Origin of the sequence: Psychrobacter sp. DAB_AL32B (assembly GCF_002224105.1) — a bacterium.
In the GTDB taxonomy this organism is placed as follows: Bacteria; Pseudomonadota; Gammaproteobacteria; order Pseudomonadales; family Moraxellaceae; genus Psychrobacter.
Window position 1 is genome coordinate 57,672 of the sequence record NZ_NEXU01000072.1, and the last position, 45,663, is coordinate 103,334.

Annotated in this window: 35 protein-coding genes (1 of these 35 cut by a window edge); 16 read left to right on the top strand and 19 right to left on the bottom strand. The window is 42.6% G+C overall.

The genetic code is table 11. The annotated features are described in order from the left end of the window. Positions 1–1,139: the 3' portion of a phenylalanine--tRNA ligase subunit beta gene (gene pheT, locus CAN34_RS08660; RefSeq protein ID WP_089555301.1), read on the top strand. Its footprint begins 1,276 nt before the window's first position; 1,139 of the gene's 2,415 nt are visible here — the last part of the coding sequence; the start codon falls outside the window, past its left edge; its stop codon occupies positions 1,137–1,139. A 275-nt stretch (positions 1,140–1,414) separates the two neighbouring features. Continuing rightward, a complete protein-coding gene (locus tag CAN34_RS08665) occupies positions 1,415–1,714 on the top strand; it encodes an integration host factor subunit alpha (RefSeq protein WP_079692789.1) in 300 nt (99 codons plus the stop codon). A 218-nt stretch (positions 1,715–1,932) separates the two neighbouring features. Here the strand turns inward: CAN34_RS08665 and CAN34_RS08670 are convergent, their stop codons facing one another. Further along, complete coding sequence (locus CAN34_RS08670; RefSeq protein ID WP_089555302.1) at positions 1,933–2,292, bottom strand: hypothetical protein; 360 nt, start codon at positions 2,290–2,292, stop codon at positions 1,933–1,935. A 674-nt stretch (positions 2,293–2,966) separates the two neighbouring features. On the opposite strand from CAN34_RS08670, the gene CAN34_RS08675 reads away from it, so the two are divergent. After that, complete coding sequence (locus CAN34_RS08675; protein ID WP_089555303.1) at positions 2,967–3,854, top strand: neutral zinc metallopeptidase; 888 nt, start codon at positions 2,967–2,969, stop codon at positions 3,852–3,854. A gap of 171 nt (positions 3,855–4,025) precedes the next feature. Here CAN34_RS08675 and CAN34_RS08680 read toward each other — a convergent pair whose 3' ends face one another. The 3 genes from CAN34_RS08680 to trxA all read right to left on the bottom strand — a co-directional run bounded on the left by CAN34_RS08680 (position 4,026) and on the right by trxA (position 6,776). Next, positions 4,026–4,274: a hypothetical protein gene (locus CAN34_RS08680; protein WP_079692786.1), complete on the bottom strand. Its 249-nt coding sequence runs from the start codon at positions 4,272–4,274 to the stop codon at positions 4,026–4,028. 344 nt (positions 4,275–4,618) lie between these two features. Beyond that, a complete protein-coding gene (gene rho / locus CAN34_RS08685; RefSeq protein ID WP_079692785.1) occupies positions 4,619–5,887 on the bottom strand; it encodes a transcription termination factor Rho in 1,269 nt (422 codons plus the stop codon). 562 nt (positions 5,888–6,449) lie between these two features. Continuing rightward, positions 6,450–6,776 (bottom strand): thioredoxin, encoded by a 327-nt coding sequence (trxA, locus tag CAN34_RS08690; protein ID WP_089555304.1) that lies wholly within the window; start codon positions 6,774–6,776, stop codon positions 6,450–6,452. A 341-nt stretch (positions 6,777–7,117) separates the two neighbouring features. Here trxA and CAN34_RS08695 point away from each other — a divergent pair, with 341 nt between their 5' ends. Further along, positions 7,118–7,831, top strand: coding sequence for an RluA family pseudouridine synthase (locus CAN34_RS08695; protein WP_089555305.1), 714 nt, complete (start codon positions 7,118–7,120; stop codon positions 7,829–7,831). Between the two features lie 197 nt (positions 7,832–8,028). Further along, positions 8,029–9,711, top strand: coding sequence for an NAD(P)/FAD-dependent oxidoreductase (locus CAN34_RS08700; RefSeq protein ID WP_089555306.1), 1,683 nt, complete (start codon positions 8,029–8,031; stop codon positions 9,709–9,711). A 44-nt stretch (positions 9,712–9,755) separates the two neighbouring features. Here CAN34_RS08700 and CAN34_RS08705 read toward each other — a convergent pair whose 3' ends face one another. The 3 genes from CAN34_RS08705 to CAN34_RS08715 all read right to left on the bottom strand — a co-directional run bounded on the left by CAN34_RS08705 (position 9,756) and on the right by CAN34_RS08715 (position 14,254). Continuing rightward, positions 9,756–10,691 (bottom strand): D-2-hydroxyacid dehydrogenase, encoded by a 936-nt coding sequence (locus CAN34_RS08705; RefSeq protein WP_089555307.1) that lies wholly within the window; start codon positions 10,689–10,691, stop codon positions 9,756–9,758. Between the two features lie 209 nt (positions 10,692–10,900). After that, the gene (locus CAN34_RS08710) at positions 10,901–11,869 is read right to left on the bottom strand and encodes a response regulator (RefSeq protein ID WP_089555308.1); all 969 of its coding nucleotides are present in this window, start codon (positions 11,867–11,869) and stop codon (positions 10,901–10,903) included. 72 nt (positions 11,870–11,941) lie between these two features. Beyond that, complete coding sequence (locus CAN34_RS08715; protein ID WP_089555309.1) at positions 11,942–14,254, bottom strand: sensor histidine kinase; 2,313 nt, start codon at positions 14,252–14,254, stop codon at positions 11,942–11,944. A 613-nt stretch (positions 14,255–14,867) separates the two neighbouring features. Here CAN34_RS08715 and rapA point away from each other — a divergent pair. Both rapA and CAN34_RS08725 read left to right on the top strand, forming a co-directional pair. Next, the gene (gene rapA / locus CAN34_RS08720; protein ID WP_174668356.1) at positions 14,868–17,756 is read left to right on the top strand and encodes an RNA polymerase-associated protein RapA; all 2,889 of its coding nucleotides are present in this window, start codon (positions 14,868–14,870) and stop codon (positions 17,754–17,756) included. Between the two features lie 277 nt (positions 17,757–18,033). Then, positions 18,034–18,936, top strand: a complete 903-nt coding sequence (locus CAN34_RS08725) for an acyl-CoA thioesterase II (protein WP_089555310.1) — start codon at positions 18,034–18,036, stop codon at positions 18,934–18,936. A gap of 136 nt (positions 18,937–19,072) precedes the next feature. Here CAN34_RS08725 and mutY read toward each other — a convergent pair whose 3' ends face one another. From mutY to CAN34_RS08755, 6 genes are all read right to left on the bottom strand, one after another. Beyond that, the gene (gene mutY / locus CAN34_RS08730; RefSeq protein WP_089555311.1) at positions 19,073–20,347 is read right to left on the bottom strand and encodes an A/G-specific adenine glycosylase; all 1,275 of its coding nucleotides are present in this window, start codon (positions 20,345–20,347) and stop codon (positions 19,073–19,075) included. Between the two features lie 66 nt (positions 20,348–20,413). Further along, entirely contained in the window at positions 20,414–21,346 is a 933-nt protein-coding gene (locus tag CAN34_RS08735; protein WP_089555312.1) for a GIY-YIG nuclease family protein, read from the bottom strand. A gap of 51 nt (positions 21,347–21,397) precedes the next feature. Continuing rightward, on the bottom strand, positions 21,398–21,781 hold the full coding sequence (locus CAN34_RS08740) for a hypothetical protein (RefSeq protein WP_123891914.1): 384 nt from the start codon (positions 21,779–21,781) through the stop codon (positions 21,398–21,400). An 83-nt stretch (positions 21,782–21,864) separates the two neighbouring features. Next, entirely contained in the window at positions 21,865–22,821 is a 957-nt protein-coding gene (gene ylqF, locus CAN34_RS08745) for a ribosome biogenesis GTPase YlqF (RefSeq protein WP_089555314.1), read from the bottom strand. A gap of 138 nt (positions 22,822–22,959) precedes the next feature. Beyond that, complete coding sequence (locus CAN34_RS08750; RefSeq protein WP_089555315.1) at positions 22,960–26,103, bottom strand: DUF2339 domain-containing protein; 3,144 nt, start codon at positions 26,101–26,103, stop codon at positions 22,960–22,962. Positions 26,104–26,256: 153 nt separating this feature from the next. Beyond that, positions 26,257–26,994: a dienelactone hydrolase family protein gene (locus tag CAN34_RS08755; protein ID WP_089555316.1), complete on the bottom strand. Its 738-nt coding sequence runs from the start codon at positions 26,992–26,994 to the stop codon at positions 26,257–26,259. Positions 26,995–27,168: 174 nt separating this feature from the next. Between CAN34_RS08755 and CAN34_RS08760 the strand changes: the two genes are divergently transcribed. Further along, positions 27,169–27,774 (top strand): YcgN family cysteine cluster protein, encoded by a 606-nt coding sequence (locus CAN34_RS08760; protein ID WP_089555317.1) that lies wholly within the window; start codon positions 27,169–27,171, stop codon positions 27,772–27,774. Between the two features lie 103 nt (positions 27,775–27,877). Here the strand turns inward: CAN34_RS08760 and CAN34_RS08765 are convergent, their stop codons facing one another. Then, a complete protein-coding gene (locus CAN34_RS08765) occupies positions 27,878–29,299 on the bottom strand; it encodes a DUF4105 domain-containing protein (protein WP_254423138.1) in 1,422 nt (473 codons plus the stop codon). Positions 29,300–29,498: 199 nt separating this feature from the next. Between CAN34_RS08765 and CAN34_RS08770 the strand changes: the two genes are divergently transcribed. The 5 genes from CAN34_RS08770 to CAN34_RS08790 all read left to right on the top strand — a co-directional run bounded on the left by CAN34_RS08770 (position 29,499) and on the right by CAN34_RS08790 (position 36,946). Next, on the top strand, positions 29,499–30,398 hold the full coding sequence (locus CAN34_RS08770) for a CBS domain-containing protein (protein WP_089555319.1): 900 nt from the start codon (positions 29,499–29,501) through the stop codon (positions 30,396–30,398). A 307-nt stretch (positions 30,399–30,705) separates the two neighbouring features. After that, positions 30,706–32,280: an apolipoprotein N-acyltransferase gene (gene lnt / locus CAN34_RS08775; protein ID WP_089555320.1), complete on the top strand. Its 1,575-nt coding sequence runs from the start codon at positions 30,706–30,708 to the stop codon at positions 32,278–32,280. A 137-nt stretch (positions 32,281–32,417) separates the two neighbouring features. Then, the gene (locus tag CAN34_RS08780; protein ID WP_089555321.1) at positions 32,418–32,840 is read left to right on the top strand and encodes a hypothetical protein; all 423 of its coding nucleotides are present in this window, start codon (positions 32,418–32,420) and stop codon (positions 32,838–32,840) included. Positions 32,841–33,138: 298 nt separating this feature from the next. Continuing rightward, positions 33,139–34,710, top strand: a complete 1,572-nt coding sequence (locus CAN34_RS08785; RefSeq protein WP_089555322.1) for a peptide MFS transporter — start codon at positions 33,139–33,141, stop codon at positions 34,708–34,710. A 418-nt stretch (positions 34,711–35,128) separates the two neighbouring features. Beyond that, positions 35,129–36,946, top strand: a complete 1,818-nt coding sequence (locus tag CAN34_RS08790) for an aminopeptidase P family protein (protein ID WP_089555323.1) — start codon at positions 35,129–35,131, stop codon at positions 36,944–36,946. 80 nt (positions 36,947–37,026) lie between these two features. Here the strand turns inward: CAN34_RS08790 and CAN34_RS08795 are convergent, their stop codons facing one another. From CAN34_RS08795 to CAN34_RS08805, 3 genes are all read right to left on the bottom strand, one after another. Beyond that, a complete protein-coding gene (locus CAN34_RS08795; RefSeq protein WP_254423139.1) occupies positions 37,027–37,908 on the bottom strand; it encodes a hypothetical protein in 882 nt (293 codons plus the stop codon). 132 nt (positions 37,909–38,040) lie between these two features. Next, complete coding sequence (gene fabF / locus CAN34_RS08800; RefSeq protein ID WP_089555325.1) at positions 38,041–39,405, bottom strand: beta-ketoacyl-ACP synthase II; 1,365 nt, start codon at positions 39,403–39,405, stop codon at positions 38,041–38,043. Between the two features lie 96 nt (positions 39,406–39,501). Then, positions 39,502–40,926: an anhydro-N-acetylmuramic acid kinase gene (locus CAN34_RS08805; RefSeq protein WP_089555326.1), complete on the bottom strand. Its 1,425-nt coding sequence runs from the start codon at positions 40,924–40,926 to the stop codon at positions 39,502–39,504. Positions 40,927–41,045: 119 nt separating this feature from the next. On the opposite strand from CAN34_RS08805, the gene tyrS reads away from it, so the two are divergent. Both tyrS and CAN34_RS08815 read left to right on the top strand, forming a co-directional pair. Further along, positions 41,046–42,257 carry a tyrosine--tRNA ligase gene (gene tyrS, locus CAN34_RS08810; protein WP_089555327.1) on the top strand — a complete coding sequence of 404 codons (1,212 nt, stop codon included), beginning with the start codon at positions 41,046–41,048 and terminating at the stop codon, positions 42,255–42,257. Positions 42,258–42,380: 123 nt separating this feature from the next. Continuing rightward, on the top strand, positions 42,381–42,611 hold the full coding sequence (locus tag CAN34_RS08815) for a DUF1653 domain-containing protein (protein WP_089555328.1): 231 nt from the start codon (positions 42,381–42,383) through the stop codon (positions 42,609–42,611). A gap of 130 nt (positions 42,612–42,741) precedes the next feature. On the opposite strand, the gene CAN34_RS08820 is transcribed toward CAN34_RS08815, so the two are convergent. Then, entirely contained in the window at positions 42,742–43,494 is a 753-nt protein-coding gene (locus tag CAN34_RS08820; protein ID WP_089555329.1) for an SDR family NAD(P)-dependent oxidoreductase, read from the bottom strand. A 130-nt stretch (positions 43,495–43,624) separates the two neighbouring features. After that, complete coding sequence (gene upp, locus CAN34_RS08825) at positions 43,625–44,266, bottom strand: uracil phosphoribosyltransferase (protein WP_079692758.1); 642 nt, start codon at positions 44,264–44,266, stop codon at positions 43,625–43,627. Positions 44,267–44,787: 521 nt separating this feature from the next. On the opposite strand from upp, the gene CAN34_RS08830 reads away from it, so the two are divergent. Continuing rightward, positions 44,788–45,360 (top strand): DNA glycosylase, encoded by a 573-nt coding sequence (locus CAN34_RS08830; protein WP_368039477.1) that lies wholly within the window; start codon positions 44,788–44,790, stop codon positions 45,358–45,360. Positions 45,361–45,663 lie beyond the last annotated feature (303 nt).

A 45,663-nucleotide genomic window follows, 5' to 3' on the forward strand; every position in this document is an offset into this window, starting at 1 on the left:
TTGGCATTGAGATTGAGACAGCAGTCATGGTGCGTATCTTAACCCAATTAGGGTTTGAGGTAGAGCAGCAAGCAGATAGCCTAATTTGTACGCCGCCATCATATCGCTTTGATATGAGCATTAAAGAAGATTTAATCGAAGAAATTGCTCGTATCTATGGCTATGACAATATTCCAAGCATCTTGCCGCACCTGCAAGTTAGCATGGATTATGACGATACTGCAGACTTGACGCATGAGATGAAGCTAGCGCTGGTCGATAATGGTTATATGGAAGCGATTAGCTTTAGCTTCAGTGATGCCAAATTAGAAGCCTTGCTTGATGATGAAGCCTTAGGAGAAGTGTTGGCACTGGCCAATCCTATCTCTAGTGATTTAGCGGTTATGCGCCGTACTTTATTGTCGAGCCTACTGCCATGCGTGCAATATAACCTGAACCGCCAGCAATCGCGCGTGCGTTTCTTTGAAACGGGTCTGAGTTTTGTCGGTCATAGTATTAGTGATTTAGTACAAACGCCAAGTATTGCTCTAGTGGCAGTTGGTGATATCTGGGATGAGCAAGCTTATCAAAATCGTGCGCTAGATTTTTATGATTTGAAGCATGATATTGAGCAATTATTACCTGCGAAAATCGATAGCGCGCGTATTCGCTATGAGCGCAGTGCGCTGAATTTCTTGCACCCTGGACAAAGCGCCAAACTATATATCGATGACCAATATGTCGGTTGGTTAGGACAATTACATCCCAATACTGCCAAACAGTTAGATCTACCCGCTACTTGGGTCGCTCAATTGTCTCTTGCGCCATTACTAACGCTTGCTCGTGAACAGCATGCCATCACCCCGCCAAGCAAATTCCCGCAAGTACGCCGTGATATTGCTGTCTTAGTAGATAGCGATATCAGTTTGCAGACGTTAGAGTCGACCATACGCGCTGCGGCAGGTAATTTGTTGACTGACCTATGGTTGTTTGACGTTTATCAAGGCGACAAAATACCGACTGGTCAACGTTCATTAGCCTTTGCATTAATATGGCAAGATAAAACCCAAACATTATCTGATGAAGCCGTAAAAACGGTCACTGACAAAGTGGTACAAGCGCTAACGGATCAGCATTCAGTACAGTTGCGTGATAGCTAAAACTTAGCTGTAAAAAGATACCATGCTCTATAGGTTCTTATTAAGAGGCTATGGAGCATTGTTATTCTTAAAAACTATTATTCGCAAAAATGGTTTTTTATATAAGCTGTTTTTTATACAAATTTTTTCGAAAATGAGTTAAGTGGTTATTAATAAAGGATTTTAATGTAGTCTTTATTAAAAAGACGGTAAAAAACCTTTATAATAGCTAACATTAATCTTCATACCGCTAAACCATGATATTCGACATCACGACATAGCATAGGAGTCGTACTGTGAGCACCTTAACCAAATCTGACATGATTGAGCATTTGATGAGTCATCTAAACCTAACACGCCAAGAAGGCCGTTGTTTGGTAGAGAATTTTTTTGACGAATTGTCAGAGAGTTTGATTGATGGCAAAGAGGTCAAGCTTTCAGGCTTTGGCAACTTTGAGCTTAAAGATAAAAATAGCCGTCCAGGTCGTAACCCAAAGACAGGGGAGCCAGTTGCTGTATCGGCACGTCGTGTTGTTACATTCAAAACAGGACAAAAATTTCGTCAACAAGTCGATGAGCGTTTATTTGATGAGTAATGTTGGTAGGCAGTTTTTAGCAACTAACGCTTTAACGCTTGAAGTAGATTAGTGATGATTTCTTATTTTATAACCATGAGATATAGGTTTGATATCAAGTGGATTGCGTTAATCTAAAGTATGTTGACTACTGATAAAAATCATAAATAGCAGGCATAAAAAAAGAGAGCATAGGCTCTCTTTTTTTAATACAGTATTTTTATTTATAAAAATAAAAATTACTGAGCTGGTTCTTCAACAACTACAACTTCGTCAGCTGCGTCTACAGCTGGAGTTTCGCTAGCTACGTCAACGCTAGTAGTAGTACCGTCTACAGGAACTTCAGCGTCGATTTCGTTAGTAGCAGTAGCAAGTTGTGCATCAGCGATGTCAGCTTCAGCGCCAGCAATAGCAGCGTCAGCTTCAGCAGGAACAGCTTCGCCTTCAGCAGCAGCTTGATCTAATTCTTGTGAAGCGTCTTGCACTTCTTCTTGCGCGTCAGATAAATCTTCAGCAGCGTTTTCTTTGTTGCTGTCACAGGCAGTTAGGCCCATAGTTGCAGTCATGATACCAGCTAGAGCAAGTAATTTAAGTTTCATAAGGTTTTCTCCGGAATAATTGAATGAGCAGTAGCAGCAAAAAAGGTTGAATCAGAGATATCTCAGAATTCAACTAGTCTTAGTTACAGCTACTCAGCTTTCACGCATTCTATATGATTTCTTTCTGTATAGAAAGAGGTTGTACAATTAAGTTACAATAAAATTGTAAATAGGGTTTTACTTTACTTATCTAACATAATTCTTAATACAATAAATTGAATTAATCGAAGTATAATCAACAACATCAGACTGTTTGCAAGAAGGCCTCTATGGTCTAATCCTCTTACTCTTTTCTATCTGTATTCTTACGCTAGGATAAGTAACATAAGGATTGGATGAGTGAAATTATACAATCGTAGTCGAGTATAAAGATAAATACATTGTGAGTATCTTCAAGTGATTGAGTAATCTATTACACATTATATTAGATGTTTAAAAGGTTGAATCAAAGGATTGAACTAAAAATTATATAACATGAATAATTATTGGTACGCATATAGTAGATTCATTTTAAAAACGATACAGTGCTATTGGCTATCATTTTTTTGCAGCATCTGTCACGCCTGCGAACAGCAAGCAAGAAAAAATGATAGCAATAGCACGTTATTACAATCGTATCGCTTTCATTTTTAACTGACTATAGCAGACATTATCGTATTTTTGGGAGTAAGATTATGAAATGGGAAGGCAGACGCGGCAGTTCTAACGTACGTACCAGCAGTGGTGGCGGTAAAATGATCGGCGGTGGTATTGGCGGTATCATTATTGCTGGCATTTTATGGCTAGTATTTGGGGTAAACCCGATGACCGCATTACAGACAGGTCAAGTAGTAGCAGGTGGGGGAGGTAATACGTCCACCGAGCCAGCAACCAGCGATGATCGTGATACACGGTTTGTCAAAGTCGTATTGGCCGATACCGAAGAGGTTTGGCATCAGATATTCAATGAAGCAGGAAGCACTTATAAAGAACCGTCACTGATTTTATTTAATGGGCAGATTAGCTCAGCTTGTGGCAGTGCTAGCTCGGCGACAGGACCTTTTTATTGCCCAGGCGATCAGACTGTCTATCTAGATACGTCGTTTTTTGTAGAAATGCGACAAAATCTTGGTATTGCGGGTGATATTCAAGGCTCAGGCGATAGCGAAAATCAAGATAAAGCAGGCGACTTTGCCCAAGCTTATGTCATTTCACATGAGGTCGGTCATCATGTACAGACCTTGCTAGGTATTACCCAGCAAGTTAATGAGGCCAGCCGTCAAGTGACAAGTGCACAGGCTAATAAATTATCGGTACTGCAAGAGCTACAAGCCGATTGCTTTGCTGGCGTTTGGGCACAGCGCAATCAAGAACGCGTACAGTTTTTAGAAGCAGGTGATATAGATGAAGCCATCAATGCGGCTGGTCAAATCGGTGATGATCGCTTAGCACGTGCAGGCGGCGGGGCGGTAGTGCCTGATAACTTCACTCATGGCACTAGCCAACAACGTATCCAGTGGTTTACGCGTGGTCTAGAGAGTGGTAATGTACAAACTTGTGATACGTTTAGTGGCGCTTTATAGATCAAGTTACACAAACTAATTTTATAAGATTGATCGTTAACTAATAGAAAACTACTAGACACAAAAAAGCCTGCAATCGATTGCAGGCTTTTTTGTGTAGGCTATCTGGTTAGATAATGTTTTTAATCAAAACCTATCCGCCAATATAGCTACTTAACATCTTAACATCGATTATCTGCTGTTATTAAGAATGTATGCACCAGCGCCACCAATTGCAGCACCACCAATTGCGCCACGAGCGATGTCTTTACTGTCGCCGCCACTTCTGATAAGCGCACCAGCAGCAGCACCAGCAGCAGCGCCTTTAGCGGTGTTGTTTATACCACTGTTGTATCCGTATCCGCCAGTTGAGTTACAGCCACCCATGATGAGAGCTGAGCCAGTAATAGCTGTCATTACGATCGTTTTAGCAAATTTCATAATATTACCTATTGATTTATCAAGATTAAAATTCAGTACTGATTCCTTCCAACACTGATTAATATAAAGCACACTTATGCCATATCTAATAGTACCACTGTTAATGTATTTATGGTCGTAGTAGAAACGCTAAGCTTTGCAAATAACCTGTAAAGTATGTTGCTTCACTGTATCGTTGGTAGTGCTTTTGCTTAGGGTTATTGTATTAGTACTGATAGTAAGCTAACTGTTTATAATAAGACGACTTCTAATGGTTACAAACGCAAAAAGACTGCCTTTGAGGCAGCCTTTATAATTGGAACATTGATTAACGGTTTATATTAACAACAACAAATGAGGGCAAATTAATTTTGTGATTTACGTTTCATTTGCTCAAAGAATTCGTCATTGGTCTTGGCTTCTTTTAGGCGATCTAATAAGAATTCAGTCGCTTGTACGCCATCCATCGGCTGTAGCAATTTACGTAAAATCCAAACCTTACGTAGCTTATCTTCATCAAGCAAGCGCTCTTCGCGGCGTGTACCAGATTTTTTGATATTGATCGCTGGGAAAACCCGTTTTTCAGCCAAGTCACGCTCAAGGGTAATCTCTTGGTTGCCTGTTCCCTTAAACTCTTCAAAGATAACGCTGTCCATTTTACTGCCGGTATCGATAAGGGCACTGGCAATAATGGTCAAACTACCACCTTCTTCAATATTACGAGCGGCACCGAAGAAACGTTTTGGACGCTCTAGAGCATTGGCATCGAGACCACCGGTCAACACTTTACCTGATGAAGGAATGACGGTGTTATAGGCGCGGGCAAGACGGGTAATAGAGTCAAGTAAAATGACCACGTCTTGTTTATGCTCGACCAAACGCTTCGCCTTTTCAATGACCATCTCTGCAACCTGCACATGACGCTGTGGCGGCTCATCAAAGGTTGAGGCAACCACTTCACCGCGTACCGTACGCACCATTTCGGTGACTTCTTCTGGACGCTCATCGATTAGTAACACGATCAAATAGCATTCAGGATTGTTACGTGTGATGGACTGAGCGATGGTCTGTAGGAGCATCGTTTTACCGGCTTTTGGCGGGGCAACGATAATGGAGCGCTGACCTTTACCGATAGGGGCAATCAGATCAATAATTCGACCGGTCAAATCTTCAGTCGTGCCGTTACCAAGCTCAAGCTTGAGATGCTCGGTTGGAAATAGCGGCGTTAGGTTTTCAAAAATAAGCTTATGACGCGAGCGATCTGGGGTATCAAAGTTGATTTCGCCCACTTTTAATAGCGCAAAATAACGCTCAGAGTCTTTGGGTGGACGAATTGTGCCAGCGATACTGTCGCCTGTCTTGAGACTAAAGCGACGAATTTGGCTCGGGCTGACATAAATGTCGTCAGGACCTGCTAAGTAAGAGCCTTCTGATGAGCGCAAAAAGCCAAAACCATCTGGGAGCACTTCAAGCACGCCATCACCATAGATGGCCTCACCGTTACGGGCATGGGTTTTTAAAATAGCAAAGATAATGTCTTGTTTACGGCTACGTGCCATATTATCAAGACCCATTTCTTTGGCGATGGCCAATAGCTCAGCGATTGATTTTTTCTTTAATTCAGTTAGATTCATAGATAGGTCATTAGCAGTTGGTCAGATGAGAGATGCCATTATCTGCACAAATCACGATATTGATTAAACAATAGTATTAGGGAGATAGAGGATGTATACACAGCGTTGAGGTTTATGTAGATTTGATTTAACGTGCCAGCTTATATGCTTGTTGTAAGAAATACAGGCAAAGTAATAAAAGTGAAGATAAAGAAGTCTACATAAGAGTCTGTGTCAAAAACTCAATATAATTCATTGTGTTTAGTCATTCGGTCAGTAGTGTTTTTTAATAATGACGATGGTGTTTTTGTTGACAAACACGGGGAGAGTAGCGACAAGATATTTATGAAAACAATTGGTTTTCTCTTGTTAGCAGACTATACGACCTTCAAGACAGCATTGTCAATAATTTTTGCCAAAAAAGTCGTATAATCCAGTTTTTTGCTCATAAAAGCAGCAAAAAAGCCATTATCTTGTACAGACAATGGCTTTTTCAAGAGTTTTTTATACTGCAAATGACTAGCATGAGAATAACTAAAAATTAGTAATCCCTAGCAATCATCGGTCTTAAATAGATGGCTACTTATAGATGCTTATCTATTACTTTTGCCAATTCAGCTTTTGGCTGTAGACCCATCACTGAATCTACTTTTTCGCCATCTTTAAAGACGAATAGGGTAGGAATGTTGCGAATACCGAAACGGCTTGCTGCTTGTGGGTTGTTATCGACGTCAACTTTAACGATTTTAACTTTACCTTGGTACTCAGTCGCTAAATCTTCTAAAATAGGAGCGATAGCTTTACAAGGACCACACCACGTTGCCCAAAAGTCTACTAAGACTGGTACGTCAGATTGCAGTACGTCTTGGTCAAAGTTAGCATCGGTAGTATTAACAATAAGGTCTGACATAATTTCTCTCTCTTGTTTTATTATATCTGTCACCACTCATCCATATAAACATAGATGTAACGATAAAATGATGAGTGGCTAAAGAATGGTTAAGAAGGGGTGAAAATCTGCCATTATATTAACATGTTTGCCTAGAGTTGACAGACGCAGGCTGGTTAAATTGTTTAACAATTACGATTAGTACAATAAATCGACACATAACGACACAGCTTATGATTTATCTGTCACTTGCTTTAATCTGTCGTCACCTTTGCGTCAAAATTTACCATCCTCTCAAACTTTATTCAATCGCTGAGTATGGTTTATAGATTCAAGTCCATTATTATAAGTAGCCCATTTTTATGTCTTTTACTGATCAAGAGATCGACGCCCTTAATGCTCAAGAAAAAGCCTATCCGCTTGAGTTTTTTCAAACATTCGCCAAAAAAGTTACTGTCTATGAAGACGATGATATTTGGGTGGTCGACAAGCCGGTAGGACTATTAAGTGTCGACGGTAAAACGCTCAAGGTAAGTTTGCTTGCTCGGCTTGAGCGCGCCAATCCAGCGGTTAAATTGATCCATCGCCTAGATATGGACACCTCAGGGCTGCTCATTTTTGCAAAAAACGCGGCAGCGCAAACCCATATTAGTAAGCAGTTTATTGACCGTCTACCGCAAAAAAAATACCAAGCACGAGTATTTGGGCAATGGGAAAGTGTGGGTGCAACGGGCAAGATATCAGCACCTGTACGTTATGAGCCAGCCACCAAACCGCGCCATATCGTCGATCATAATTGGTCAAAACATGCTTTAACCTTGTATGAAGTGCTGGCGCATGAAGAATGCAATGGTCAGATAGTCACTCGGGTGCTGTTAAAGCCAGTCACTGGTCGTAGCCATCAGCTGCGCGTCCATATGATACACGTCGGGCATGTGATGATTGGCGACCCCATTTATGCTGAAGGTCGTGCATTAGATATTGCGCCAAGGCTTAATTTACATGCGCAGCAACTGCGTCTTAAGCATCCGACACTTGGCGCATGGATGGATTGGGAAAGTCCTGTACCTTTTTAAACGAATGGGTTTTTAAATACATAGCTCTTTAATGCATAGCTCTTTAAAGGTAACTTTTTACAATCTTAGTTAAAAAGTATCTGCTAAAGGGTGAGTTTGGAAAGACCAGTCAGTAATATAAGTTAACCTAGCGCTAAAATTGTTTATAGTTGATTGAGTTAAGGATGATTAAATACTAATAAAGGATAAATAAGGCCATGGTCGATAACACATTATCTCAAGCGCATCATGATACTCAAAAAGGCGCTAATGAAAGCACTCGTAAGAGTATCAAACGTTTATTCAAACGCCCAAAACCACAATCGACCACCTCAGCGGATTATGAGGTGCTTATCATTGGCGCTGGTATTGCCGGTATAAGTATGGCTTGCCATCTCCAACAGCAACAAAAAGGTAGCGGGGTTTTTAAGGGTAAAAATGCTGTAAAACAAAAGCGTAAAGATAAAGAAAAAAACGCTACCGAGCGCTTTTTAGTGTTAGAGAAACGCGAGGATTTGGGTGGTACATGGGATTTATTTACCTATCCTGGTATTCGCTCTGACTCTGATGCATTAACGTTTGGCTATAGCTTCCGGCCATGGCTAGATCACAAAATGCTGGCAAAAGGCGCTGACATTAAAAGCTATATCGCTGATACCGCCCGCGAGTTCAAAATCGTAGAACATATTCGCTATCAACATGAGCTACAGCAGCTATCGTGGTCAAGTAGTAGTAAACAATGGACGGCGATGATTAAAAATCATGCCACTGGTGAAATATTCACCCTAATAGCGAATTTCGTCGTTGGGGCGACTGGTTATTATGATTATGAGGCCGGTTATAGACCACATTTTAAAAGTGAAGAAAATTTTAAAGGTAAAATTGTCCATCCGCAGCATTGGCAAGATACGTACTATGACGATAAAAAAGTAATTGTCATCGGTAGTGGGGCGACTGCAATGACGCTGATACCGGCGTTGGTCGATGAAAATAGTGAACAATGCGCCCGCCATGTCACGATGTTGCAACGCTCACCGACTTATGTGGCAAGTGTACCGGGCGATGATCATGCGCTTGACTTGCTATCAGGTAGATTCTCACCTTTATCAAAGGCACAGGCCTATACCTTGCTACGTACGCGTAATGTGATGTTTCAGCAAGGGGTTTATCGAGTCGCGATTCATGCGCCAAAAGTTATGAAAGCGGTTTTAACTCATAGAGTCAAAAAAGAGCTTAAAGGCAGTGGCGTGGATGTTGCTCATTTTAAGCCTGCTTATAATCCGTGGGAAGAGCGCTTATGTGCAGTGCCTGATAGCGATTTGTTTCAAGCTTTACATAGCAAGCGTGCTGAGATAGTTACCGATACCATTAGCCACTTTACCCAGACGGGTATTGCATTGGCATCAGGCAAGCATTTGGAGGCTGATATCATTGTTACTGCTACGGGTCTCAAATTACAAATGCTCGGCGGCGCTGCTTTATATGTCGATGGACAGCCAGTCGATGTAGGCTTGCGGATGACCTATAAAGCAGTACTACTTGAGGGCGTGCCAAACATGGCAATCATGTTCGGCTATACCAACGCTTCTTGGACGCTAAAGATTGATTTGGCCTGTCAGTATGTGCTGCGGTTACTTAATTATATGAATAAAGAAGGCTATAAAACAGTATGTGCGCAGGCTCAAAGTGAGCAAGAGCAAGAGCAAGTGACTAGACAAGTAGTAATGCAGCCGGATACAGTACTTGGCGCGCTATCTGCAGGTTATGTCAGCCGTGCCAAAGATGAGTTGCCGAAACAAGGCGACCGCTATCCGTGGCGAGTGAATAATAATTATCTAACCGATCGCCTGATGCTGAAATACCGTAAAATCAAAGATGAGTGGCTACATTTTACTCGTTAATTTTTTTCTAAGCATTGACGACTTTCTAAGCTTTATTAAGCTCTCTAACTCTGTTTAATAAAGTCAGTCACTTGTTTGCTGAGCATCTGCCACAAAGTTTCTTGGGCACTTTTACTACCCCAAGCATTATGCGGGCTAAAGATCACACGCGGATGCTCACCAAGAGCAAGTAAAGGATCGTTGGCAGCGATTGGCTCTTGCTCAAAAACATCGCTACCATATCCCAAAATTTGCTCGTTATGAATGGCATCAGCGAGCGCTTTACTATCGACAATACCACCGCGGGCAACGTTAACCAGTAACGGTTTCTTAGTCATTTTTGCCAGTGTGTCTTTATTAATCAAATGCTTGGTATCATCGTTTAAAGGACAATGTAAGCTAATCACATCAGCACGAGCAAGCACGTCATCAAAAGCAGTATAATCGTCATTACGCGGCGTGCGACCTTGGTGCTCCGCCCACAATACTGTCATGCCAAATGCACGCGCAATATCAGTGACACGTTTACCAATGGTACCGACGCCAATGATACCCAGTGTTTTATCTTCTAAATCGACTAGCGGTATATCAAGCAAACAAAAATTACCATCCTCTACCCACGTGCCATCAATGACTTTATTATGATAATGTAAGCCTGCACGCATTGCATTTAGCATCAGCATAAAGGTATGTTCGGGAACGCTTTTAACCGCGTAACCAGCGACGTTATACAGCGCGATACCATGTTCAGCGCAAGCATTCTGGTCGACGTTGTTCATACCAGTTGCGGTCAATTGAATGAGCTTCAGCTTTGGTAGCTTAGCAATCACATCAGCGCTGATTTGCACTTTATTAGTAAAAATAATATCGGCGTTTTGACAGCGCTCAATTATGAGCTCTTGAGGTGTATCGTCGTAAGTAACATAGTCAGTCACGCCAGCTGGTGCTGACAAATCAACGTTATCAGAAAAAGTGCCTTTATCTAAAAAAACCGCTTGCATGGTGATTCCTTATCTCATTGTTATGGTAAATGGGCTTTGGTTATTATCGGCTTAATGTAGCACGTTGCTGCCTTTATTCAAAAAGTAGGTCAAAAAGTACAAAGCAAAAAAACCTCTACTTCAGCTTTGAAATAGAGGTTTTATTTTATTGGACAATAATCTTTTATCGCTTATAAGGTGATAAATCCAAGCGCTGTAAAGTTATGCACTTATAAAGAGAAGCGCTTACGCAATTTACCAATCAGACTACGTACGCGACTGCTTAAATCAATACGCACATCGTTTTCAGGATCGTGTTCTACTTCATAACGTTTGACCAATTCAGGACTGGCTTTGAGTTTTGCATGATGCTGAAACGCACGGTTAACACTAATCTCAAGCAGACTGGCGCGCATCGGCTTCGGTAAGCAGCGATAGACCTGACCTTTATTAATCAAATCAATGAGTAAGCCAGCATCTTGAAATTCGGTCTGTACCAAGACCACTAAATGCGGTGCATCTTGCTTTAAGGTAAAGATGATGGGCGCGATATTTTCGCCGCTGACATTAATATCGGTGATACACACACCAATATCTTCGTTCGCCAAATAATCATACGCCTCTTCTAAGCCTTTAGCATGCAGTACTTTATAGCTGTTAGAGAATTGCTTGCGTATTTGCTCAATCAGATCGTTGGTCTCATCGATCACCAATAGCGTTTGCTTATTACCTGAGCTGTCGAATTGCTCAGCGTCTTCGTCTGGATTATAAGTCAAGGCGATTTCGGTGGCGCGACCGACGACCGAGAGTAGCTCTTCAGATTTGCACGGCTTGGTCAGATAACGATAAATCTCACCGTCATTAATAGAGCCAATAATTGCATTTAGATCCGCATAACCGGTCAATAGGATGCGCATGGTAGACGGTGATACTTCTTTCACTTCGCGTAGGATATCGACACCAACACGCTCAGGCATACGCTGGTCACTGACTGCGACATGTACATGGTTGTTTTTAATATAGTCAATATACTCAGTCGGGTCAGTAGTGATAAAAACGTCATGGGTTTTACGAAACAGCAGTTTCATAGAACGTAAAATGCGTTGTTCATCGTCAATAAATGCCAGTTTTGGCTTAGCTTCAGTACTTAGCTCAGCTGTATTTATGTCATTATTGGTGTCGTTTTCTAATTCATTCATGATGATATCCTTATGATGAATAACAGTGCTATAACTTTATTTAACAATTAAAATAAGAACAGAACCTAGCGATTATGCTGCTAGGCTTTTTTCTGTTAAGTCATTATCAATCGGTAGCGTTAAGGTAAATGTGGTGCCAACGCCTTCAGTCGATATCGCTTTAATGTCACCATTATGCTGCTCCATAATCTGCTGACTGATTGCCATCCCAAGACCAGTCCCTTCGCCTGCGCCTTTGGTGGTAAAGAATGGCTCAAAGATTTGGTTAAGCACTTCGGTACTCATGCCTTTACCATTATCGCTGACATCAATATAGACATTGCTGTCATCAGCACGGGTGCGCACTTCGATTTTGCCATCCGGTTTTTCTTCCATAGCTTGCGAGGCATTGTTTAACAAATTGACCAGCACTTGGTTGATCTGCGACGGTGAGCATTTCACTTCAGGGGTTGGCGCAAAATCAGTGATAACCTGTTGATGCCTAATAGAGTTACCAGCGATTTTAAGTGAGGCTTCGATACATTCACGCACATCAATAGTTTTCACTTTTGACTCATCAAGACGGGCGAAGTTGCGTAGGTTTAATACCATCTCGGTAATTTGCTCGACCCCAAATAACGAATCTTTAATCAGCTCTTTCAGCTCAGCGGACAAATCATCTTCTTGGATTTCATCAGCAGCACGGACGATATCTGTCAATAGCTTATCAATTTTGCCATCAGCTGCCGCATTAGCCTTGATACCTTTTAAACCTTGTACCAATTCAATCAGCTCTTCGTATTGCTCAGTCAGCTGACCGATAATCTCAAGGTTATTTTGCACATAAGATAATGGCGTATTCACTTCATGAGCAACACCCGCAACCATTTGTCCTAGCGTTGCCATTTTTTCTGAACGTATTAATTGCAGCTGTGAGTTTTTCAGCTCTTTGAGCGTCTCTTGCAGCTCAGCGGTACGTTCTTCGACTTTAATCTCAAGCTGTTGGTTAATATTAGCAAGCTTACCTTCGTTAGATTGAATGCGATCTAATAGGTCATTAATAGAGCCGTTTACCAGCCCGATCTCGTTGCGACCTGTCTTAAATTTAACGGAGCTCAATTTGTTGTATTGCTTATTGTTAATGATGTTTTCTGCCAAAGAAATTTTATCAGTAGTTTCTTTCAATGGTTTAAATGCTAAGAAAGTCAGCATGAAATAAATAATACCAGCCGTGAATAATAGCGCTAAAGCAATCCAGTTAATCAAGTTTTCACTTAGATTATCGGCAATGGCGTTAATCTCATCATCAGGCTGTACGACGATGAGCTTCCAATAAGTTTCAGGAATCTCAAACACATACGCTTGACTGCCGTTATAGTAACTGTCTTTTGCCAGCTCAAAGCTTTGTAACAAGCGGCTATCCATGGCATTTTGCTTATTTTCACCGTTATTTAAATAAGCAGCGTAGTTGACCAAATAGTAACCTTTTGCCGTGCCGGTTTCAGCTTTATCGAGTGTGGTTAGTACTTGCTGTATTTGCGGCGATACACTGGAGGCGACTTGCTCGATAGTTTCTTGACGTTGGACATCTAAGAAATCAAGTACCGGTTGCCAAGCTGGATCAGAGTTAATCACTTGTTTGATATCAAGCGGCGTGCCTGTCTTTTCATCAATATAGCTTAAGCGTTCAGGGTTAGACGAGGCGATAACCTTATCACTATTATCTAGCAATAGAATATAACCAGAGCCCGAGCTTTCACTGAGCTTAACGATATTTTCTTGTAACTGGTTGAGGGTAAAGTTAACCGTACTGGCACCCCAAAACTGATTGTCACGTTCAATAGCGACACCGCAGCTCATGGCAAGCTCGCCTTTGGTTTGGCTGGCGCGAACATGGTTCCAGATACAACTGTCAGGTTTAAGCAATTTTAGAACGCTAAACCAATCTTCTTGATAATAAGGATTGGCCGGATTTGGATCGCTTAGTACCGCTTGATAGTCACCATTTTGGCGTACCATCAAAAATGGATGCGTCGCAGTATTTGCTCCAAGTGCACCGTTATCAGGCCAAATGCCGCCACTGCCTAATAAGTTATAATCGCGCTTATCAAAAGCATTGGCGGTACTGGCTTGTAAAATATTTTCTTGTAGTGGCAAGGTTTGCGCACTTTGCTGTAGCAGCAAGGCACTACGCATCACCCGATTGATATCGGCAGAGATACTATTAACCGCCGTGTTCCCGCGCTCAGCGACCAGTTTTGCTGACTCAAGGCGAATTTTTTCATAACCTTCTTTGTCAACAACATAAACAACGACCGCCAGTACGACTGCAAAAGCAATAAATAAAATAGTAGTAACTTGGGTACTAACTTGGTTGAAAAAGCCAACTTTTTTGGAGTCACTCATTATAGTGTTTGTCCTTGATAATAGGGATCACAAAGAAGACTGCCAATACGGTTTATTGGTCATAATCGCTTATGTGGTTATGCTTAATTAAAACGCTATATAAATAATTGGTCATGAACGTAAACGACAAAAAGTATTTACATAACCTAAAGTAATGATAAAAAATTAAAATCATAACTTAATGGACTACAATAAGAAAAACTATGCCTATAACCGCTGAGAAAGAATCGATAGTGGCTATCAGGGGTGTATAGGTAATAGGTGGGTAAATATCTAGGTAATTCAGATTGATCAGATAGTCTTGCAAATAGAAAGCAATGTCCTATTGCATTTGTTAACAATACAGCAACAATTTTATAATAACAATATTTTTTCTTTACTTGCGAGTCGTTATCTTATTGTTTTGTATGACCAACTTATGCTTGGCTTTGTCAGAATCTTGCATGAATCTGCTCTTGAAAAGTTAACTTAGCGCACTCATCTAGTCGCTAACGTTATATAATGGTCTGCTTTATTGACTGACCTAGCTTACTAATGTTACTGACCCAGCAAGCATGGCTCGCATCGTAAGCTACCTACTTTCTTATCATCTGAGTACAAAAGACATCGCCCTATGACTATCTCTATCGCTTCATTGCACAGCACCGAATTCGCCGTTGGTCAACGCTATTTATCTGATACGGAGTCCGAGCTGGGCTTAGGTGTGGTCATCGATGTTGACGACCGATGTGTACATATTTTATTTCCCCAAAGTGAAGAGACGCGCGTTTATGCGAAAAACTCTGCGCCGTTATCGCGTGTAGTATTTAAGGTTGGCGATAGCATCTCTGATCAGGCGGGTAAGAGCTATACGGTAAGCGCCGTCGAAGAAGTGATGGGCGTGCTCAAATACAGCGTTGATGGGCATGATAAAGCAATCATGGAAACCCGTCTTGCCGCCAATATCACCTTAGCAAAGCCACTTGAGCGTCTGCTGGCTGGTCGTATTGAACGTAGTGATTGGTACGATTTGCGTCAAGATATTTTGCGTATGCAATCGGCAATTGCTGGTCATCCATTAAAAGGTCTAATGGGCGCGCGCGTCGATATCATTGAGCATCAGCTTTATATCGCCCATGAAGTTGGCAAACGTATCGCACCACGTGTGTTGCTTGCCGACGAAGTTGGTTTGGGTAAAACTATTGAAGCGGGTTTGATTATTCATCAGCAGTTGCTGACTGGCAAAGCTGAGCGCGTGCTCATTCTCGTGCCGGACAGTCTGCAATACCAGTGGATGATCGAGCTACGTCGTCGTTTTAATCTAAACTTTGCACTATTTGATTTGGTACGTACCGCGGCGATTAAAGAACACGACCCTGAGCAAAACGTCTTTAACACTGAGCAATGTATCATCGCTGGTATGGATCTATTGCTCGACCATCCTGACTTGTATGACCAAGCGATGGACGCAGGGTTTGATTTACTGGTCGTCGATGAGGCGCATCACTTGCATTGGGATGAGACGCAAGGCGGCAATGATAAGTATGACCTCATTGCAGACTTCGCCGAAGAAACGGCAGGGGTCATGTTATTGACAGCGACGCCTGAGCAGCTTGGCGCACAAAGTCACTTTGCGCGTTTGCGTTTATTAGATCCAGCTCGCTTTGACGATTTAGATGAATTTATCGATGGACAAGAAGCCTTTGCGGAAACTGCGTCGGTCGCAAGCGTATTGATAGAAGATAAGCCATTAAGTGAAGGGCAAATCGCAGCGTTAAGTAATCTGCTTACGATTAGTATTGATGAATTAGCAACGATTAATGAAGACGAAAAACTACGCACTTATGCGCTCAATGAGCTGCTAGATCGCCATGGTACCGGGCGTATCTTATTCCGCAATACCCGTGAGAGTGTTAAAGGCTTCTACGGACGTAGTAGCCAGCCATATCCACTGCCATTACCTGAAGCATGGATCGATAGCTACCAAACTAACGGCAAATTGCGTGAGCAGCTATGGGGCGAAGAAAATCAGCCTGATGGCGGCTGGTTAGAAGATGACCCGCGTGTTCCTTGGTTAATTAATATCTTAAAGGGTGAGCTTAAGCACAAAAAAGTGCTATTGATTGCTCGTAGTGGCGCGACGGTTGAGAGTTTAGAGGCAGTATTGCGTCTACATGCTGGTATTAAGACGGCCATCTTTACCGAGCAGATGACCTTACTTGAGCGTGATCAAGCGGCGGCGTTTTTTGCGGATAGTGAAGGTGCGCAGATATTATTATGCTCTGAGATTGGTTCTGAAGGTCGCAACTTCCAGTTTGCAAGCCAGCTGATATTGTGGGACTTACCAGCTAACCCAGATACACTAGAGCAGCGTATCGGTCGTCTAGATCGTATCGGGCAAACGCAGCAAATTATGTTGCATGTACCTTATGTGCAGGGCACAGCGCAAGAGCGCCTCTATCACTGGTACAGCAGCGCGCTAAATATGTTTAATCAAATTTCACCGACGGCGCAAAGCGTGCAAGAGCAGTACATCCAAGAGCTGAAACCAATGCTTGAGGGTGCAGATACCGACGAGAATCGTACGACGCTTAAAAATGTTGTCGCAGAAGCACTACAGACGCGATTGGGACTTGAGGAACAGCTCCAAGCGGGTCGCGATCGCTTGCTAGAATACAACTCGTGCCGTCCACGTGTTGCTGGACGTATCGCTGATGCCATGCGTGACTTCGACGGTCACAATCTATTGCCGCAGTTTATTGAGCGATTTTTTGCCTCAGCCAATATCGAGCATAACATCCAACGTGATGGCTCGTGGGTGATTGCACCGATTGATAGCACTGAAATTAGTGATTACATCGACGGTCTGCCACTTGGTGATGAAGACGGCATGACATTGACTTTTGAGCGTGAGCAAGCGCTGCAGCGTGAGGATATCGAATTTATCACTCATGAGCATCCGCTAATGCGCGCGATTTATGAGCTGGCGAGTACCAGCACCTTTGGTAATACCACGGTTGCGATGCTAAAAAGCGCCGCCGTGCCACAAGGCATGGTGCTGCTAGAAGTAAACTTCCGCGTAGAAGCCATCGCACCAAAATTGCTTAATTTGCCAGCGACCTTGAGCACGCAAAATATCCGTGTCTTTATTAGTGAGCAGGGTAGTGATTTATCCGCGCGTATCAGCGCCGATATGATTATGCCGCACATTGAGCGCTTAGATAAAAACCGCGCGCGCCAAGTGATTAAAGTACGTGGCGATGTGATTGAGCAGCGTTATTATGAAGCCGAAGACATTGCCCGTCAGCAGTTAGCTGAGATTGGTGAGCAAGCAAGCGCACGCTTTAGCCAGCAGTGGTCGCGCGAGATTAAACGTCTTAAACATCTACAGACTATCAATCCTAACGTGCGTCCAGAAGAGATTGAGCGCTTAGAGCAGCTACAAGCACAAGGCGAGCAGGCGCTAGGAAGCTTATCACTCGTACCAGATTCTATTCGTGTGCTGGTGGCAGTGAAGCCATAAATGTAAGACAATAGTAAAAACGAGGTGATATAAAATATCTTGTTTTTACGCCTTTCGTTTTATAATGAGTTATTAGCAATCGTTTTATTGTCTGTTATTATTGTTAATCATACTAAGTTATTGCTCATCCTAAAATTTCTCTTGTATATTACTGCAAGTGATTTCACATTATTTTAAATTAAAACGCCATATCGGCTTAAGCCATATCATATTGATATCGTTTGGCGCTTATATCTAGATGCTTGGCGTTATTGACAAAAATAAGGAAAATACCGTCATGTCTGATTATTCGCAACTGATCGATGAGTTACTGGCCACAGTGGCGCTCATTGAAGTCAGCTCTGATGTGTTTGAAGGTAAAAGCCATGACTATGTTGGTGCCCGTATTTTCGGTGGGCAAGTGCTCGCGCAAGCGATCATGGCAGCAGCGCATACGCTTGATAAAGACAAGCCTTGTCATTCATTGCATGGGTATTTTTTACGCGGTGGTGATATCAATCAACCAGTGATTTATCAAGTGCGCCGCTTACGTGATGGTCGCAGTCTGTCTGCGCGTGAAGTGACCGCGATTCAATATAAGCAAGTACGCGGTAAGCCGCCAGTTGAGCAAGTGATATTTTCGATGATTGCGTCTTTTTCACCGATGGAAGAAGGTTTAGAGTATCAAGAAGATATGCCGGTTTATCCGCCGCCTGAAGATTTATTGGCTGAGCAGGATCTAAAAGAAGAGTATGTCGGTAAAGTTCCAGAGGCGTTAAAAGCGCGCTTTATGCGCCGCCGTCATATCGAGATCAAACCCGTTAAGCCGCGGGATCCGATTCATCCAGAACCGATGAAACCGAAGCAAGCAAACTGGCTACGCATCCGTGAATTGGGTAATCAGCCGCTCGCTATCCAGCAAGCATTATTGGCATTTTCATCTGATTTTTATCTGGTTGGTACCGGTCTGATGTCGCACGGCATCAGCTTTATGACCAGTGGTTTACAGGCTGCTAGTATCGACCATTCAATGCATTTCCATCGTCACTTTGACTTAAACGAATGGCTGCTATACGACATGTGGAGTGATACGACATCCAATGCGATGGGATTAAATCATGGTCAGTTTTGGCAAGATGGTAAGCTGGTAGCGACGGTACAACAAGAAGGCTTGATGCGTTTGCGTGTGCCGAAGTCTTAGTCTTCTATAGATTTATTATGCTTATTTAAGTAAAAGCAATAAAGTAAAAGCGACTCATAATTAATTATGAGTCGCTTTTTTTATGGTGTATGTAGTACTTTTTTAAGCATTTAGCTTAGATGAATGATGCAAATTATTACTCTAAAATTTTAACCATCGCTCTTGGCAATCCTAGCGTTGCTTGTGCATCATCAGCATTTAACCAATTGATATTAATGTCACCAGCTTGCAATGCTTCGGTTATATCGGTAGCTTGTTTAGCATTTAAAGTGACTGATTGCGGCGTCAAATACCAATGAAAATGGGTCAATGAATGTTTAATAGGTGCGTCGTCTAATAAACTTTTACTCACTGATTTTGCTATTAATTGATTTTTTGCCAACCACTCATTAATAATCTGCTCAGCAATGGTAAATTCTGCTTCGTATACTTTCTCATTGCTAGCCACTTCTAATGGCTGATTACCTGTCGCGGCGCTTAGTTTGTTATCTATATTGTTGTCAGTATTTTTAATAGTGTCTTTAATAACAGCTTTAACAGCAACTTTTCCGCTAGTCTTTTCTACAAACTCTAGTGGCAAACTCCACAACCCACCCCAAATGCCATTATCAGGGCGCTGTAGCCACAATATCTCACAATCGGTATTTTGAATTAATAGGGCATTGCTGAACTTGCTCGGTTTCGGCGGCTTTTTTGCCTTGACCGGATAGTCCGTCTCGCGCCCTTGTGCATGTGCTAAGCAATCATCTTGTAGCGGACATAATAGACAAGCGGGCTTGCTACGCGTACATAACGTTGCGCCCATATCCATCATCGCTTGCGCAAACAATCCTGATTGCTCTCTAGGCGTTAAACGCTCTGCCAACGCCCATAATTCTTTAGTCGTCGCCGACTTAGTGATATCACCATCAATTGCCGCCCAGCGTGTGAGTACACGTTTGACATTACCATCACAGATGACGCCATAACGATGCAAGCCCATCGCCATAATCGCGCCAGCGGTCGAAGGACCAACGCCAGAAATCGCTTCCCAACCTGCTAGGGTCGTTGGATATTCACCAGTCTCAGCGATAACTTCGACCAACTGTTTAGCGCCTTTATGTAAATTACGCGCGCGTGCATAATAGCCAAGCCCCGCCCAATGCTCTGCGACCGTATCCCATTCAGCAGTTGCTAAATCTTGTACTGTCGGAAACGACGCCATAAAGCGGGCAAAGTAGGGCAGCACCGTCGTTACTTGCGTTTGCTGAAGCATGACTTCTGATAGCCAAACCACATAAGGGTTTGGCGTGTCAGTTTGGTGTTGTTGCCAAGGCAAATCATGGCGACCATTAGTGGCGAACCAGTCGAGTAGGCGTGAGGCGAAGGAATTAAGGTTGGTATCTGTATGAATAAAAGTAGGGGCTGTCATAGGCAATGGGCAAGCAATTCAAAAGTATGAAGGTTATATGAGGGTTGCGTATCGGGATTAAAGGCGTTAGCGATAGATACTATCTAAAGTTTGACCTGCTTCATTTTTCCAAATTTTCCAACCATTGCTTGAAGAGCCAAGTACAAAATCAGATGCACCACTGGGTGTTTTGCACAATAAATTTTCTATTAGCTCATAGAGTTCGCTATCATATTCAATTAATTTCTTTGCTGACAACATTTCATCTCTTTTATTAATTGCCCAGCTGCTTGCTGATGCAATTGTTCTCTTATTTATTAGTGAACCTGATAACACTACAAACCCATCATCATCATAATAACCCTTAGCATAGGTACCATGAGTTTTGCAATAAAAAAGCGTGGACTCCGGTTGAGTAAGGGATATTTGAGTAGGAGTTGTCCCAATACAGATAGTATTTCTTGTATCTATAATAGGTAAGATCTCATTACTGTTAGCACTTTTGTTATTGATACTAAGTGATTCAAAAATAGGCTGCCCTAAAGTTGATAATAAAACATCGAGCGTATAAAACAGCTCTTCGCAGTCAGCTTTTAGTGGATCAGGAGTATGTGGACGATTACCAGTATTACCATTTTTTATCTTATAACGCCCAACTTTAATAGCAGTGGCAATAGCTTTATGTTCCATATATAACGCGTGCGTTTGGGTCATTGAGTTATTGGTCGAGAGCATGACAAAAGCACGCGTCCAAAAACCCTTTTCATGATGCTGGTTTAGTCGTCTTCTTAAATCACCGGTTTGCCCAATATATAGTAGCGGCTTGTCGATACCGTCTGTATCACCGACCAGAAAATATAAACCAACTTGATTGGCTTCTGGCATCGCAAAAAAGTCATCAATATGAATGCGCGGGATTTCAATCAATCTTACCGTACGAGTGGTCATCTCAGCCAAACGCAACCCGCGAGGATTACCTTTTGGCAGATAGATTTGGATGGTTTTAGCAGAGGGGATCATAGTAGCCTAGTTGATATATGGACTCTAAAAAGTATAAGTATGTTATGGTAATTAGTCTTCGTAAAGCTTCGAAATACAAGGCCTTTCGTAAAGATTAACATCAAGATCATAGTCTGGAGTGGCTTCACACCCATAAGCGATGTTGCCATTTTTATCTAACTTAATTATAGAATCACCAATAACTTTAAAATAGGACTCGTCCTCGTCTGAAGCCATTGAATCACTATACATACCTCTATAAACGGTATGGCTAAAACGCTTGCCAAACATTTCAATATCAGTAGCACCATCCTTTTGTATCTTAATTAATCCATTATTGTCATTTCCACCTGCAAAGTTAAAAATACGCTCTCCAGTAAATGGAAGGTTTGTATTTGCATAAGAAAGGCTACTAATCATAAGCAGACCAAACAATGGAACTAATTTTTTTAACATTTTAAACATCCCTATTTCTTTTAAGAATTACAAGTAAAGATCTTTAATCCTATCAATTTTACTGCCAATAATAAAAAACAACCCTACTTCCGATTCTTGCGCGTTTTCAATCGACGCAGGCGTTTCTCTTCTTCTTTAGCTATTCTTTTTTCTTCTGCTGCTAAGCGTTGCTGAGCGACGACGATTTCTTCAGCCTCAGTCATTGCGGGCGTCTCTAAAGTAATACGCCCAATCTTACCGCTACGCAGCTCATTAACCAAAATCTCAGACATCCGGTAAGTATCGACTTTATTTCCCGCACGCACACAGCCACGATTACGTCCAGCTATTTCAAAAAACTCCCAATCTGTCTTGGGCAATTCTTCAATTTTATAGCGGGCTTTTAATAGCTCAGGATAGGCTTCAAGCAAATATTCCGCGGTATAGCCTGCGACGTCAGCAAAATCAAATGCGGTATCACGAATGCCGCCTGTTGCTGCCAAGCGATAACCAGAGTTTTCGTTTTCAACCTTTGGCCACAGCATGCCAGGGGTATCATAGAGCATGATGTCATCGTCAAGCTTAATTAGCTGCTGCGACTTGGTGACGGCTGGTTCGTCACCTGTTCTAGCAACCGCACGTCCTGCTAGGGTATTAATCAAAGTCGATTTACCGACGTTTGGAATCCCCATAATCATGGCTTTGATCTGGCGACCGGTGCCGACTTTATTGGGGACAAGTTTTTTACAAAGGGCGATGATGCGCTTTACGTCATCGGCTTTATTATCGTCACAAGCAATGGCTTTGACCCCATCTTGTTGCTCAAGATAATCCATCCATGCTTGGGTCAATTCGGGATCAGCAAGATCGGCTTTGTTTAAGATTTTAATGACAGGTTTTTCGCCGCGCAATGCCGCGACCATTGGGTTTTCACTACTATAAGGGATACGCGCATCAATCACTTCGATGACCACGTCCATTTGTGGCATGTTTTCTTTGATTTCATTGCGGGCTTTGTTCATATGCCCAGGGAACCACTGAATACTTACTCTCTTATCCATTTGCTTTTATAACCTTTTATAAAAAATGCTAAAAGTAAGACAATCGTCATTTACTTTTTAATGGTGTTCAGTTTACTACAGAACCAGCGTTATCACGTTACAATTTCTTGATGTCATGAGCGGCAGTTATCACGGTCGCTATCCTTGAGGATCATCTACGACCTCATCATGAGCAGGTGGCAGGGGTGCCAAATAACCTATCACTAATATTAAGCTACCGGCACCAAGGAAAGAAATCACCCGCCAAATCGCCTCAGTTTGTGATAAATCAACCAAGACCAGTTTGAGTACCACCACGCCCAGCAATCCAATACCCATAAACCACAGCGCCCGCTGGAGGTAGCGACTGGCAATAATAGTTGCAGCCAATGCCAATAATGTCCATAAAATCGTTAATCCTGTCTGCACTTGCTCGCTATACCATGCGCCGCCAGTACTTTCGTAGAAACCAACAATCCATAGTGGTGTGTTAATAAAAGCGTGCAGCGTTCTGACTAACATACTAGAGAATATCCAAAAGCTAATCAGCGCTAAGATAATGAGTAGCGTATTATTTTTAGGAATGGCATCTAAGATGTTTTGCGATTGCTTGCCCTGTGATTGACCGAGTAAATAAACGCCCAACCCATAAAATACGATTAGCCATAAGGTCACATCATATAAATTAAACAAAGGGAAATAGGGCAGTTCCCAAATCACCCCATCATAGGAGAAGTTGGTAAAAATAACCCAACCTAATGTAATGGGCACAAAAATTTTGGCACTACCTAATAGCGCCTGTTGCCAGTCAAACCAGTACAGCGAAAGCGCTGAAGATGTGTTTTTTGCTGGCGTATGATGGGATTGAATTAAGTTATGACGGTGCGTCCACCAGAGTCCAGCCAGCATCAAGGCAATAGGTACAAGGATAGTCATCAACCCTTGTGAATCGGGCAATCTATAATGTACCAATTCTGCTAAAACTATAATTCCAGTGCCAAGCCAGCTAGCGCTATCGTAGCCTTTTAATTCTGCATTGTTATGATTGTCTTTATTGATATTAGTATTGTTATGCCATGTTTTTAACCATAACTGCCCAACCGCCAGCCAGCCGATTAATAACGTAATCAATATAGGCCAATGAAATGTCGTCCATTGATAGTCAAATTCATATCTTTGTGGCAGCTGTAATACGATCATGGCATAAAATAACAGCAGCAAACCATGGCTAAACTGTCTGATTTCACGCCACGAACGGTAATAGTTAACCACATGATAAATGATAATGCTGACCAAACTCGCCAATGCTATCAGGGTAGTCGTTGCCAATTGCCAGCTGGCAAACCATTGGTCAAAATCAATGATTAACACATATAGTAGCCAGCCCATCGCAGTGAGCGTCAACAGACGTATCAAAACTGGAGTTTGCCAAATGATTTTAAACACTATGCTTTGGCTATTGATACTGGCAAGCCATTGCTGAGCTGCCGTTTCACTGATACCTAATGCTTTGGCATATTCTGACAGCGTATGATTGGCGTTAAGCTCGTTTTCAGAATAGTGAGTAGCTTGTGCTGAGTCTTGAATGTCTGCGATAGGAGATAGGATAGGCGAATTGCTGGCACGTAGAATAAAAACGCTGGCGAGCGCACTGATGGCAGAAATCGTTAATGCCAACGTGGGATAATGCATAACAGTGATAACAAAGCTATTTAACAGCATAGCAATACTAATCAGCTGTAACGATAAACCGAATAATACTGACCATGCGCGTAATGAGCGACGGCCAAACCAGACCAATGCCAAACCTTGCACCGACCAACCAAAGGCAATCCACTCAGCGTTTAACGCCAGCGGAATCACTAAGGCTAAAAAGCCAAATCCTAATGCCAGCATGCCTTCAGTAATCAGCGCATAGCGCTGACTACGCTGAATAAAGGTCCAACCAAGCCCCAAATAAATCGCTGCTAAAATAGCGCTAGCAAAGGTTAATGCGTGATTGATATCGCTCAATAACGCTGAAAATAAGCCAAATGCCAATATCGGCACTGAAAATAGCAGCCCGATATCAATAGGAAATAAATACTGATGGTCAGTAATATTAGCGGTCTGAATGTCAGCCGCCGCCTTAATATCAGCAGTTTGATTTTTACTATTAGCATCCAACTCATGGCTATTATTATAAGCAATAATTTGCTGAGCATAGCGAATGACGACGAATAGATAGAGCAGGACATGCAGTGCTACGAGCAGGACCAATGCCCAGCGCTGATTATCAATAATTACTATTAAATTCTCAGTGAGCCCCCAATAGTATGCCAGCCCAAAGGTCACGCCCACACCCAATAAGTTAAGTACCTTCCACGGGCGATAATGGGCAATAGCAGCAATGGTCACATTTAATAATAAATAATAGCTAAATAATACCGTTAAGCTGCCGGTATCTTGACTGGTCAAAATTGGCGCAAAAAAGCCACCGGATAATGCCAATAATGCTAACGGGAAAGCGTTTTGGCGCACCGCTAAAGCAACCGTTAGCGCCGATAATATACCGAGTGCCATAAAGCTTGGTAAGGCACTAATGACGTGATACACGCTATAGGCAAAAAAGGTACTTAAATAAGCGATGGATAAACCGGCTCCTTGCAAGGTAATGCCGTAAGCAAAGCGATTTTTTACTAGATTTAATCCCAATCCTGCTAGCCCTAAGCCAATAGCACCTATGGCAATAAGTTTAACGGTAATCGGTATCTCGATATACTCGCTTAATAAGCGTAGCAATAAAACCACGCCGACCAGCAATACTAAGACTCCGACACGTACCACCAAATTACCGCCAAAGAACCAGTTTTTAATCGAGCTGATAATGGAAGTAACTATTGGCAAAGAGCGTTCGTCCGGCTCTATGTCAGTGGTTGAATTCTGTGGTTTCGACTTTAAGCGCAGGTTTTTAATAGAGTCAAAAATAGGTAAAGTAGATGACGCAGAAGTAACTTTTTCTTCTTCTGAAGATAACGATGATGAAGAAGTAAGCGTTGGTGGCCAAGGACTTAAAGCGCTATCAGGTGCTACCGCAGATTCTGATTCCGAACTACTATCTTTAATAAAGCTTATATCAGCAGAATGGGCAGGTTTTTCTGCTATCAGGTTATTTTTATGCAGCACAAACTCAGCTTGTAATTGTGCCATATCGCGGCGTAAATGCCTGAGCTGCTGATTTATCTTGGCGTATAACGCCACAACCACAATTAACAAAGCAATAAAAGCCAGCCAGCCAAGTTGGTTTATAAATAGATATAGCATCCTCGTCACTCAATCCATCTGATAATAGAGTGATAATGACGTTATTTGACGATAAGCACAAGACTGATGGTTTCACTTATAAAACAAGGGCAGCTTAAGTATTAAGCTGCCCTTGTTTTTGCTGCGCTATTTATAACAAGATTTTATAAAGCTTTATGCCAAGTTGCTTTTCATAAACTCCAGCATGTTTTCCCAGCTTTGCTTGGCAGCGGCTTCGTTATAGCCCAAATCTACGCCATTTTTGGCAGCGCGCTCATCGGCTTGTGGGTTAGTAAAACCATGCTTAGCGTTGTCATAAACATCAATAGTGTAATCGACATCAGCGGCATCTAGCTCTGATTTGAGACCTTCTATGGCCTCCATCGATACCATCGAATCATCGCGACCGTGGGCGACCAATACTTTAGCTTTGAAGTTTTTATCGGCTGGCTGCTTCGGTGAAGGGTTGCCATGGAAAGTGGCAACTGCTTTTAGCGGCATGCCTTCACGTGCCATGTCGAGGACGACTTTGCCACCGAAGCAAAAGCCAATGGCGGCTAGATTATCGCCATTAACAGCCATCTGGTCACTAAAGTCATTGAGAATTAAACGACAGCGTGCCATAAGCATGTCTTGATCGGCAAGTACTTGCTCCATCCACATATTGGCTTGAGCCGCATCAGTGGTGAGTTTCCCTTCACCATAGACGTCCATCGCGACGGCGGCGTAGCCTGCTTCTGCTAAGCGTTCAACGATTGATTTTGGATGTTCGACGACGCCCCACCATTCTGGTGCGACTAAAATGCCGGCTACTGGATTGTCATCTGAGGCGTTTTCTGGCAGTGCGACATAGCTGATTAACTGAATGCCATTTTCGGTGGTACTGATTAATTCAAAAGTCTTAATTGACATATTGTTGTCCTTTTTTTATGTTATGAATGTTAGGTCATGATTTTTGGGTTAGGAATGTGATATAGCGGTATTTTTAACTGATCATTTTCCTTACCTTTACTACCTTAACGCCCAACCCAGTCAAAAACAGCTATAATACTGTAACGCTCTTTATCAAAATGATACGGCAACTTTATGACGCTAAATTTGTTAAATAAATATGAAGCCAGCTTAAATGCAGCTACTGATGTTGATTCGAATGCTGAGGAAAAATCAGGGTCAGAGCCAGCCGTAAATCAGCTGTTTGCTGCTGTAGCAACTGAAACATTGCGCCCGCAGTTTTGGTCGCGCTTTACGCTAGCAGAATTAAATCATAGCGAGTGGGAAGCACTGTGTGATGGCTGTGGCAGTTGTTGCTTGATTAAATATATCGACGAAGACGAAGCTGGCGATGTTGATGAAGAAATGGTCGAATATACTGATGTGACCTGCCAGCTGATGGACTGTGCGACTGGTTACTGTAAGCATTACGACACGCGTCAAGAGCATGTGCCAGACTGTATTCAGCTGACTATCGATAATTTACCAAATATGATGTGGCTACCGTCGCACTGCGCTTATAAGCGTTTGTATAAAGGACAGAATTTACCAAGTTGGCATTTATTATTGACCCAAGATGCCGTAGTGACGCAGCAAAAAATGCGCGCTGCCAATGTCGGCGTGGCTGGTCGCTGTGTGACTGAAATTGGTATGGATGATGAAGAGATGGAAACGCGCGTGGTGAATTGGGTTAAGCCTTAATATTGGGTTAAGCCTTAATGGTGTTAGGCGTTAGTTGCGTTAACCTTTTCTCTTGAAAACCTCAACTCTTAAAAGCTGTGATATTAACAAGAAGCAATCGTCATCAGTATTCGTTAGAAGCCTGAGCCGCAGATTTAGCGCCTACCTTGGCATCAGTTCGCGAGTCAGCAAGCGATGGAATGAGAATACCTTGGCGAATCTGCTGAGAAAATTCGCTGCCATGAATGTCGTTGTTATTATGAAAGCCTTTGACCTTCGGATTGATATGCGTGCGCTCATACCAGGTATCCATCGACCAAGGTTGTCCTGTTTTTTCAGGATTGGTATCTAACATACCAACATCGTGTAGATAGTTTGGCAGCCAACCCGATACCCAAATTCGATAATCCCATGGCAGACGATCATCACTGACGATACGTGCCATATAAAAAATAATATTGGTACAGTTACTAATTAAGGTGTTATACCAAGTGGGTTCTTCATTTAGCTCATCGGCGGCGATTAAATAAGATTTAAATAATGCTTTGACCTCATGCTGCTGCAAATGACTGATCGGAAATAGATAAACCTGCTCACCACGCGCATTACTACGAGTATAAATAATATCGCGCTCTTCTGCGGCGACTAAGCTAAGCTCAAAACGTCTAAAAAACCCAGCGAGTGCGGAAAACGATTCACCATTTTCTTTACGAATCTCAAATGAGAAGGCAAGTGGTCGATCATCTTCAAAGCGAAAGCTCACCAACGTATGCGCAATCAGCGGTCCCATCCAGTAAGAGTTGGTCACATCGACGCCAGATAATTTCGACATATCAATCGTGCGCGTCTCCCAGCGTTCAGTGGCAGCGTCAGCATTATGCCAATCAAAGTTGCGTACATTGGTTAGGGTAATTAAATCAGGGTTGGTCGCATCACGCGTGTAAGTGACTCTTTCACTGACTTCAGGCATCCAGTCGCGTTGTTGCTTGGGTTCGATAGTCATAAACCAACCAAAGCCAATAACCCAAATAGCAGCGTACGATCCCACTAACCATCTGGTTGCTGTCTTTTTAGTTGTGGTTTTCTTATTGTTTGTTTTTTTAACGTTGGATTTTTTATTACTGATTCGTCGCTCGCTAGTGAGCCTATCCATTAATTTTTCAGCAGTTTTTGACCAAGCGTTTACACCCAGTAAAGTTGCCAGCACTCCGACAATAAGAGCTATCGTTAGCCACGTTATGACCGAGTGCCCGCCAAATTGGTACCAAATCGCCAGCAGTAACCAAACGGCGGACAATATAAGGGTGAGCGCAATTAAAAATTGTAGCAGATAATGTCGCCATTTAGACTTTGGCGGATTGCTATTCGGTGCGCTAGCCTTTATGCCATTATTTAAATTATCAGCCTCTAAGCCATGACTGTCTAAGCCGTTATCTGAGCGATGGCTATTTGAGTGAGACGAAAGCAGGCGAGAAACAAAGGCACGTAGCGACATAGGGTTGATTTTGAGGAATGAAGGCTTTGACCATAGCAAAGTTTGCAACACACTGACAATACAATTTGAGTGAATTTATCGTTGAATGTCAGTAAGCCTTGCGATAAAGTGAAACTCATTAAGCTGGTCCATTTATTTTTAATAATAAGTAGTCGGTTTTATTTATTGTTTTAATCTCCATATATCACTTTACGTATTTTTTATGTATTATTTTAATTACCATTAACTAAAGAGGTTAACTCACACCATCATGTCTGAAGATGCTCCCAGCCCGAGTAGTTGGTCGATGCGCGGCTTAAAACGCTGGCTATCGACTGCCCCCGAAACCCGTGATGAATTGATTAGTTTAGTACAACAGTCACGCCAATTCTTAGAGCCAGATACGGTGGACATGTTAGAAGGCGTGCTCGATCTGCCGGCGACACAAGTTCGTGAAATCATGACTCCACGTCCGCAAGTGATTGGCTTGCATGAAAGCACCAGTCTGGCTGAAGTGATGGATATCATTCTTGAGACGACTCATTCGCGCTATCCAGTCTTTGATAGCCAAGATGATGATGCGGTCATCGGTATCCTATTGGCAAAAGATTTGATTCCTCTTTTAGTGCACATGGTGCGGGATCAAGAAGACAAGATTGATAGTAAACGCTTAAGAGATTTGGTACGTCAGCCACTATATATCAGTGAGAGCGCACGCTCTGATACCTTGCTACGCTCGTTGCAGCGTACCCAAGTCCACATGGCAGTTGTCGTCGATGAGTTTGGCAACTTTGGCGGTGTGGTGACGATGGAAGATTTACTCGAAGAGATCGTTGGTGATATCGTCGATGAGCATGATGATTTCGATGAAGACAGTGATATTAATAATATTGTCGCCGATCCTGAAAAGCCGAATACATGGCGCATCCAAGCGTCTACGGCGATTGAAGACTGTAATGATGAGATTGGCTCTGATTTTGATGATACCGATGTCGATACCATGGGTGGTTTGGTCATGCAGGCGCTAGGCTACGTCGGGGATCTAGAAGGTGAGAGCGTCGTCATAGATGATTGGCAAATCATCATTACCGATGTTGAGGGACGTTTTATCCAAAATCTTGAGGTGACTAAAATAAACGATGAATCGCAAGTGCTAATAGGCAGTCATTAGTTTATTAGCCACCAGTTTTTCAGTCATTAATTTATCGAAAAGCTTTATCAGCCAGATTTATCATTCACATTATTATTAAATCTATGAATGATTAATCCCAAAAAACACGATTGCGATCGTGTTTTTTTTGCTTTCAAAACCGGTATTTTGCAACGCAAATTTACCTATTGAGTGGCGCAGGCTGCTATCATAGGCGGGTTTAATTTTTAGGTACTATATTTATCATAATAGGGTCAGCTTTAAATTGAACGTTGACTGCATCATTGAGTTTTAAAATTATTGAATAATAAGGTTTTGGATAACTGCTATGCGTCTGTCTACTGTTGATTTGCAAAAACGTCTGAACCCCGATAAGCCAAAGGGCTTACCTTTGGTGCTGACTCTATTGATTGCGTTGCTGGCAGGGGCAGTGTTTATCTTTGCGCTTGCGCCTTACGATATTTGGCCGTTAGCACTGGTATCGCCGGCTATTTTATACGCGTTATTGATGCCAGAGATGAGTGGTAAGCGTGCGTTTGCTATTGGTCAGGCTTATGGTACGGGGCTTTGGTGTGTTGGTGCGTTTTGGCTGTACACCTCTATTCACGTCTATGGTGATACGCCAGCGTGGCTTGCGCTGATTATGATTGCGTTGATGGGTTTGGGCATGGGATTGTTTCATGGCTTTTTGGCGCTGATTTTTAATCGAGTGGTCGGTAAGCAGCCGTTGTCTTTTGCCGCGCTTTGGATATTACAAGAATGGATGAAAACTTGGCTATTTACCGGCTTTCCGTGGTTGTTTGTCGGTTATGCTTTTACTGAGCAGTATTGGTTATCGTCATTAGCACCAGTTGCTGGCGTATTTGCCGTCTCTTTTGTGGCGGTGTTATTGGCAGCCAGTTTAGTTGAGCTACTGCGTCGCCGTGGCGGCTATATGATTCCATCTTTAGCCTTGTTAATTATTAGCAGCGCATTATGGTTGATGAATCCACAATGGACGAAGCCGAAAGGCACGCCTGATTTATCGGTATCTTTAATTCAAGGCAATATTCCGCAAGATTTAAAATGGCTCACTGAGTATCAAGTAGAAACCCTAAAAATCTATGCAACGTTGACGAGTACAGAGTGGGGGCGTGATATCGTCCTGTGGCCTGAGTCGTCGATTCCGATGTTTCAGACCGATGCGGTTGGCTTTATCAGTGAAATGGTAAAAATGGCCAAAGAAACGAATACCACGTGGGTAACTGGCATTCCTTATAAGGATGAAGCGGCGTTTGATGAAGCCAATGATAAGTATCCGCCATTTTATAATAGTGTCATTGCCTTGGGTGCTGAAGCAGAAGGGCTATATAAAAAGCAACGTTTAGTTCCGTTTGGTGAATATATTCCTTTTGAAGGACTGCTGGATATTTTGCCCAATTTAGCAGGCAGTCAAGAAATCTTGAGCTATAGTCGTGGTAGTGACAACCAATCACCGCTGCGTGTGCGTGGTCATAATTTAGGCGCAGCGGTTTGCTATGAAGTTGCTTATCCTGATACCACTCGCAAAAACGCTATTAACACTGACTTTTTATTGACCATCTCCAATGATGCTTGGTTTGGCACGTCAGCCGGTCCGCTACAGCATCTGCAAATGGTGCAAATGCGCGCGCTTGAAAATGGCCGTTGGTTTATGCGTGCGACCAATACTGGTGTTACGGCCATCATTGACCATAAAGGTCGTATTGTGAAGCGTGCGCCGCAATTTGAGCGGACGGTGTTACGCGGTGATATTCAGGCGCGAGTCGGTAATACACCTTTTATGCGTTTTGGTAATTACCCCATCTTAATCGTGATTGCGCTTCTGCTATTATTAAGCTATCTTGGCAAGCGTGCGACCCCTCGAACGCGTGTGGTCAAGTAGTCGAAAGTGCTGATATAGATTGGATTTAAAATTTTTCGACAATAAAACCTTTAAATAGTTAAGGGTTTTAACAAATAGACATAAATTGCGATATAATAGACCAATATTTTAAATATTTTGTGCAAGGTGGATCAGGTATGTCAGAACATATTGTCGAAAACAACCCTAAGAAAGAGTTCCTGTATGCCTTAGGTGGCGTTGGCTTATTCTTGGCTATCGTCTTACTTATCGGCATCTCAGGATTTCTGCGCCCAGCGGGTGAGCATATTACTGCTGAGACTACAGAAGCGCCAGTAGCAGATACGGCTACAGCAGCGACTACCGATACGCCAGCTGATGCGACTACCGATACGCCAGCTGATGCGACAGTGACACCAGCTCCAGCTCCAGTTACAGATACTGCCGATGCTAATAGTGCAGTCGTTACTGCAGAAGCGGGCACCGCCACTGCATCTGGTACAGTCAGTCAGGCAGCAGTTGCTGATGCTGACTTGACAGCAGAGCAAGCCGATGGTGACTTAGACGCTGGTACTACTGAAAAAGCAGCGCCTGCACAGTAAGCGGGCTATTCCAGTATGATACTGACCATACTCAGACTCTAAAAACCTAAAGGTTTCATTGTTGCTGTAGAGAGGTCAGATGAGCCTGTTATTTCAATAGTGTCATCAGCAATACTTAACGAAAAGCCCGTTCTCAATGATTGAGAGCGGGTTTTTTTGTGGGTATTTCTGTAATTATTAGATAACTTTTTCTTTACTTGATTATAACCAAGTGAAACAATGACCCGCGTTTATGACCGCCTATCAGAATAATTAGCGGCTTGGTCGTTATAATAATAGTACTTAAAGGAATAAAGGTATGAGCACGGAATCACAAACAGAGGTAAGTGCTGCCGAATTGGCCTCACTAGAAGATGGTTTTATGGGACATCCGAAGCCGCTACGCCCATTGTTCTTTACCGAAATGTGGGAGCGGTTTTCTTATTATAGTATCCGTCCATTGCTTGTGCTGTTTATGGTCGCATCCGTTGGTAGTGGTGGCTTTGGTTTTGATGAAGTAACCGCTTCTGCTATCTATGGTATTTTTGCCGGTTCATTATATTTAGCGGCAGTACCAGGCGGCTGGTTGGCTGACAATTGGCTCGGTCAAGAGCGCGCGCTATGGTGGGGCAGTATTATCATTGCACTGGGGCATTTATGCATTGCGCTCTCTGCTATGTTTGGTATGACGTTATTTTTTATGGGTCTGATGTGTATTGTTTTAGGTTCAGGCTTATTTAAAACTTGTATCTCAGTGATGGTTGGTGCCTTGTACCCTAAAAGCGATGCACGCCGTGATGGCGGCTTTACCCTGTTTTACATGGGTATCAATATTGGTGCATTATTGGCGGCGCTGATTGTTGGGGTCTTTAAAGAAAAAGGCATGTGGCACGTAGGTTTTGGTGTTGGCGGACTTGGCATGCTAGCGTCACTGCTGATTTACCGCTTTTCTGCTAAAAAGACTTTAAATCGTTATGCCAATGCCAAAAACATCGCCCCTGAGTGGGAGCAAACGACTGGGCTTTACAAAAACGTTGGTCGTTTGGTTGCAGGGTTTCTTGTACTACTTGCTGCCATTACTGTTTTAGTGGCGACTGGTATCATGCCATTTAACCCTGAAATGGTGGCACAATATATGACATACCTCATTGCGGCAGTGGTGATAGGGTATTTTGCTGTCATGTTTATTTCGCCACGATTGGATAAGACAGATAAGCTGCGTTTGCTGATCTGTTTTATATTGATTATTGGCTCAACGCTATTTTGGTCAAGTTTTGAGCAGCAACCAACCTCATTTAACTTGTTTGCCGATCGCTATACGGATCTTAATGTCTTAGGTTTTGAGATACCCAGTATTTGGTTTCAATCATTGAATCCTTTGTTTATTTTAATATTAGCACCTATTGCTAGTATTGTATGGGTCAAGCTTGCCAATCGAGGACTTGAGCCAAATAGTATGGTGAAGTTTGCGCTTGGGATGTTGCTCACCGCGGCAGGCTTTGCGCTGATGATATTTGCCTCCAAAAGCATCTTGACCAATGCTGGTGGACTGGCGTCACCTTTATGGTTGGTCGGTAGCTTGTTACTATTGACGCTTGGTGAATTGGCACTCAGTCCCGTTGGTTTGTCTGCCATGACTAAACTTGCGCCAAAAGGGATGCAAGGCCAGATGATGGGGCTATTCTTTGCTTCTGTCGCATTAGGTAACTTGGTTGCGGCATTCTTTGGTGGTCACGTCACCGCAGATAAGATTGAAGGGTTACCAGGTTTGTTTACCACGATGACGGTCTTTTTGGTCATCACAGCAGTGATATTATTGTTATTATCAAAACCTATTAATAATATGCTCATAAAAAGTGAACAAGAAGATAAGTTAAACTCAAACGTTTAATTTCAAATATCTAAGTTCAGTAAGTATCTAAGTTCAGTTATTTACATTAAGGGCTATTGGCTAATAGAACCATTATCAATCTAGATAAGCTGAATAATAAGACGTGTTACCATTAGTAGTAGCGCGTTTTATTTTTTTACTTAGTAACTGTTTTGCCACAAGCTATTGAAAGCCTGCTTTCTGCCCAAACATCTAGTGATGTTCCACTTTATTAAGCGTTGCACAAATCGTTTTAGCTACATTCAGTGTTATATGAATCTGGTTTTCAATGTGTTGAACGGTTTGATTTATATGCTGACTACTCAATAATGACTACATACTCAAAGCAATTTTTCTCATCCAAATAAGACGGCTATCGATAGTCGCCTCACGCTATTTTTTAAAAGCTGATTTCTCCAAAGCAATAAGGAAATATTCAATGAACAAACAAGCCATTCATGATCGCATCCATAGCCTACGCCAGAGCTTAGCCGCTCAGGATCTCACTGCGATTATCGTGCCATCAGCAGATCCGCATTTATCTGAATATCTACCAGAATATTGGCAGGCAAGGCTTTGGTTATCAGGGTTTACTGGCTCGGTTGGTACGTTGGTCGTAACTGCTGACTTTGCAGGATTATGGACCGACAGCCGTTATTGGGTGCATGCCGCTGATCAGCTAGCTGATACGGGTATCAGCTTGGAAAAACTTGCACCTGGTCAGCCAAATCATATCGATTGGCTTGCCGCGCATTTGGCGGAAGGAGATAGCGTGGCAGTCGATGGCAATGTGCTGTCTATCGCTGAGCAAGACCGATTGTTAGATGGGTTTGATGCCAATGACATTACCTTAATCACTGAACGTGATTTATTAACGGAAGTATGGATTGATCGACCAGCGCTGCCATCAGCCAGTTTATATGCACACGATAAGCAGTTTATCGCGCAGTCTGCTAGCGAAAAACTTGCCGCCGTCCGTGCTGGTATGGCAGAAGCAGGGGCGACACATCATTTGCTTTCGAGCTTAGATGACATTGCTTGGTTGACCAATCTACGCGGCGCTGATGTCGATTATAACCCTGTGTTTTTGGCGCATATGCTCATCGATGCTGAAAAAGCGATATTGTTTATTGATAATAATAAAGTCAGTGCTGATATTGCGCAAAGCTTGAAAGATAGCGGTATCACGCTTGCTGACTATGAGGCTGTGCAGGATGCGTTGGGTACGCTGACACCAGCAGACTTGTTATTACTAGATCCTAGTAAAGTCGCAGTCGGTACGCTGTCAAACATGGCAGACGGTGTGGGTTTCATTGAGCGAATGGCCCCAAGTACTTTGTTAAAATCGATTAAGTCTGATTCAGATATCGATCATGTTCGTGAAGCGATGCGTCAAGATGGCGCGGCATTATGTGAGTTTTTTGCCGCATTTGAGCAGCGTCTAAAGGCAGGTGAGCGTTTAAGCGAGCTTGATGTTGATAGTATGTTGATTGACGTGCGTAGTCGTCAGCCGCATTATGTCTCACCAAGTTTTCCAACCATCGCAGGCTTTAATGAAAATGGTGCGCTACCGCATTACCGTGCAACGCCAGAGAAATTTAGCTATCTGGATGTTGCTGAGGGTGAAGGTGGTTTATTATTGATCGACTCAGGCGCCCAATATCAAAACGGCACGACTGATATCACTCGCGTGGTTGGTATTGGACAAGTAAACAGCGAGCACAAGCGTGACTTTACGACGGTGCTCAAAGCCCATATTGCGCTAGCGCGTGCTCACTTCCCTGATGGTATTGCTTCACCGTTAATTGATGCGATTTGCCGTGCGCCATTATGGCAAGTACAAATGGATTATGGTCACGGTACTGGTCATGGGGTTGGTTATTTCTTAAATGTGCATGAAGGCCCACAGGTCATTGCTTATAGCGCCAGTACTCCGAAAGAGCGCGCCATGAAAGAAGGTATGATATCCAGTAATGAGCCGGGTCTATACCGCGAAGGTAAGTGGGGCATCCGTATCGAAAACTTGGTGGTCAATACGCCAGTTGGCAATCCTACTGAGACAGAATTTGGTCAGTTTTTAAATTTTGAGACCATCACTTATTGCCCAATTGATACGCGCTTGATTGAACCTTTGTTATTAGACCAAGTAGAAATAGATTGGCTCAATAACTATCACAGCCAAGTTTATGCCGAGCTAAAAGACCGCATTGATGGCCTAGCACTTGAATGGCTGACCGAACGTACACAAGCGATTTAAAGTAAAAAACTCATTTTTAATCGTGAAATAAAAAGCCCCGTGAATCATTCACGGGGCTTTTTGCTGTATAGACGCTATGTTTAATTTTTTTGTAGATTATCATCAGTAACCGGTTTATCTTGCTCGGTTAAATGTTGAGTCACTTCGGCACGCAGCCAAGATTTCAAATTCTCAGACATTTGCATCATCTGCTCACTTAGATAGTCATCTACATGCATCTCAAGCTCACGAATTAACTCTGGATGAGTTGCGCCCAATTTAGTGTTTTTTAAGGATAAGTGTATCGCTGCGTCTGAAACGGCTTTATCGATGACCGTCTTGATATTGCTATCGATGGCGGTAATAGCAGCATTGCTTTGTTTGTGAACCGCTTCATTTTCAGTACTGTTCTCAGTGTTATTATTGCCAGTAACCATTTCTGCAATAGCGTTTTTATCAGTAGCCATGTCTTCAGTAACTATATGTTCGTTACTACTGGCAACGTCGCTATTAGCAATATTATTATCAACACTTACCTTGTCTGTATCGTTGGCATCAATAGCTGTAACGGTTTTATCAAGGTTGTTTTTATCAGCTATTAACTGCGCATTTTTTTCTTGGTCTTTTTGAGCGGCTTCTGATTCTTCACGAATTTTGGCTGCTTCTTTTAATTTAGTCTCTTCTTTCAGCTTAGCGTCTGCTTGTTTTTCTTCTTCTAGACGTTGTTTTTCAGCAACAGTGCGTTCTTCGGCTTGTTTATCGGCAATTGCTTTGGCGATCGCTTGTTCTGCCTCATGGTTTTCATAAAGATCATCAAGATGCGCGTCTAAGTCATGCGTGCTAAATACAAAGGTTTCAAATGGTGTATCGGCTTGTAATAGGGTAGTGATATCCGTCAGCTCTTGGATGATTGACGCGCGTATAGGGTCTGGCGCGCACGTCCAGCGCTGATAAAACTGATGGGAAAATGAGTAGCTTGACATGGTATCGTCCATAAATGTTGCAAAAATTACCCCTTATCATACGCAAGTATGATAAGGGGCTGCAAGTGGACAAACGTAGCAAATCTGACACCAAGGTTACAACGGCAAATATTGTGACCTTTTATAGATGCATTATGGCTTAACAGGCCAGCGTGCAAATATTAGCGAGCCATTAGTACCGCCAAAGCCGAAACTATTGGAAACAGCATACTGTAAATTATCGACTTTACGCGATTGGTTGGCGACATAATCAAGATTACAGTTGTCTTCAACATTATCTAAATTAATCGTTGGCGGTACATGCTGATGCTGCAAGGCAAGGACGGTAAATATTGCTTCGATACCACCAGCGGCACCAAGCAAGTGACCGGTCATCGATTTGGTTGAGCTGACTAAGATGCTGTCTTTTACCGGCGCAAAGACGGTTTCAATAGCAATAGATTCAGCGACATCACCGGCAGGCGTGCTTGTGCCATGCGCATTGACATACCCAATAGCGGAAGGCTCAATACCGGCATCGTTTAAAGCGTTGCGCATCGCTCGTGCCGCACCGCTACCATCTTCTGGAGGGGCAGTAATATGGCTAGCGTCATCGCTCATACCAAAACCGACTAGCTCAGCTAATATTGTCGCACCACGTGCTTTAGCATGACTTAAGCTTTCCAGTACGACCACACCAGCGCCATCACCGAGCACAAAACCATCACGATCTTTGTCAAAAGGACGCGAGGCTTTAGTCGGCTCATTATTACGAGTTGACAAGGCATGCATCGCTGAAAAGCCGGACATGCCAAGAGGGCTTGAGCCTTTTTCGCTACCACCGGCAATCATGACATCGGCATCGCCATAAGCAATTAAGCGTGCTGCTAGACCGATAGCATGGGTGGCAGTCGTACAAGCAGTTGACGTAGCAAGGTTTGGTCCTTTTAACGTGTATTTAATCGCCACGAGTCCAGCTGCCATATTAACGATAGAGCCTGGAATGATAAATGGTGAAACTTTTTTAGGGCCTTTATCATTTAACGTAGCACAGCTGTCTTCAATGGTTTGAATACCGCCAATACCTGATCCTAAGATGACCCCAAAACGCTCTTGGTCAACGTTTTGTACAGGACTATCATTGGCGCTAACTTCATCAATAAAGCCAGCATTTTCTAACGCCATTGAGGTTGCCGCTACCGCATATTGCATAAAATCATCATAGCGACGTGCGTCTTTAGCATTCATGTATTGCTTGGCATCGAAGTCTTTGACCACACCTGCAATCTGCGCGCGATAGTCAGTTGCATCGAAATGAGTAATCGTGGCAATACCGCTCTCACCATTGAGCAGTCTTTTCCAAGTACTCTCGACATCTAGTCCTAATGGTGTCACAGCACCCATACCGGTGACTACTACACGTGCGTCGTCAGAGCGTTCATAATGTGGCGGTTTTTGACGCCGTTTTGCATCAGTAGTAGCGATTTGCGATTTTGATGGGCTGCTGTGCTGGCTCATATTATATATCCTGTCCTTACGGGTCTGAAGAGGAGGGTATTTCGTAAGCCATTATAAAACACATAAGTGCACGTGTGTAAACTAAAATTTAATCAATCAGGCAAAACATACTTGACCCAATACCACGCCTTTATTTGCGCCCGTAACAGCTGGCAAGTTACCGGTTTCGCCCATTAGGGTTTGTCTTGCTAGCCATGCAAAGGCGACTGCTTCTACCCACGTTGGATCGAGTCCTAAACTGGCAGTGGTCTCTACTTTGCAACGAGGTAGATGCGCTTGTAATCGCGTAATCAAATAATCGTTAAGGGCACCGCCACCGCATACGTATACCGTGCTATTTTCATCAGCGTTGATAAACATATTGATTTGGGCACTGGCACTGATGGCTGTTAGCTCGGTTAAGGTTGCTTGCACATCCGCAGATGAGTAACGAATATGAGCAGATACTTGATCGAATTTTTGTAGCTCACGCTGTAACCAAACCAAGTTAAAATCTTCACGCCCAGTAGTCTTTGGATAATCTCTAGCAAAAAACGAATGCTCTAAGAGTTGATTGAGTAATGGCTCTACGACTTGCCCAGATTGTGCCCACGCACCGCCAGCATCATAACCCTTGTCAGTATGTAGTGCCGTCCACGCATCTAATAATAAATTCGCGGGACCTGTATCATAGCCAACGACTTGTTTTTTTTCATTATGGCTTTCTTCATTACTATTTTCTTTACTAGCAGTGATTGCTGGCAAGACTGTTATATTAGCGATACCGCCCAAGTTTAATAACACGCGAGTGCTATCAGGCGCGGCAAATAATGCTTGATGGAACGCAGGAACTAATGGCGCTCCTTGACCACCGACCGCCATATCGCGGCGACGAAAATCACTGACGACGCTAATACCAGTACGCTCAGCGATGATGTTAGCATCGACTAATTGCAAGCTAAAGCCCATCTGCGGGCGATGACGCACCGTTTGCCCATGACAGCCAATCGCCAGTACAGATTCACTATCAGTATTTGATTGCTGCAATAACGTATTAACCACGTCGCTGGCAAACTCAGCATATTCTTTACTTGCCCAACCGAACCAGTCTAATTCGCTATTTGGTTCACCCGCCGTTGGTATTAATTGATTGACGCCATTAGGCTGACATAATGCCAATAACACCTCACGTAAGCGTGGTGGAAAATCTTGGCTAACAGTCGCTAACAAGTGCATTGGCTGCTGTGTATCGCCTTCATTACTGATATTCGAACTATTAGTATTCGCACTACTAGTATTACTGCCAAATTGACAAAGAACAGCGTCCATTCCATCTAAGCTGGTGCCTGACATCATGCCAATATATAAACCATCGTCGAAGTTTTCAAACACGGTTTGCTCGAGTGCTTCGGTCAGAGTCGCATAGTTTAAATCGTCCATATTATCTAGACGCTTATCTAAACGGCTATCGAAGTCATCATTTAAACTCATATCTTGAACATTATTATGCTGACTATCAGCAATTGATGCGGGGTTGGTCATGGCAATTTACCTTAAAAAACGCTAGTATATCTGCCAAATTCTAACATTTTTTGATGGCTACGAAATTCTAAATAGCCCAAACGCTTCAACCCTTTGATAAAGACAATAAAGAGATCATCATGACCAATCAAACCTACACTCTAGAAGAACAGCTTGCCCTTATCCAGCGCGGCACCCAAGAAATCCTATCAGAAGAGGATTTAGTTAAAAAGCTTAAACTAAATCGTCCGCTACGTATCAAAGCGGGTTTTGATCCTACCGCCCCTGATCTACATTTAGGTCATACGGTTCTGATTAATAAACTTAAGCATTTTCAGGATTTGGGTCATGAGATCTATTTTTTAATTGGCGATTATACCGCCAAGATTGGTGATCCTTCTGGTAAAAACAGCACGCGTCCGCCATTAACAGATGAGCAAATCAAAGCCAACGCAAAGACTTATGCTGAGCAAGTATTTAAAATCTTGGATAAAGAAAAAACTCGCGTCGTTTTTAATTCCGAGTGGTTTAATGACATGACAGCGGCGGATATGATTCAGCTTGCCAGCCAGCAAACCGTCTCGCGTATGCTTGAGCGTGACGATTTTTCCAAACGCTATGCGGCGCAAACGCCTATCTCTATTCACGAGTTCCTCTACCCATTGGTACAAGGTTATGATTCTATCGCCCTCAAAGCCGATGTTGAGCTTGGTGGTACCGATCAAACCTTTAACTTATTGATGGGGCGCACCTTGCAAGGTCGCTACGGTCAAGAGCCACAAGTCTGTATCACGGTGCCGATTCTGGAAGGGCTTGATGGCGTCAATAAAATGTCCAAATCACTGGGCAACTATGTCGCCATTTATGATGCACCGGGTACCATGTATCAAAAAATCCTCTCGATGCCAGATACTTTAATCCGTCGTTATTTTGAATTTTTAAGCTTTAAGCCGATGGAAGAAGTGGAAACTTTAATGACAGAGATGGAAAACGGTCGCAATCCACAAGAGATTAAACGTATCCTTGCCGAAGAATTGATTGAACGTTTCCATGATGCCGATGCTGCTGCCAATGCGCATAAATCAGCCGGTAACGTTTTAGCCGATGGTGAATTACCCGTTGATTTGCCAGAAGTAACACTAGACTTGGAAGGTCAAGACGCACTATTTATTGCCCAAATACTTAACCAAGCGGGACTGGCCAAAAATAGCTCATCTGCCAAAGATATGATTAAACGTGGCGCGGTAAAAGTAGATGGCAAAGTGGTTGATGGTGGCTTTAGCTTAACGGCTGGGCAAACGGTCGTTATTCAAGCCGGTAAAAAAGCATATGCGAAAGTGACGGTTGCTTAACATACTATTCGATATAAAGAATACAGATAGGGTCGGCTTTGATAGTCGACCTTATTTATTTCTACCATTTGAAAAAATAAGACAATATCTCATTATATTTAATATAAAAATTAGGATTTAACAATGACAAAAAATATCGTACCCCAAGGCATTTACCGCCATTATAAAGGCAGTCTTTATCAGGTTTTACATACGGCAAAGCATTCTGAAACCGAAGAAACGCTAGTCGTCTATCGCTGTTTATACGGCGAATATGACGTTTGGGTTCGACCAATAGCCATGTTTAATGAAACAGTCACGATAGATGGTAAAGAATTGCCAAGGTTTGAGTTGATTAAAGCACTAGCTGATTAAACTGTAAGTTTTTCATAGGCGATTTTTCGCTCAATAAAAAAAGCGACCTATAAAGGTCGCTTTCTTATACATTTTAAATATTAAGCTTATAAGGTTTTTTTAGCAGCTTATAAAACTATGATATACATCTCTACGAATCTTGCTTAGCAATCGTCAGACCATTATAAGTTTGCGCAACAGGCATGACCTCTAAACGATTGACGTTAATATGAGCAGGCGACTCAATTAACCATAACAAGATATCGCCGATATCATCACCAGTCATGGTTTTGAAGCCATCATAAACTTTAGCGGCTTTATCATCATCACCATGATAACGCACGTTTGAAAACTCAGTACCGGCAACATTGCCCGGTTCAAGATTGGTCACCCGAACTTGTGTACCGATTAAATCGGCGCGCAAGTTTAGGCTAAACTGCTTCACAAACGCTTTCGTTGCGCCATAAACGTTGCCACCATAGTATGGCCAGCTGCCAGCGATAGAGCCAACATTGATAATATAACCACTATCGCGCGCGACCATGGCTGGCAAGACAGCATGTGTTAATGACATTAGGCCTTTGATATTGGTATCGACCATACGCATCCAGTCATCAAGATTGGCATTTTGCGCAGATTCAGTACCCAGTGCCAGCCCAGCATTATTAACCAAGACATCGATTTGCTTAAAGCTATCAGGAAGATCGGCAATGATTTGCGGAATAGAAGCAGTGTCACTAACGTCCATTACTACTGGTAAGAACAAATCACCAAGCTCTTGCGCCATTGCATTAAGCTTATCGAGTCGTCTCGCACAACCAATCACCCGATGACCTTTTGCAATTAAACGCCTCGTAAGCGCTTCACCAAAACCTGCACTTGCACCCGTAATCAATACGTTCATCATTCATCCTTGTTATTAATAATCTATTATTAACGACTGCTATTAATAATAGATTGTTAATGGCAGTCGTAATGGTAGCCATCAATGCTTAATCATACTTTACAGCCGCTATTTATAGCCATCAGTTATATTAAATTTGCTTAGTACCGAAAATCTTATCACCAGCATCACCGAGACCAGGAATGATATAGCCGTGTTCATCCAAATGGCTGTCTAATGCCGCTGTATAAAGGGTCACGTCAGGATGCGCTTCATTGACTAAGCGCACACCTTCAGGCGCTGCGACCAATACCAATGCTTTAATGTTTTTACAGCCGTGTTTCTTTAGCATCTCAATAGTAGCAATCATTGAGCCACCAGTTGCAAGCATCGGATCAATGATAATCGCAGGACGCTTGTCCATATGACTAACGAATTTTTCAAAGAAAGGTACTGGCTCCAAGGTCTCTTCATCACGCTGTAAGCCCACAACAGATATTTTAGCCGTTGGGATTAAGTCGAGAACGCCATCCAACATGCCAATACCGGCGCGCAGAATCGGTACAATCGTCGCCGTCTTCCCAGTGATTTGCTCACCAGTAATATCACCACACCAGCCTTCCATTGGAAAAGTTTCAATCTCAAAGTCGCGGCTTGCTTCATAGGCCATCAAGCGTGCAAGCTCTTTGGTGAGCGTACGAAATTTATAAGTACTACAGTCTTTTTCACGCATGAGGCTGAGTTTATGGCGTACTAACGGATGATCAATTACGGTAATTTTTAAGTCACTCATGAGTAGTCTCTTAGTTTTGGTCTGATTCTTGGGCGTTATTTAATCTAATAAAATAAAAAATATAGGCATTTAGATAGACAATGGGCAAATAAATACATTGCGGCGCAGGGCTTTTAAATAAATTGTTTCATAATTATGTTCAACTTTATAACTATATAGCTATCTATAAAACCATCCATATCACTAACAAATCGTGCCTTGACTCTATCGGCTGAGCTTTTATAGTAATAAGAGACAAATTAACCAATCAATAATTATAAGTAGTGGTTCATAGCAAGCCTTATAACCATAAAATATAGCTATATTAAAGCCATTGTACTTTAAGCAATGTTTACGCTTGCTATGATACCAAAAAAACCACTTTTCTGATGAAGAATATCATGACCAAATCCCCATCGAATACTCACACAACGCTATCAAAACCTGCTAACGACTTTGTATGGCCACAAAATTTAGATACAGAAACAGCAAATATCGAAACGCATCCTTTCGGTCCCGTCCTACCACCTGATGCGACGGTCATGATGATGGGTAGTTTTCCACCCACTGCTGATAAATGGGCGATGAGATTCCACTATCCCAATTTTCAGAATGATATGTGGCGCATTTATGGCCGCGTGTTTTTCAATGATGCTGATTATTTTAGAGTAGGGGACGAGAAACGTTTTGATCCTGAGCGTATCCGCGCCTTTATGTTTGAGCGCGGTATTGCTTCTTGTCCCACAGTAGTACAAGCAATCCGCGAGACTGGCAATGCGTCTGATAAAAACCTAACGGTTGTGACGACTGTTGATTTAGATAGCATTTTGCCGCAAGTACCAAAGGTAAAATCATTATTCACCACAGGAGGCAAGGCAACAGAGGTGCTGCTCAACTTGCTTAATACCCCACCAGCTAAGTCCAAGTATCCTAAGACCAATCAAAGTATCGACTATCCTTACCAGTGGCATGACACTGAACAAAGTCATATTGCAGAGCAAGTTAACGACTTAACACTATATCGTCTACCCTCAACCTCGCGAGCGTACCCATTAGCCTTAGATAAAAAAGTCGAAGCCTACAAAGAGTTCTTTAAAAAGATGGGTAAGTTTTAAGTAGAGTATGAAATGTCGAGTAACGACCGATTAACTCTATTGAGTAACCATATAAAAGAAGAAGACAATTGATTAATAGGCTAAATTTAGTTAATCATAAGTAGGTGGTAATTCCAAGCTATTGATAACTATAACAGTATTAAAATAGTGATTAACATTGATTGAAAAACTTCCGAAACCCCTTGACCCTCTCCTCAAACTGCGTATAATACGCCCCTATCGGAACGAAGCTAAACTTATTAGGGCAAGTGATTGATCACTTAGTACTGAAGTTTAGCGAGATTGGCATTAGAGTTTACATTT

What these genes read in the sequence shown, in the direction of transcription:
- rho (WP_079692785.1), bottom strand. Translation starts at nt 5,887, where the DNA reads ATGAATCTAACTGAATTAAAGAAAAAATCAATCGCTGAGCTATTGGCC.
- CAN34_RS08740 (WP_123891914.1), bottom strand. Translation starts at nt 21,781, where the DNA reads ATGTTAAAAAAATTAGTTCCATTGTTTGGTCTGCTTATGATTAGTAGC.
- mutY (WP_089555311.1), bottom strand. Translation starts at nt 20,347, where the DNA reads ATGACAGCCCCTACTTTTATTCATACAGATACCAACCTTAATTCCTTC.
- ylqF (WP_089555314.1), bottom strand. Translation starts at nt 22,821, where the DNA reads ATGGATAAGAGAGTAAGTATTCAGTGGTTCCCTGGGCATATGAACAAA.
- CAN34_RS08725 (WP_089555310.1), top strand. Translation starts at nt 18,034, where the DNA reads ATGTCTGATTATTCGCAACTGATCGATGAGTTACTGGCCACAGTGGCG.
- lnt (WP_089555320.1), top strand. Translation starts at nt 30,706, where the DNA reads ATGCGTCTGTCTACTGTTGATTTGCAAAAACGTCTGAACCCCGATAAG.
- CAN34_RS08680 (WP_079692786.1), bottom strand. Translation starts at nt 4,274, where the DNA reads ATGAAATTTGCTAAAACGATCGTAATGACAGCTATTACTGGCTCAGCT.
- tyrS (WP_089555327.1), top strand. Translation starts at nt 41,046, where the DNA reads ATGACCAATCAAACCTACACTCTAGAAGAACAGCTTGCCCTTATCCAG.
- CAN34_RS08735 (WP_089555312.1), bottom strand. Translation starts at nt 21,346, where the DNA reads ATGATCCCCTCTGCTAAAACCATCCAAATCTATCTGCCAAAAGGTAAT.
- CAN34_RS08785 (WP_089555322.1), top strand. Translation starts at nt 33,139, where the DNA reads ATGAGCACGGAATCACAAACAGAGGTAAGTGCTGCCGAATTGGCCTCA.
- CAN34_RS08695 (WP_089555305.1), top strand. Translation starts at nt 7,118, where the DNA reads ATGTCTTTTACTGATCAAGAGATCGACGCCCTTAATGCTCAAGAAAAA.
- CAN34_RS08820 (WP_089555329.1), bottom strand. Translation starts at nt 43,494, where the DNA reads ATGAACGTATTGATTACGGGTGCAAGTGCAGGTTTTGGTGAAGCGCTT.
- CAN34_RS08760 (WP_089555317.1), top strand. Translation starts at nt 27,169, where the DNA reads ATGACGCTAAATTTGTTAAATAAATATGAAGCCAGCTTAAATGCAGCT.
- CAN34_RS08700 (WP_089555306.1), top strand. Translation starts at nt 8,029, where the DNA reads ATGGTCGATAACACATTATCTCAAGCGCATCATGATACTCAAAAAGGC.
- CAN34_RS08705 (WP_089555307.1), bottom strand. Translation starts at nt 10,691, where the DNA reads ATGCAAGCGGTTTTTTTAGATAAAGGCACTTTTTCTGATAACGTTGAT.
- trxA (WP_089555304.1), bottom strand. Translation starts at nt 6,776, where the DNA reads ATGTCAGACCTTATTGTTAATACTACCGATGCTAACTTTGACCAAGAC.
- CAN34_RS08770 (WP_089555319.1), top strand. Translation starts at nt 29,499, where the DNA reads ATGTCTGAAGATGCTCCCAGCCCGAGTAGTTGGTCGATGCGCGGCTTA.
- CAN34_RS08805 (WP_089555326.1), bottom strand. Translation starts at nt 40,926, where the DNA reads ATGACCAACCCCGCATCAATTGCTGATAGTCAGCATAATAATGTTCAA.
- CAN34_RS08715 (WP_089555309.1), bottom strand. Translation starts at nt 14,254, where the DNA reads ATGAGTGACTCCAAAAAAGTTGGCTTTTTCAACCAAGTTAGTACCCAA.
- CAN34_RS08675 (WP_089555303.1), top strand. Translation starts at nt 2,967, where the DNA reads ATGAAATGGGAAGGCAGACGCGGCAGTTCTAACGTACGTACCAGCAGT.
- CAN34_RS08790 (WP_089555323.1), top strand. Translation starts at nt 35,129, where the DNA reads ATGAACAAACAAGCCATTCATGATCGCATCCATAGCCTACGCCAGAGC.
- upp (WP_079692758.1), bottom strand. Translation starts at nt 44,266, where the DNA reads ATGAGTGACTTAAAAATTACCGTAATTGATCATCCGTTAGTACGCCAT.
- CAN34_RS08755 (WP_089555316.1), bottom strand. Translation starts at nt 26,994, where the DNA reads ATGTCAATTAAGACTTTTGAATTAATCAGTACCACCGAAAATGGCATT.
- CAN34_RS08815 (WP_089555328.1), top strand. Translation starts at nt 42,381, where the DNA reads ATGACAAAAAATATCGTACCCCAAGGCATTTACCGCCATTATAAAGGC.
- fabF (WP_089555325.1), bottom strand. Translation starts at nt 39,405, where the DNA reads ATGAGCCAGCACAGCAGCCCATCAAAATCGCAAATCGCTACTACTGAT.
- rapA (WP_174668356.1), top strand. Translation starts at nt 14,868, where the DNA reads ATGACTATCTCTATCGCTTCATTGCACAGCACCGAATTCGCCGTTGGT.
- CAN34_RS08750 (WP_089555315.1), bottom strand. Translation starts at nt 26,103, where the DNA reads ATGCTATATCTATTTATAAACCAACTTGGCTGGCTGGCTTTTATTGCT.
- CAN34_RS08795 (WP_254423139.1), bottom strand. Translation starts at nt 37,908, where the DNA reads ATGTCAAGCTACTCATTTTCCCATCAGTTTTATCAGCGCTGGACGTGC.
- CAN34_RS08780 (WP_089555321.1), top strand. Translation starts at nt 32,418, where the DNA reads ATGTCAGAACATATTGTCGAAAACAACCCTAAGAAAGAGTTCCTGTAT.
- CAN34_RS08710 (WP_089555308.1), bottom strand. Translation starts at nt 11,869, where the DNA reads ATGAATGAATTAGAAAACGACACCAATAATGACATAAATACAGCTGAG.
- CAN34_RS08670 (WP_089555302.1), bottom strand. Translation starts at nt 2,292, where the DNA reads ATGAAACTTAAATTACTTGCTCTAGCTGGTATCATGACTGCAACTATG.
- CAN34_RS08830 (WP_368039477.1), top strand. Translation starts at nt 44,788, where the DNA reads ATGATGATGGGTAGTTTTCCACCCACTGCTGATAAATGGGCGATGAGA.